The sequence below is a fragment of the Acinetobacter sp. YH12045 genome (genome assembly GCF_013419925.1).
In the GTDB taxonomy this organism is placed as follows: Bacteria; Pseudomonadota; Gammaproteobacteria; order Pseudomonadales; family Moraxellaceae; genus Acinetobacter; species Acinetobacter amyesii.
This window is the reverse complement of sequence record NZ_VOZE01000011.1, coordinates 1-57,319: the sequence shown is the minus strand read 5'-3', so window position 1 is coordinate 57,319 and position 57,319 is coordinate 1. Positions and strand designations below refer to the sequence as shown.

At 38.9% G+C, this 57,319-nt stretch carries 62 protein-coding genes and 2 pseudogenes (1 of these 64 cut by a window edge); 37 read left to right on the top strand and 27 right to left on the bottom strand.

Going from position 1 to position 57,319, the window contains the following annotated elements; translation table 11 throughout:
* From FTU02_RS13120 to FTU02_RS13085, 8 genes and pseudogenes are all read left to right on the top strand, one after another.
* Positions 1-266, top strand: the end of a protein-coding gene (locus FTU02_RS13120) for a bifunctional aconitate hydratase 2/2-methylisocitrate dehydratase (protein WP_180131839.1). Its footprint begins 2,374 nt before the window's first position; 266 of the gene's 2,640 nt are visible here — the last part of the coding sequence; its start codon lies beyond the left edge, outside the window; its stop codon occupies positions 264-266.
* Positions 267-329: 63 nt separating this feature from the next.
* Positions 330-2,447: an NERD domain-containing protein gene (locus tag FTU02_RS13115; protein ID WP_180077018.1), complete on the top strand. Its 2,118-nt coding sequence runs from the start codon at positions 330-332 to the stop codon at positions 2,445-2,447.
* Positions 2,440-2,655: a hypothetical protein gene (locus FTU02_RS13110; RefSeq protein WP_078193934.1), complete on the top strand. Its 216-nt coding sequence runs from the start codon at positions 2,440-2,442 to the stop codon at positions 2,653-2,655. The genes FTU02_RS13115 and FTU02_RS13110 overlap by 8 nt, the downstream gene beginning before the upstream one ends.
* 206 nt (positions 2,656-2,861) lie before the next feature.
* Positions 2,862-4,084: pseudogene (gene gltS, locus FTU02_RS13105) on the top strand (sodium/glutamate symporter).
* A 93-nt stretch (positions 4,085-4,177) separates the two neighbouring features.
* Positions 4,178-4,672 (top strand): tetratricopeptide repeat protein, encoded by a 495-nt coding sequence (locus FTU02_RS13100; RefSeq protein ID WP_180157491.1) that lies wholly within the window; start codon positions 4,178-4,180, stop codon positions 4,670-4,672.
* Between the two features lie 60 nt (positions 4,673-4,732).
* The gene (locus FTU02_RS13095) at positions 4,733-5,035 is read left to right on the top strand and encodes a tetratricopeptide repeat protein (protein WP_180157489.1); all 303 of its coding nucleotides are present in this window, start codon (positions 4,733-4,735) and stop codon (positions 5,033-5,035) included.
* Positions 5,036-5,237: 202 nt separating this feature from the next.
* A complete protein-coding gene (locus FTU02_RS13090; RefSeq protein WP_078193931.1) occupies positions 5,238-5,450 on the top strand; it encodes a DUF4177 domain-containing protein in 213 nt (70 codons plus the stop codon).
* Positions 5,447-5,659, top strand: a complete 213-nt coding sequence (locus FTU02_RS13085; RefSeq protein ID WP_180004964.1) for a hypothetical protein — start codon at positions 5,447-5,449, stop codon at positions 5,657-5,659. Before FTU02_RS13090 ends, FTU02_RS13085 begins: the two co-directional genes overlap by 4 nt.
* An 85-nt stretch (positions 5,660-5,744) precedes the next feature.
* On the opposite strand, the gene FTU02_RS13080 is transcribed toward FTU02_RS13085, so the two are convergent.
* Entirely contained in the window at positions 5,745-6,230 is a 486-nt protein-coding gene (locus FTU02_RS13080) for an Lrp/AsnC family transcriptional regulator (RefSeq protein WP_078188537.1), read from the bottom strand.
* A gap of 215 nt (positions 6,231-6,445) precedes the next feature.
* Positions 6,446-7,306, bottom strand: coding sequence for an alpha/beta fold hydrolase (locus FTU02_RS13075; protein ID WP_111884969.1), 861 nt, complete (start codon positions 7,304-7,306; stop codon positions 6,446-6,448).
* A gap of 173 nt (positions 7,307-7,479) precedes the next feature.
* On the opposite strand from FTU02_RS13075, the gene FTU02_RS13070 reads away from it, so the two are divergent.
* The gene (locus tag FTU02_RS13070) at positions 7,480-7,941 is read left to right on the top strand and encodes a hypothetical protein (protein ID WP_180107444.1); all 462 of its coding nucleotides are present in this window, start codon (positions 7,480-7,482) and stop codon (positions 7,939-7,941) included.
* Between the two features lie 273 nt (positions 7,942-8,214).
* On the opposite strand, the gene FTU02_RS13065 is transcribed toward FTU02_RS13070, so the two are convergent.
* Positions 8,215-8,451, bottom strand: a complete 237-nt coding sequence (locus FTU02_RS13065; RefSeq protein ID WP_078188534.1) for a hypothetical protein — start codon at positions 8,449-8,451, stop codon at positions 8,215-8,217.
* Between the two features lie 558 nt (positions 8,452-9,009).
* Positions 9,010-10,302 carry a branched-chain amino acid transport system II carrier protein gene (gene brnQ, locus FTU02_RS13060; RefSeq protein ID WP_180157487.1) on the bottom strand — a complete coding sequence of 431 codons (1,293 nt, stop codon included), beginning with the start codon at positions 10,300-10,302 and terminating at the stop codon, positions 9,010-9,012.
* 349 nt (positions 10,303-10,651) lie between these two features.
* Here brnQ and map point away from each other — a divergent pair, with 349 nt between their 5' ends.
* Positions 10,652-11,446 (top strand): type I methionyl aminopeptidase, encoded by a 795-nt coding sequence (map, locus tag FTU02_RS13055; RefSeq protein WP_078193926.1) that lies wholly within the window; start codon positions 10,652-10,654, stop codon positions 11,444-11,446.
* A gap of 320 nt (positions 11,447-11,766) precedes the next feature.
* On the opposite strand, the gene FTU02_RS13050 is transcribed toward map, so the two are convergent.
* Positions 11,767-12,681 carry a LysR substrate-binding domain-containing protein gene (locus FTU02_RS13050; RefSeq protein ID WP_078188531.1) on the bottom strand — a complete coding sequence of 305 codons (915 nt, stop codon included), beginning with the start codon at positions 12,679-12,681 and terminating at the stop codon, positions 11,767-11,769.
* A 279-nt stretch (positions 12,682-12,960) separates the two neighbouring features.
* On the opposite strand from FTU02_RS13050, the gene FTU02_RS13045 reads away from it, so the two are divergent.
* Positions 12,961-13,872, top strand: a complete 912-nt coding sequence (locus FTU02_RS13045) for a LysR family transcriptional regulator (RefSeq protein ID WP_078188530.1) — start codon at positions 12,961-12,963, stop codon at positions 13,870-13,872.
* A gap of 134 nt (positions 13,873-14,006) precedes the next feature.
* Here the strand turns inward: FTU02_RS13045 and FTU02_RS13040 are convergent, their stop codons facing one another.
* A complete protein-coding gene (locus tag FTU02_RS13040) occupies positions 14,007-14,915 on the bottom strand; it encodes an alpha/beta fold hydrolase (protein ID WP_180157485.1) in 909 nt (302 codons plus the stop codon).
* Between the two features lie 24 nt (positions 14,916-14,939).
* Entirely contained in the window at positions 14,940-15,479 is a 540-nt protein-coding gene (locus tag FTU02_RS13035; RefSeq protein ID WP_078189188.1) for a PadR family transcriptional regulator, read from the bottom strand.
* 181 nt (positions 15,480-15,660) lie between these two features.
* On the opposite strand from FTU02_RS13035, the gene FTU02_RS13030 reads away from it, so the two are divergent.
* The 3 genes from FTU02_RS13030 to FTU02_RS13020 all read left to right on the top strand — a co-directional run bounded on the left by FTU02_RS13030 (position 15,661) and on the right by FTU02_RS13020 (position 19,507).
* The gene (locus FTU02_RS13030) at positions 15,661-17,685 is read left to right on the top strand and encodes an NADPH-dependent 2,4-dienoyl-CoA reductase (protein ID WP_180157483.1); all 2,025 of its coding nucleotides are present in this window, start codon (positions 15,661-15,663) and stop codon (positions 17,683-17,685) included.
* 123 nt (positions 17,686-17,808) lie between these two features.
* Positions 17,809-18,213, top strand: a complete 405-nt coding sequence (locus tag FTU02_RS13025) for a nuclear transport factor 2 family protein (protein ID WP_078193923.1) — start codon at positions 17,809-17,811, stop codon at positions 18,211-18,213.
* Between the two features lie 202 nt (positions 18,214-18,415).
* A complete protein-coding gene (locus tag FTU02_RS13020) occupies positions 18,416-19,507 on the top strand; it encodes a YheT family hydrolase (RefSeq protein WP_180157481.1) in 1,092 nt (363 codons plus the stop codon).
* A 38-nt stretch (positions 19,508-19,545) separates the two neighbouring features.
* Here the strand turns inward: FTU02_RS13020 and FTU02_RS13015 are convergent, their stop codons facing one another.
* On the bottom strand, positions 19,546-20,721 hold the full coding sequence (locus FTU02_RS13015) for an MFS transporter (RefSeq protein ID WP_180157478.1): 1,176 nt from the start codon (positions 20,719-20,721) through the stop codon (positions 19,546-19,548).
* A 1-nt stretch (position 20,722) separates the two neighbouring features.
* Positions 20,723-21,532: a 2,5-didehydrogluconate reductase DkgB gene (gene dkgB / locus FTU02_RS13010; protein WP_180157515.1), complete on the bottom strand. Its 810-nt coding sequence runs from the start codon at positions 21,530-21,532 to the stop codon at positions 20,723-20,725.
* A 106-nt stretch (positions 21,533-21,638) separates the two neighbouring features.
* Between dkgB and FTU02_RS13005 the strand changes: the two genes are divergently transcribed.
* A complete protein-coding gene (locus FTU02_RS13005; RefSeq protein ID WP_180157513.1) occupies positions 21,639-22,523 on the top strand; it encodes a LysR family transcriptional regulator in 885 nt (294 codons plus the stop codon).
* A 111-nt stretch (positions 22,524-22,634) separates the two neighbouring features.
* Here the strand turns inward: FTU02_RS13005 and FTU02_RS13000 are convergent, their stop codons facing one another.
* The gene (locus FTU02_RS13000; protein WP_180157476.1) at positions 22,635-23,048 is read right to left on the bottom strand and encodes an internalin; all 414 of its coding nucleotides are present in this window, start codon (positions 23,046-23,048) and stop codon (positions 22,635-22,637) included.
* Positions 23,049-23,277: 229 nt separating this feature from the next.
* Here FTU02_RS13000 and FTU02_RS12995 point away from each other — a divergent pair, with 229 nt between their 5' ends.
* The 6 genes from FTU02_RS12995 (at position 23,278) to rodA (ending at position 29,480) form a co-directional block, all read left to right on the top strand.
* Positions 23,278-24,918, top strand: coding sequence for a CTP synthase (locus tag FTU02_RS12995; RefSeq protein WP_180157474.1), 1,641 nt, complete (start codon positions 23,278-23,280; stop codon positions 24,916-24,918).
* A 31-nt stretch (positions 24,919-24,949) separates the two neighbouring features.
* Entirely contained in the window at positions 24,950-25,807 is an 858-nt protein-coding gene (gene kdsA / locus FTU02_RS12990) for a 3-deoxy-8-phosphooctulonate synthase (protein ID WP_078188522.1), read from the top strand.
* Positions 25,808-25,871: 64 nt separating this feature from the next.
* Positions 25,872-27,161, top strand: coding sequence for a phosphopyruvate hydratase (gene eno / locus FTU02_RS12985; RefSeq protein ID WP_078188521.1), 1,290 nt, complete (start codon positions 25,872-25,874; stop codon positions 27,159-27,161).
* A 16-nt stretch (positions 27,162-27,177) separates the two neighbouring features.
* Positions 27,178-27,570 (top strand): septum formation initiator family protein, encoded by a 393-nt coding sequence (locus FTU02_RS12980; RefSeq protein ID WP_078188520.1) that lies wholly within the window; start codon positions 27,178-27,180, stop codon positions 27,568-27,570.
* The gene (ispD, locus tag FTU02_RS12975) at positions 27,533-28,258 is read left to right on the top strand and encodes a 2-C-methyl-D-erythritol 4-phosphate cytidylyltransferase (RefSeq protein ID WP_180157472.1); all 726 of its coding nucleotides are present in this window, start codon (positions 27,533-27,535) and stop codon (positions 28,256-28,258) included. Before FTU02_RS12980 ends, ispD begins: the two co-directional genes overlap by 38 nt.
* Positions 28,259-28,343: 85 nt before the next feature.
* Entirely contained in the window at positions 28,344-29,480 is a 1,137-nt protein-coding gene (gene rodA, locus FTU02_RS12970; protein WP_180007840.1) for a rod shape-determining protein RodA, read from the top strand.
* A 226-nt stretch (positions 29,481-29,706) separates the two neighbouring features.
* Here the strand turns inward: rodA and FTU02_RS12965 are convergent, their stop codons facing one another.
* From FTU02_RS12965 to FTU02_RS12915, 11 genes are all read right to left on the bottom strand, one after another.
* A complete protein-coding gene (locus tag FTU02_RS12965) occupies positions 29,707-30,279 on the bottom strand; it encodes a hypothetical protein (RefSeq protein WP_180157470.1) in 573 nt (190 codons plus the stop codon).
* A 216-nt stretch (positions 30,280-30,495) separates the two neighbouring features.
* Positions 30,496-30,798, bottom strand: coding sequence for a cyd operon YbgE family protein (locus FTU02_RS12960; protein WP_180157468.1), 303 nt, complete (start codon positions 30,796-30,798; stop codon positions 30,496-30,498).
* A 3-nt stretch (positions 30,799-30,801) separates the two neighbouring features.
* Positions 30,802-30,903 carry a cytochrome bd-I oxidase subunit CydX gene (gene cydX / locus FTU02_RS12955; protein ID WP_002120988.1) on the bottom strand — a complete coding sequence of 34 codons (102 nt, stop codon included), beginning with the start codon at positions 30,901-30,903 and terminating at the stop codon, positions 30,802-30,804.
* 24 nt (positions 30,904-30,927) lie between these two features.
* Positions 30,928-32,073, bottom strand: coding sequence for a cytochrome d ubiquinol oxidase subunit II (gene cydB / locus FTU02_RS12950; RefSeq protein ID WP_078188515.1), 1,146 nt, complete (start codon positions 32,071-32,073; stop codon positions 30,928-30,930).
* Positions 32,070-33,656: a cytochrome ubiquinol oxidase subunit I gene (locus FTU02_RS12945; protein ID WP_168378621.1), complete on the bottom strand. Its 1,587-nt coding sequence runs from the start codon at positions 33,654-33,656 to the stop codon at positions 32,070-32,072. The genes cydB and FTU02_RS12945 overlap by 4 nt, the downstream gene beginning before the upstream one ends.
* The gene (gene cydP, locus FTU02_RS12940) at positions 33,656-33,847 is read right to left on the bottom strand and encodes a cytochrome oxidase putative small subunit CydP (protein ID WP_078188513.1); all 192 of its coding nucleotides are present in this window, start codon (positions 33,845-33,847) and stop codon (positions 33,656-33,658) included. Before cydP ends, FTU02_RS12945 begins: the two co-directional genes overlap by 1 nt.
* A gap of 523 nt (positions 33,848-34,370) precedes the next feature.
* Positions 34,371-35,450 (bottom strand): porin, encoded by a 1,080-nt coding sequence (locus tag FTU02_RS12935; protein WP_111884950.1) that lies wholly within the window; start codon positions 35,448-35,450, stop codon positions 34,371-34,373.
* Between the two features lie 310 nt (positions 35,451-35,760).
* Positions 35,761-36,174, bottom strand: coding sequence for an HIT family protein (locus FTU02_RS12930; RefSeq protein WP_078188511.1), 414 nt, complete (start codon positions 36,172-36,174; stop codon positions 35,761-35,763).
* A gap of 31 nt (positions 36,175-36,205) precedes the next feature.
* Complete coding sequence (locus FTU02_RS12925) at positions 36,206-36,475, bottom strand: YARHG domain-containing protein (protein WP_078188510.1); 270 nt, start codon at positions 36,473-36,475, stop codon at positions 36,206-36,208.
* An 88-nt stretch (positions 36,476-36,563) separates the two neighbouring features.
* A complete protein-coding gene (locus FTU02_RS12920; protein ID WP_180060194.1) occupies positions 36,564-37,436 on the bottom strand; it encodes an NAD(P)-dependent oxidoreductase in 873 nt (290 codons plus the stop codon).
* Between the two features lie 17 nt (positions 37,437-37,453).
* On the bottom strand, positions 37,454-38,548 hold the full coding sequence (locus FTU02_RS12915) for an alpha/beta fold hydrolase (protein ID WP_180124293.1): 1,095 nt from the start codon (positions 38,546-38,548) through the stop codon (positions 37,454-37,456).
* Positions 38,549-38,690: 142 nt separating this feature from the next.
* Here FTU02_RS12915 and FTU02_RS12910 point away from each other — a divergent pair, with 142 nt between their 5' ends.
* The 10 genes from FTU02_RS12910 to trpB all read left to right on the top strand — a co-directional run bounded on the left by FTU02_RS12910 (position 38,691) and on the right by trpB (position 47,163).
* Positions 38,691-39,878 carry an O-succinylhomoserine sulfhydrylase gene (locus tag FTU02_RS12910; RefSeq protein ID WP_180157466.1) on the top strand — a complete coding sequence of 396 codons (1,188 nt, stop codon included), beginning with the start codon at positions 38,691-38,693 and terminating at the stop codon, positions 39,876-39,878.
* Between the two features lie 32 nt (positions 39,879-39,910).
* Positions 39,911-40,240, top strand: a complete 330-nt coding sequence (locus tag FTU02_RS12905; RefSeq protein ID WP_078188506.1) for a YbaB/EbfC family nucleoid-associated protein — start codon at positions 39,911-39,913, stop codon at positions 40,238-40,240.
* 12 nt (positions 40,241-40,252) lie between these two features.
* The gene (recR, locus tag FTU02_RS12900; protein ID WP_180157464.1) at positions 40,253-40,849 is read left to right on the top strand and encodes a recombination mediator RecR; all 597 of its coding nucleotides are present in this window, start codon (positions 40,253-40,255) and stop codon (positions 40,847-40,849) included.
* A gap of 201 nt (positions 40,850-41,050) precedes the next feature.
* The gene (locus FTU02_RS12895; protein WP_180157462.1) at positions 41,051-42,193 is read left to right on the top strand and encodes an HRDC domain-containing protein; all 1,143 of its coding nucleotides are present in this window, start codon (positions 41,051-41,053) and stop codon (positions 42,191-42,193) included.
* A 124-nt stretch (positions 42,194-42,317) separates the two neighbouring features.
* Positions 42,318-42,626 carry a YcgL domain-containing protein gene (locus tag FTU02_RS12890; protein ID WP_078194000.1) on the top strand — a complete coding sequence of 103 codons (309 nt, stop codon included), beginning with the start codon at positions 42,318-42,320 and terminating at the stop codon, positions 42,624-42,626.
* A gap of 21 nt (positions 42,627-42,647) precedes the next feature.
* Positions 42,648-43,031 (top strand): hypothetical protein, encoded by a 384-nt coding sequence (locus tag FTU02_RS12885; RefSeq protein WP_078193907.1) that lies wholly within the window; start codon positions 42,648-42,650, stop codon positions 43,029-43,031.
* Positions 43,032-43,052: 21 nt separating this feature from the next.
* Positions 43,053-43,904 carry a MoxR family ATPase gene (locus tag FTU02_RS12880; RefSeq protein WP_078188501.1) on the top strand — a complete coding sequence of 284 codons (852 nt, stop codon included), beginning with the start codon at positions 43,053-43,055 and terminating at the stop codon, positions 43,902-43,904.
* 79 nt (positions 43,905-43,983) lie between these two features.
* Positions 43,984-44,253 (top strand): hypothetical protein, encoded by a 270-nt coding sequence (locus tag FTU02_RS12875; RefSeq protein ID WP_180157460.1) that lies wholly within the window; start codon positions 43,984-43,986, stop codon positions 44,251-44,253.
* 381 nt (positions 44,254-44,634) lie between these two features.
* Positions 44,635-45,822 (top strand): VWA domain-containing protein, encoded by a 1,188-nt coding sequence (locus FTU02_RS12870; protein ID WP_078193904.1) that lies wholly within the window; start codon positions 44,635-44,637, stop codon positions 45,820-45,822.
* Positions 45,823-45,954: 132 nt separating this feature from the next.
* Entirely contained in the window at positions 45,955-47,163 is a 1,209-nt protein-coding gene (gene trpB, locus FTU02_RS12865) for a tryptophan synthase subunit beta (RefSeq protein ID WP_180157511.1), read from the top strand.
* Positions 47,164-47,172: 9 nt separating this feature from the next.
* On the opposite strand, the gene FTU02_RS12860 is transcribed toward trpB, so the two are convergent.
* From FTU02_RS12860 to FTU02_RS12845, 4 genes are all read right to left on the bottom strand, one after another.
* Entirely contained in the window at positions 47,173-47,523 is a 351-nt protein-coding gene (locus FTU02_RS12860; protein ID WP_180110175.1) for a hypothetical protein, read from the bottom strand.
* Positions 47,524-47,647: 124 nt separating this feature from the next.
* Positions 47,648-48,079, bottom strand: a complete 432-nt coding sequence (locus FTU02_RS12855; RefSeq protein ID WP_078193901.1) for a CBS domain-containing protein — start codon at positions 48,077-48,079, stop codon at positions 47,648-47,650.
* A 106-nt stretch (positions 48,080-48,185) separates the two neighbouring features.
* Positions 48,186-48,563: a DUF2750 domain-containing protein gene (locus tag FTU02_RS12850; RefSeq protein WP_078188495.1), complete on the bottom strand. Its 378-nt coding sequence runs from the start codon at positions 48,561-48,563 to the stop codon at positions 48,186-48,188.
* Between the two features lie 140 nt (positions 48,564-48,703).
* Positions 48,704-48,937: a hypothetical protein gene (locus FTU02_RS12845; RefSeq protein ID WP_078188494.1), complete on the bottom strand. Its 234-nt coding sequence runs from the start codon at positions 48,935-48,937 to the stop codon at positions 48,704-48,706.
* Between the two features lie 222 nt (positions 48,938-49,159).
* Between FTU02_RS12845 and FTU02_RS12840 the strand changes: the two genes are divergently transcribed.
* On the top strand, positions 49,160-49,519 hold the full coding sequence (locus tag FTU02_RS12840) for a hypothetical protein (RefSeq protein ID WP_180023554.1): 360 nt from the start codon (positions 49,160-49,162) through the stop codon (positions 49,517-49,519).
* 109 nt (positions 49,520-49,628) lie between these two features.
* The gene (locus FTU02_RS12835) at positions 49,629-49,952 is read left to right on the top strand and encodes a hypothetical protein (protein WP_078193898.1); all 324 of its coding nucleotides are present in this window, start codon (positions 49,629-49,631) and stop codon (positions 49,950-49,952) included.
* Here the strand turns inward: FTU02_RS12835 and FTU02_RS12830 are convergent.
* Positions 49,876-51,447, bottom strand: coding sequence for a M16 family metallopeptidase (locus tag FTU02_RS12830; protein ID WP_373684258.1), 1,572 nt, complete (start codon positions 51,445-51,447; stop codon positions 49,876-49,878). The two genes, FTU02_RS12835 and FTU02_RS12830, sit on opposite strands and share 77 nt — an antisense overlap.
* A 123-nt stretch (positions 51,448-51,570) precedes the next feature.
* A pseudogene (locus FTU02_RS12825) lies at positions 51,571-52,884 on the bottom strand (M16 family metallopeptidase); the annotation flags it as partial.
* A 250-nt stretch (positions 52,885-53,134) separates the two neighbouring features.
* Here FTU02_RS12825 and ftsY point away from each other — a divergent pair.
* The 4 genes from ftsY to FTU02_RS12805 all read left to right on the top strand — a co-directional run bounded on the left by ftsY (position 53,135) and on the right by FTU02_RS12805 (position 56,771).
* Positions 53,135-54,241 carry a signal recognition particle-docking protein FtsY gene (gene ftsY / locus FTU02_RS12820; protein ID WP_180157453.1) on the top strand — a complete coding sequence of 369 codons (1,107 nt, stop codon included), beginning with the start codon at positions 53,135-53,137 and terminating at the stop codon, positions 54,239-54,241.
* Positions 54,242-54,416: 175 nt separating this feature from the next.
* Entirely contained in the window at positions 54,417-55,103 is a 687-nt protein-coding gene (locus FTU02_RS12815) for a nitroreductase family protein (RefSeq protein ID WP_180157451.1), read from the top strand.
* A 215-nt stretch (positions 55,104-55,318) separates the two neighbouring features.
* Positions 55,319-55,912 (top strand): nitroreductase family protein, encoded by a 594-nt coding sequence (locus tag FTU02_RS12810; protein WP_180157449.1) that lies wholly within the window; start codon positions 55,319-55,321, stop codon positions 55,910-55,912.
* Between the two features lie 181 nt (positions 55,913-56,093).
* Positions 56,094-56,771 carry a DUF2057 domain-containing protein gene (locus tag FTU02_RS12805; RefSeq protein ID WP_180157508.1) on the top strand — a complete coding sequence of 226 codons (678 nt, stop codon included), beginning with the start codon at positions 56,094-56,096 and terminating at the stop codon, positions 56,769-56,771.
* Positions 56,772-57,319 lie beyond the last annotated feature (548 nt).

The window sequence follows — 57,319 nt, the reverse complement described above, 5'->3', positions numbered from 1 at the left end:
CTACTTGTGTATCGACTTCTACTCGTAACTTCCCGAACCGTCTAGGTCAAGGTGCGAACGTTTACTTAGCTTCTGCTGAGCTTGCTTCTGTTGCTGCTGTACTTGGTAAATTACCAACTCCAGCTGAGTACCAAGAATACGCAGCTCAAATTGATAGCATGTCTGCTGACATCTACCAATATTTAAGCTTCGACAAAATGAGCGACTATACTGACGCTTCTAAAGATGTTGATACTAAGAAAATTGCTGCTGCTCAATTAAGCTAAGTTATTGAAAAATAATTTTAATTGAGTTAAAAATAAGGGCTGATTAATCAGCCCTTATTTTTTATGCAAAATTATTACGAAAATAAATTTGAATTTCTTGTAGCAAAGTTTGGTTTTGAAGTAGCAAAAGAAAAAATTGTCCAAAACCTCTTATATAAAAGTTCACAACCCAAGCTTGGTACATTTAAAAATAAATTTGATATGTTTTGGCAATCAAGTTTTATTAAATTTTTGACAGTTGATGATGCACAAAGCGAAAATTATATTCTCGCACTAAGCCAATATATTCGCTTTAATTTGGTTGATAAAAGTATTTGTCTAAATTATTTAAAACTTGATGTTCAAAGCTTTATTTTAGCTGTGCGTTATTCTGGCATAATCCTTAATACGGAACATCATTCCTGGTCTGTACTAAATGAAATTAAACAAGAAGTTAATATAGAAAAAATGTCTATATTTTTTCAGACTGAAGAGTATTTACAATCACAATATAAGCATCGATTAGACATTTATGAAGATATTAAGAATAGGCTAAATATTGGTCAAATTACGGCTATGGCTTTTGGAAGTTTATATGCATATGAATATTTGATTCCAAATCAGGATTACTTTAATTATTTGCCTTATCAGTTTGATGAAAATGAAAATAATTCAGCAGAAACAGTTTGGAAAGCTTTTGATGAAATAGTTAAATTTTCTAAAAAAAATACTAAAAAACTGACGGATCAATCAATAGGATTAGCACTGAAAAATAAATTAATGCCTTTCTTAATCGGGGAAGGAATGACTCCGCTACTTCAAGAGCAGTATGAATTGTATAAAAAGCTTGTGGCTATCAAAATTGAGATTATTAATTATAAAAGAAATGTACTAGAGTCGTTTAGTTTTGATAAGCAGGTAAATTACGAGCTGAAAAATTCAGAATTGATTTATACTAATACAAAAGATAAAAAAGATAATTGGTCAGAGAAAAATTCATTACTCATAAGTTATTGGTTGGGTATTGGTACTAAAAAACTGTTAAATTCCGATGTTATATATAGCATTATAAATACTGGTCATAACTTAGAAGCTAATGCAGTTGCTTTATCTAAGGCTTTTGCTGTTAAAGAACAATTAGAACAAGTTTATGGAATTTTAGACTTCAGTATTAATCAACAAAAATTAGATGCATATGAAATCATGATTACTATGACTTTATCACAAGCTCATTATTTAAAAGATCATATAGAAAAATTTATAGGTTTTTTACCTCATGCTGAAAGTAATTTGCATGCTTTAACAGAACTAGCTATGCATGGTTTTGTAATAGGTGAAAATAGAATGCCTTTCACATTTGCAAGGCAAGAAGATAAGATTAAAAGAATGTCATCATGGGTAAAAGGCAGTTCAAATACTGTCAAAAAAAAGAAAATGGAACAAATTTTGAATTTTTGGACTTGTGATTTGTATAGTGAAGATTATCATTCAACATTTCAACAAAAGCCATTTTACAAAATTGATAATTTCGTTTTTCAATTTCCATGGCTAACTGCATTTCAAAATGTAAATACGATGATGATTAATTATGTGCGTAAGCTGCATAAAAATCGTTTAGAACTTAAAAGTGAAACAGATAATATTGAATTAAATTTAGCTGAGAAGTTTAAGAATGCTGGGTTTAATGTATTTTGCCAATATCAACCTGTAGATAGAGAAGTTGGTGAAATTGATCTTATTGCTATATGTGAAAATCATGTTATCGTCGTAGAAGTTAAATCGACTTATATTAAAAGTAGTATTCAAGAAATTTATGAATATCGAAATTTCACTCTGAATAAGGCTGCTTATCAACTTTCCAAAAAAGTTGAATTTGTGAAAAATGGTTTTTTAAATCAATTTTTTGAAAATTTAGATGATGTAAAAATTCACTCTTGGATTATAGATACAACCTTAGAGTTTGATCATCACTATTTTGATAATCATTTAAAAATATCAATGGATGAAATAATTATATCTTTAAATGGAAAAGTTGATTTTATGGATTCGATTGTAAATAGTTCATTCGATGAAGAAAGTGATGTGAAAAATATTGACCCTCTTAATTTTATAAAAAATATTGAGAAAGATGAATTTTGGAAACATCAAATAGGTAATTATGATAATTTTATGAATCGTATGATGAGTAAATTGAATGCCTAAACAATCTCGCTTCCTCTGCATTGGCGGTTTCCTTAACGGAACCCAAGTCAAAGACCAAGGTGAAAGCTTTGTTTGCGTCGAAAATGGCAAACAGATGACTTACCACAAAAAAGAAATCTTTAACCAAGATGCGTGGGATCAAGATTACTATGTCTGTGAAACCACCAGTGATAAAGAAGCGCATAACTGGGTATTCGACATAAAATAATATCTCAAAAATCTTTATATTCAGTCATAAATAACTAATGCTCAGCACATCACATACGCTGAGCATTTTTATTTATTTCACTTATTAGGCTTCAAAAATGTGTAGTAGAAGAAGGGGCGTAAATAGCTTATTTACATTTTTCTAGCTGAAAAAACTCCAATGATTATGTAAAAAGGTAAATAAAATTGAGCACTTAAGATTAAATTATGAATTATGAGCTAGATGCTTTTTTACAATTGTCGTGGCGGTTTTGGTTTTATTTATCGGTTATTTCTTCATACACAAAATTTCCATCCTGAAAAAATACAACATTCCTGAACCTGTAGCAGGCGGTTTGGTCGCTGCGATTATCACATTTATATTATTTAAAAACTTTAATATCACCGTAAATTTTGATGTCAAAATCCAGCAAATATTCATGCTGATGTTCTTTACATCGGTAGGCTTGAGCGCAAGTCTTGGAAAACTCAAAGAAGGCGGAAAGGCGCTGGTGCTGTTTTTAGGTTGTGTGATTGTATTTGTCATGCTGCAAAACATCGTCGGTATCAGCTTGGCCAAAGTTTTAGGATTAGATCTGCTCATCGGCTTAATTACAGGTTCCGTAACACTTACAGGTGGTCACGGTACAGCAGGCGCATGGGGTACAGTCTTTGAACAAGATCATGGTATACAAGGTGCAGTCGTACTCGGTATGGCAAGTGCAACCTTCGGCTTGGTGATTGGCGGCATGATGGGCGGGCCAGTGGCGAAATTCCTCATCCGCCGTTTTCAGTTGGCAGAAGAACTTGTACCGACAACAGGCCGTAATGAAGCACCGCCTGCATCTGAAACGGCACCTTTCGAATATCCTGAAAAAACTCGTTTAATTACCGCAGATGATGCCGTCAAAACGATGGGGATGTTTGCCATCTGTATCAGCTTTGCTTATTTCATGACAAAGTTTGCTCGTGGACAGTGGTTTGAATTACCTACCTTCGTTTGGGCTTTAGCGTGTGGTGTATTTTTAAGAAATACCCTTGAGCTTGGCTTTAAAATAGAAATGTTTGATCGCTGTATCGATGTCTTTGGTAATGCATCATTGGCGCTGTTTTTATCGATGGCGCTGATGTCATTGCAGCTCTGGTTATTGGCAGATCTTGCAGGCCCACTGGTGATTATTTTACTGGTACAAACCCTCGTTTTAGCACTGTATCTGTACTTTGTAACTTTTAGAATCATGGGAAAAAGCTACGATGCAGCGGTACTTTGTGCAGGGCAGTGCGGCGTAAACCTCGGTGCGACGCCTACAGCGATTGCCAATATTCAGGCAGTAACCAACACTTATGGGCCATCACATAAAGCCTTTTTGATCATACCTTTGACAGGGGCGTTTTTTGTAGATATTGTCAATGCTGTGGTCATTCAGGCAACGATAGGCTTCTTTGGTTAATACTATATATAGCTTTAAAAAATGCTAAAGCATCTAGATAGAGTGCTTTAGCATTTCATTTTTCACCATCTTATTGATTAAGAATAATAAACAATGAAAGTTTTAAAATATCATTTACCTTACATCAAATTTTTCATGCTATTTGTATTAACAGCACTTCCATTTTCTATAACCTTTTCAGCCGAAATTGATGTCCGAAAGACCATCGTTCAAGCAAAAAATAACGATAAACAGGCGCTTTATGATTTGGCTGTACTGAAACATATGGGGCTAGAAGGTGTGGAGATTAATCTGCCTGAAGCCATAGCGCTGTATAAGCGTGCTTCTGCCTTAGGGCATCGCTCAGCAAATCAAAATTTGGGATTGATGTATTACAAAGGTGTAGGAGTAAAAGTAGATTATGCAGAAGCCGCAAAATGGTTTGAGATCGGTGCTGAAAGAAACTTAGATGATTCAAAGCGTATGCTTTTGATTATGCATAAATATGAACTCATTCCAAGGAATGAGAAAAAATTGGAAAGTCTTTTAATTGAATTTGCTCATAAAGGCAAGCAAGAAGATATCGAACAATTGGCCGACTATTATTAGTATACAAAGAATGATCTACTACTTGCAGAAAAACCTACAGTACTTTTAGCAGAAAAAGGATTGGCAAAGTATCAGCACCGGTTAGGCATGATTTACTATACAGGTACAGATGGAAAGCCGAATTATAAAAAAGCTTATCCATGGATTTTAAAGGCTGCGGAAGCAAATGATTTGAACGGAAAAATTAGCGTAGCAAGTTTTTATTTAGGTGGGCTAGGCGTACAGCAAGATTTTGAAAAAGCTGCTGCATGGTTTAATTCGGCTTATGAGCAGGACCCTGTGAAAACATGTGAAATTCACAGTCTCGTTCTGTCAGAATTGAACAATGAAACACAACAATGTGAGCTGAGTAGAAAACAATAAAAAGCCCCATGGTTGGGGCTAGTCGTATCACTCGCGTGATACTCATATAAGGCTCATCTCATACTGTGTATATTAAAGCATAAAATTGAAAAAAATGCTGAGTAAATTGACAGTTAAAACTTTGTTGTTTTAGGAAAAAGCGATCGTTATACTTTGCTCTGAACATTTGTTCATTTCACTATAACCATAAAGAACTATATTGATGAAAGAATATAAAGTTGTTATCTATCAAGAAGGTATGCTGGGATCTTTGCTGCTTGGCTCTTCAAAAGTTGATCCTGTTAAATTCACCAATTTTTTAAATCAAAATGCACAGCAAGGCTGGGCGGTGATTACAATGGAAAAGGATATTCGTCGTATGCTGCTTTTTTGGAAGCGCGAAGCTTATGTAGTTGTTTTGGAGAGAGAAAAATGAAATACGGTGTCTTTAGTGCACTTATTATTTCAGTTTTATGGGGTTTATTAGCCATCGCTCAATTATGGTTTGAGTTGCTCAGTGTCGAAGTATTTACCAAACTAACCGTCACAGTAGCGATCTTAGAAGCCATCATTATTATTGCAACATTGGTCATACGTGAGTATTTGACAGATAAAAAATTGAAAAAAGATGGCTATATAGATTAGAACACATAAATAGGGCAATTGAGTGCTGAACTCAATTGCCCTTAAATTTTAAAGTCATCTTATAGATTAGATCTATATTGGCTCATTACTCAATCATCATGAGGTCAGCACTGCTGGCAGATTTTAATTGTCGTAGCGCAAAAATAGAGCGGGTATGGCGTATACCTTTCATAGAATATAAATTTTTACGTAAAAAACGCTCATAGTGTTCAGCATTTTTAACTGCAACTTTCACCAAATAATCATAATCGCCAGTGACTAAATGTGCTTCTACTACTTCTGGCATATTGGCTAAAGTTTCACTAAATTGATCTAAAATTTCATCGTCGTGACGTTCTAATGTAATTTCAATAAAGAATAATTCATTGATCCCAATCGATTTTGGGTTGATGTTGGCTGTATAGCCGTCGATAATTTTTAAATTTTCTAGACGCTTTAAGCGTGTCCAACACGGCGAAGAGGAGAGACCAACACGTTCAGAAAGCTGGGCTATGGTGAGTCGTCCATCTTCTCTTAATGCGGATAATATTAAACGATCAATTCTGTCGAGGTTGTGTCGTGCTTCACTCATGCCAAAATAGAATATAATTGAGAAAAAATAGTTATATCATTTTTTGCAATGGTCGGCTGATGAAAATAAGTACACTTAGATGTTCAGTGCAGATTTTAAAGATAGAAAATAGAATATGTAAGCTGTCAGGCAGTTTGAATGAATCTAAAAGTAGAAATTATTGTGCAGTCCATAAAAAGACCACTCAGCCGGATTACTGACTGAGTGGTAAAAACTTAAGCGTGTAACTGTTGTTCAATGATCGGCCATAGGTTTTGATGTGATGATTTAAACATCAACATATGTCCGATGGCTTTATGACCTGTTTCTTTCGGTTTTAACTCAATCATTTGAGTCGAAGCATTCGGGTATAAGCGCAGCAAGTCTTTGACATTGGCTTCCGTGGCAATTTCGTCATCGGAGCTCCATACGGCGGTGATCGGGCAGCTCACTTTTTGATGAAAATCATGCTGAACAGTTTTGCCTAAGGCATTGATGACATAACCAGGTTTGCTACAAAATTCAGCCCATTCACGAGCTACATCTTTTGGCAAATTTTCCCCCATGCCAATCGCATTGGTCGGCCCATAGCCAATGGTATAGCGTGCAATCGGGAAGATCACATTAAACATCACCGGAGCTAAAAGCTTGGTGCGACCTTTAAGTTCTTTAACATGTCCTGTAGAGCCAGAAACAGCAACCACTTTGGCAACTTTGTCATAATTTGGAACGATACCTAATAATTGCCCGCCTGCACTATGACCGAGTAATATGACTTTAGGCGCTTGCGTTTTACTGATTAAAGCGTCGATTGCCGCAGGGATATCGAGCTGCCCCCATTGCACAATACTTGCTGTCGATTGTTTTAAAGGGCTATGTAGCGACTCACCAATACCACGAAAATCAAAAACTAAAACGTCATAGCCTTGTTGGCTCAACCATGTTGCATAGCTATTATAAAATTGCTTGGTAATGCCTGTAGCTGGACAAATCAACACAGGTAAAACCTGTTTTAGGTCTGTCTGGTGCGGATAAAAGCGCGCACTCAGCGAATAGCCGTCTTGGCAATGAATCGTGAGTTTTTCAGATGATGACATGATTCAAACTTTATGGATGTATTCCGATGCCTCTAATTTACACAAGTTCCAAAAAGAAACCTGAAAAGAGTATGACTCTAAAGTCATGTCATAACAGGTTTGAAGCAAGTACTATTGCAGTATAAATACAGATAAAAATAATGAGTGTAATTGAACAATGGATGTAAATTAAAATGGACATGCTTCAACTTTCGGGTGCAGTAAAAATTGCGATAGTCTTTAGTGGGATTTATTTATGGGTAGGTATGCTCACGGGTGTGTGGAAATATGCACAAATAAGACAGTCTGAACTGGCACGTGCGCATTATTATGTCGATATAGCACATCGGAGCAGTTTGTTATACGCCCCAGCGACGCTTATTTTAGCGGTATTGGCCTATTTTTCAGCACTTCCACATACACTCAATTTACTCTTTGTAATCATCAATTTGTTCTTTTTTAGCTTTTCGATTTTAAGCTATGTGCTGCATGGCTTTTTAGCTGATACCACCAATCAATTTAAAGTACCGCACGTCTTAGGCAAATGGCATTTACCTAAATGGATGATGAGTATGGCAATGCTTGGATTGGTGATTGGTGAGTTAATTGCAACACTCGGTTTGCTCTTTGGAGTCATCGTTAAATTTTGGTTTTAAGCAAAGTAGTATCAATCATAAATAGTACCAATTAGATTGGAGGCTAATCAGGAGATAAAAGCTTTTAAAGTGCAGACGATTGTTAGGTCGAAGAATTTATATAAACAAAATTTTAAGTTCTGCAGAATTGAAAATTTATGAGAAAAGGCTGATGATTTTCTGGTTATTTTAGGGATTATTTGTATTGTTATTTAAAAAGGATTAAATGATCGAGAAGGTGGGGGTGGCATCTTTCTTTTTTCAAGATGGATGATGCCTCATCCATCTTCTAACTTAAAATTCTGTTGATTTTTGCTTTCGATATTTGTGGTCAATGACTGCCCATAAATAAAAGGCCACCGAGACAATAAGCGCATAAGCAAAGTATTCAGGTCTTAAATTTCCTTGTATTAAGCCTTGAATAAGTAGTGTCAGCATGAGAGCAATAGTGGTGCTTGTATAGGTCACCATGTTCTTATTTGCCTTCAGAGCGTTAATGAAGAATTGCTTTTTGAAATGTACTGATAACATCTCCACCCCTCCGTGTTGTTGTTTAGCCAAAACCCATGATTTTGGTCAGGTTTGAACTACTGTTGTACTTCGAAACTAGAAGTATTTCAATAGTAAATGTCATTATTTTGTCATAAAACTATGTTAGATCATCGTGTAAGAATAATCATTTTATTCATATACTAAATATTATGAATCTAAAGGTGTTGACTGGTGAGTAAAATGGTCGATGCATAATATCTATGTATGAATAAGCAATATATATACCAACACGGGTATATCGGCTTTATGACACGAAACCGCCTAGCTTACAGTCTGAATCGGGCTTAATCATGGAGTTTGTGTACGGTGTATTTTGCAGAAAGTATTTGTATTTTAACTATTATTATATTTTGTAGCCAAAGGGCTGGATTTTTTTCTCATCATGAAAATAAAACTTTATTGAAAAGTTCAATGACTTAGGATTTTTGCGCTGTAGTGGGACAAATAAATGTCAGTTTGGGTAAAACTCGACAATTATTGGTCACAGGTAAAATCGTCATTCGGGTAAAACTCCGATTTTAGACAGGTCAAAAAAGGTTATTTTTTAACTTTATCAATTACAGCAGCAATAATCAGCACAATCACTGATGGCATCAGCCATGCTAAATTTTGTTGAGCAAGTGGTAGATTGGCAATAACGCTTGGAAGTGCATCTTCGAAACCAGCCACTTTTAAACCATCAAAAATACCGAAAATAAACGCACATGCGGTAACAGGCGCAATAACTCTTGATGGTGAAATAAACCATTTAGAGCAGAAGCTCAGTAGGATAACTACAATCGCAGGTGGATAAATCGCACTTAAAACAGGCACTGAAACGGCAATGAGTTTGGTTAAACCTAAGTTTGAAATAAGCAGTGAGAAGCCAACTAAAATGAACACAAAAACTTTGTATGGAATTTTAGTCAATTCTGAGAAATATTCAGCACATGCGCAGGTTAAGCCTATCGCGGTCACCATACATGCAACAAAGATCATTGCAGATAGGAAATAAGCGCCCATATCACCAAAAGCATGTTGTACATATGCATGCAGGATCACTGCACCATTTGTTGCATTTGGAGCAATATCATGGCTGCCCATACCGAGTTTGAATAAGCTGATATATACCAGTGTAAGTCCAATACCAGAAATAATACTGGCAATGACAGCATATTTGGTGACGAGCTTACTATCCGTTACGCCGCGTGAAGTAATGGCTTTGACGATCACAATACCAAAAACTAAAGCGCCTAAGGTATCCATGGTTAAATAACCATTTACTACACCTTCAGAAACTGGTGCAGTTACGTAGTTATCAATTGCAGGTGGAATCACACCGGCAGGGATAAAGAACGCAGAGATACCCAGTATAACGAGGCCTAAAATCTTGAGTGGTGAAAGGAAATAACCTACGGTATCTAAAATTTTATTTGGGTAAAGTGAAACAATCGTCACCAATGCAAAATAAATCACGCTATAAATCAGCAGACTGTTTGCGCTGTTACCAAAATAAGAAGAGAAACCAATTTCATAAGAAACGGTAGCTGTACGAGGTGTTGCAAATAAAGGTCCAACAGCTAAGTAACACGCGACAGTAAGGATAATGCTGGCTGCTTTACCCAAAGGCGAACTTAAAACTTGAATAGAACCTTCAACACGCGACAAAGCAATAATCGTGATGACAGGTAGACCAACTGCAGTGATCAAGAAACCAAATGCAGCTAACCAAACATGTTCACCCGCTTGCTGTGCGACAATTGGTGGGAAAATAATGTTACCTGCACCAATAAATAGTGCAAAGGTCATAAAACCTAAGGCAACAATATCCCGTGTACGAAGACTTGTCATAAAGGGGAGATGAACTGTGAAAAAAGGCAATTTTAGTGCAATTAAGCTCGTTTTTGGAGCAAAATTTATAAATCGTATAGATAGTTTTTATAATACGAATCATGAATATATTGACAGATAAAATAATGTTTTATTTATATTTATGATAAATAAAAGAAATTTATTGTATATAAATTTTTTATAGGAATAAGTTTAGCTATTAAGATTTATCAGATATAAATCAATTGTTCTAATTTTCAGCACTAAATAGGATGCTATAAGCCGAATAAATGCAGAAATATTGGCTGAATAAAACAAAAAAAATCTAAAAGGTCTATAATTCGGTGTATTCAAATTTGAGGATATTCAGATGAAAGCTTCCAAAATCACGATTAAAACCGAGCAAGATATTGAAAAATTACGCATTTCAGGTCGTTTAGCTGCTCAGGTTTTAGAGATGATCGGGGAGTATGTCAAGCCGGGCGTGACCACTGAATATCTAGATGATATCTGCAATGATTTTATCGTCAACACACTTAAAGTGATTCCTGCCAACGTTGGCTACTATGGCTATACCAAAACCACCTGCATTTCACCGAATGAAGTGGTTTGTCATGGTATTCCTTCGAAAGAAACCGTATTGAAAGACGGTGACATTATCAATATTGATGTTGCTATCATTAAAGATGGTTATTTCGGTGATACCAGTCGTATGTACTATGTGGGTGAGGTTTCGCCTGCGGCTAAAAAGTTAGTCGAAACTACTTACGAAGCGATGGTTGCAGGGATTCATGCAGTTAAACCGGGAGCAACATTGGGTGATGTAGGCTATGCCATTCAACAAGTTGCTCATCGTGAAGGCTACAGCATTGTACGTGAATACTGTGGTCACGGGATTGGTAAAGTTTATCATGAGCAACCAAGCGTTTTACACTATGGTCAACCGGGTCAAGGTGTCATTCTGAAAAAAGGCATGGTCTTTACCATTGAACCGATGATTAATAGCGGTAAAGCGCGTACTAAAGAGTTAAAAGACGGCTGGACAGTAATTACTGCAGACCGTTCTTTATCGGCACAGTGGGAACATATGGTTGTTGTAACCGATACGGGTTTTGAGTTGTTATCTCCATGGCCAGAGGGTACAGGCGAATATCCCGCGATCTAAGCTCAGTAGTGTTGTTAATGCCATATCTGCTGTGTCCAAATGATTGAAGTTAAATAAAATTATACAGTTGTATATTTTTTGACTTTAGTCTAGGAGTTCGTGGTGGTTATGGGCGTTATCGTTTTTAAGACTAACTACATTTCTCTAAGTCTTAATTTGTAAGGCTTTGCCTATAGCTCAAAAAATCAGTTAGAGCTATTAACGATTTAATAAAGATGTATTTTATTTATACAATAGCCCTACAGATTCTGCTGTAGTTTCTGATTTTACTTAGTTTTTAAGTTTTCGCTTACCCATCACATGGGTAAGCTTTTTTTTGCTTAAAATTTAGCGTGTTCATGTTGGCTGAGTTTTTCAACTAAATAATCAATGAATACACGTACAGCAGGTAATAAGCCACGACGAGATGGATAAACAGCATGGAAAATACCATGTGCAGCTTTCCATTCAGGTAGTACACGAACCAAAGCACCTGATTTCACGTGATCGGACACAATACTGTCGGGTAATAACACCACGCCACAATCTTGGCAGGCCAGTGCAGCTAACATAGACAGGTCAGAGCCCATCACGGTTGGGTTAACTTTGATTTTTTTCTGATGATGCTGTGCATCGGTCACAATAATATGTTGATCGAGATGCTCATCCGCCATACTTAATATTTGATGCTGAGATAAATCTTCAGGTTGTTTGAGTTCACCAAATTTATTCAGATACGCCTGACTGGCAAATAAGTGCTGCTCAATCGTTTCAAATTTACGAATGACTAAATTGGGGTCGTCGTCTAGATTTGAACGTACACGTAGCGCAAGATCGAAGCCTTCATTAATGATATCTACGCGTCGATTGGTCACCATCATTTGCACTTTGATTTCTGGATATTGCTTTAAAAATTCAGGCAATATTTTGGTCATTTCATTTTGCGCGATGGAAACAGGTAAGCTGACTTTAATTAAGCCGCGCGGCTGCGTACTGAGATGATCAACCAAATCATGTGCGGCTTGAGCGGCATTCATCATAACTTGTGCATGGCGGTAGATATTCATACCAATATCTGTAACAGCAAAATGTCGTGAACTACGTTGAATCAGGCGGACACCTAAACGTTCTTCTAAGTTATAGACCCGACGACTCAGTTTTGATTTTGGAATATCTGTTGCACGTTCGGCTGCACTAAAACCACCATGTTCGACCACTTGGGCAAAACAATAAAAATCATCTAGATCACTCAGCACTGTTCTTATTCCATATTTGCAACGATTTTGCTAATTAACTTGAATTGTTTCATGAAGTCAATCACGTTTTGTAGTTTTTCATGTGAGAAGATTGAGCAAAATTGCCAAGACTAAAGTCGGGTTAACCTTGTAATCGTTTCACATTAGCATGACCAAACAATAAATGTGGTGTATACATCTTTTAAATAACCGAATTTGAAGGATGTGATTTGAGTGTCGTCCTGATATATTCAAATAAAAGACCATTATGAAAGAAATTCGACATTAAAGGACAATGTCATGGAATTAAGACATTTACGTTACTTTGTCGCCGTTGTAGAAGAACAGAGTTTTACGAAGGCTGCTGAAAAGCTATTTATTGCTCAACCTCCTTTAAGTCGTCAAATTCAAAATTTAGAAGAAGAGTTGGGTGCACAGCTTTTTGAGCGTGGCAGCCGTCCTTTGAGAACCACCACCATTGGCCGTTTCTTTTATCAGCAAGCTGTGAAGTTACTTTCCAATGCAGAAGAAATTAAGCTCATTACGCAGCGGGCCAGTGCCACTGAACGTACTATTAATATTGGGTATGGCGGTTCGTTACTCTGTGGTTTATTACCTCGAATTGTTTATTTATTCCGTCAGCAATATCCACACTTAAATGTAAATTTAATTGAACTGAGTGCAGTCGATCAGATTCAGGCATTAAAAGAAGGTCGGGTTGATGCATGCTTTAGCCGAGTTCGAGTGTCGGATCAGGCGGTTAAACGTGTGCTATTGCGTGAAGAGCCACTAATTGTTGCGGTGCATTCGAGTCATCCTTTATCTTCACAGCAGCAGATTGCATTAAATAATCTCAAAGATGAGCAGATTTTTATTTATCCTGCAACGGATGGTCAAAGTTATGCAACGCTGATCAAGTCTTTATTTTTAGAATATGGGATGGAGCCGAAACGCTTCAATACTCAAGCAGATTTGCAGCAATCTCTGGGTATGGTCGCTGCGGGCGAAGGCATTTGTATTGTTCCTGAATCTGTCCAAATTATGCAGTTTAGGCATGTGAATTATGTGAAATTATCGGACAGTGCTGCCATTAGCCAAATTTATTTGATCGTGCGGAATGATGATGAAGGGGAATTGGCACGTCCTTTATTTGATTGTGTTTACCAAGTATATGATTTGGAAGCAATTGAATACGATCGTCGGGTTTTCTAGTGCTTATTTTAAAAAGTAATAATAACGTTAAATTTGAAATTCAATTTTGACGCAAACAGTTAAGTAACGCTTACCTTCATAAAAAAACAGGCTCAATCTTGAAAGTATTGAGCCTGTTTTTTTATTCAGTCTAATTAGAGCGCTTGTTTTAAGAACTTGGTGATTTCACGGCTAAATTTGACCGGTTCACTGATTAATGGAGTGTGTCCCGATTTTTTAAAAATAATCTGCTCAGCATTGACTAGGCTGTCAGCAATAATTTTTTGACCTTGAGCAGGATAGAGGATCGATTTTGCCCCTGTGAAAAAAGTCGTCGGTGCGGTGAGTGCTGCAATGGCTTCACGATAATCTTCAGTATGGTTTAAATAATTTTGAATATACCAATATAAATAGGCCACACTTTGTGAGGGTAATATCAGCTTCTGTAAAGTTGGTTGTTGGTATGCAAAACGGAAAGCTGATAATGCATAAGGATTGCTATTTTGTAAGTCTATGAACCGTAACCAAGCGTCGACCAGACCTTGACGGTCATGTTTATTCATCTGCTGTGCAAATGGCACGGAGAGGTTAGTTGCAAGTACCTTCGAGATGTCTTCTAAAATACTTAAAAACTCAGTGTGGCGTTTGCCATATAAACCATATTGCCAATCTTCATCTACTCTAATTTTAGGCGTTTGATCGATGTGCAAATAACGTTTAATTTTTTCGGCAAACTGACCGTATTTCAAACCGTGCATGGTGGTCGTTGCCCCCATGGAGTAAGCAATCACCGTGATTTTATCGTAACCGAGCTGGGAAACTAAGCTGTCAATATCTCGCCAATGGCTTGAAATGGTGTCCATATTTGGAATATGACAATGTTTAGAGCCGCCAAATCCACGCCAGTCTGGAATGATAAATTTAAAATGCTTTCGGTGTTGATATAGAAAAGGGTGCCATTGCCAACTTTGCATGCCGAGTCCAGATAAAACCAGGATTGGTTCTCCTTGACCATATTCACGAACATATAGTTGTTGTTGATCTGGCATTGTATAGTGCGGCATGCGGCTTCCTATTTATTTTTTGTTTTAGCGATTAAATTTATGCAACTGTGGAATGATGGTTTCGAGCCATTTGATCCAACCGATTTCCAAATCAATCCCAAGCTGTAAAATCATTTTATGAATGTACAAAGTACGGTCTTCATCATGCGCATGTGCAAAGTCTTTTGCAAAAATAGACTGGTACACTTTTAGTTTTTCTTTGTGAATGTCTAGATGGCGTTCTAATTCAGGTAATACGCCATTTGTACCCAGTTGAGCTTCAGCACGTAAACGGACCATCAACTCTTCACGTAACTGAGCCGGAGGGCTTTGTTCAACCATCCAATTTGCCAACTCTACGCGTCCAAGCTGTTCAACTTGGTAGGTTTTTTTACGGGTTGTACTGTGCTCATCTTCAATGGTACTGATCCAGCCTTTTTGCTGCATGCCACTGAGTTCACGGTAGATTTGCTGATGTGTTGCATTCCAAAAAAAGCCCATAGAGCGGTCAAAACGGCGTGCAAGGTCAATTCCTGTACTCGGTTTTTCAAGTAAGCTCGTGAGTAAAACATGGGCTAAAGACATATATGGCTCAGTCAAAATAGTTTTGTACTTTTTATTATGCAACATGTTGCATAAAAATCAAATCTCGCATATAAATTAGTGCAACAAGTTGCAAAAATCTTGTATGCGTAGATGGAAAGAGAAAGCTCGTATACAAGCGAAGATAAAAATAGCCAGCTTTTCAGCACGCTAAGGAGAAAAAATGTCAAATTATCCAAATTTATTGGCACCACTAGATTTAGGTTTTACAACGCTAAAGAACCGTGTATTGATGGGTTCTATGCATATCGGCCTTGAAGAAGCACCGGGTGGCTATGAACGCATGGCAGCTTTTTACGCTGAGCGTGCGAAAGGTGGTGTAGGTCTGATTGTAACTGGTGGTATTTCTCCCAATGATGATGGTGTGACATTTGCTGGTGGCTCAAAATTAGATTCTTTAGAAGAAGCAGAAAAACATAAAGTGATTACGCAGGCGGTACATGATGCTGGCGGTAAAATTGCGATGCAGATTTTGCATACAGGTCGCTACTCGTATCAAGCCAATAATGTTGCACCTTCATCTATTCAAGCACCAATTAACCCAGTAAAACCGCAAGCTTTGAGCACAGCAGACGTCGAACGCACGATCAATGATTTTGCCAAATGTGCTCAGTTAGCACAGACAGCGGGTTATGACGGTGTAGAAGTCATGGGGTCAGAAGGTTATTTAATTAATGAGTTTATTGCTGCACGTACCAACCACCGTGATGATGAATGGGGTGGCAGTTATGAAAACCGGATTCGTTTTCCAATTGAGATCGTGCGTCGTACGCGTGAATTAGTCGGTGAAAATTTTATTATTATTTACCGTCTTTCTATGCTGGATTTGGTTGAAGGTGGTTCGACTTTCGAAGAAGTTGTGCAACTTGCAAAAGCCATTGAAAAAGCCGGTGCAACTATTATCAATACCGGTATTGGCTGGCACGAAGCACGTATTCCGACCATTGCAACCAAAGTGCCACGTGCTGCATTTACATGGGTGACCAAGAAATTAAAAGGTCTTGTGAATGTTCCTTTAATCACCTCAAACCGTATCAATACTCCTGAAATGGCTGAGCACGTACTTGCTTCGGGTGATGCAGATATGGTGTCCATGGCACGTCCAATGCTGGCTGACCCACGTTTTGTGGAAAAAGCAGAACAAGGTCGTAGTGATGAAATTAATACCTGTATCGGTTGTAACCAAGCCTGCCTAGATCATATTTTCTCAATGAAAATTGCAACATGTTTGGTTAACCCTCAAGCTTGCTATGAAACTGAACTGATTTTTAAAGAATCTGCACAGGTGAAAAATATCGCTGTGATTGGTGCGGGACCTGCAGGTTTAAGCTTTGCAACTTATGCTGCAGAGCGTGGTCATAACATAACTATTTTTGAAGCATCGAGCCAAATTGGTGGGCAGTTTAATATTGCGAAAACGATTCCTGGTAAAGAAGAGTTTTATGAAACGCTGCGTTATTTCAAACGTAAAATAGAACTATTGCCCCAGATTAAATTGGTATTGAACCATACGGCAACTTATGAAGAATTAGCTCAGTCTGATTTTGATGACATCGTGGTGGCGACGGGTGTAACACCGCGTCAGTTAGATATAGATGGTATTGATCATCCAAAAGTATTGAGCTATTTACAGGTATTACGTGAACGTCAACCTGTTGGCAAACGTGTAGCAATCATTGGTGCAGGCGGTATTGGTTTCGATACGGCTGAATATTTAACGCATGAAGGTGAAAGCGGTAGCCTCAATCCTGAGAAGTTTTATGATGAATGGGGTATTGATACCACTTATGCGCAAGTCGGTGGCTTGAAACATCCAGACGTCGAAGAATCGCCGCGTGAAGTGTATTTATTGCAACGTAAGGCTAAATCGGTTGGTGCTGGCTTAGGTAAAACCACGGGTTGGATTCACCGTACAGGTTTGAAACACCGCGATGTGAAAATGATTGCGGGTGCAAGCTACGACAAAATTGATGATCAAGGTTTGCATATTACCGTTGATGGTCAATCACATATTTTAGATGTTGATCATGTGGTGATTTGTGCAGGTCAGGAATCCTATACCGCGATGTATGAACAGCTACAAGCAGATGGGAAAAATGTGCATTTGATTGGTGGTGCGAAAGAAGCAGGTGAGTTAGATGCTAAACGTGCCATTCGTCAAGGTGCAGATTTGGCTGCGGTGATTTAATCAGCCTCATACTAAACCACGACAACTTCATTCAATTTAATATGCAGTTGTCGTGCTTCCTCTCCATTTGGGAGAGGAGTTTGAGGAAAGGGAAATGATTCATCAAAAAAAAAGGACATAAACATGACTATTGAAACAACAAAAAAATCTGTTGCACGTTGGCACGAAATGCTTAACACACGGGATATGAATATTTTAAATGAACTCTTGGCAGAGGATGTGGTGTTTCGTTCACCCGTCGCGTTTAACCCATATCCAGGTAAGCCTGTAGTAACTTTTATTTTGACCAATGTGATTCAAATTTTTGAAAATTTTACCTATCACCGTGAGTTTTACTCAGAAGATGGTTTAAATGTGGTGCTTGAGTTTTCTGCCAATGTTGGAGAGAAAAAGTTAAAAGGGATCGACATGATTCAGTTTAATGAACAAGGTCAGATGATTGATTTTGAAGTCATGCTTCGTCCAAAAAGTGGCTTGGAAGCATTGGCGGCGAAAATGGGTGAGCGCATTATGCAATATCAGCCTTAAATCTGCTGTTTTTAAAATGCTCATCTCAGAATGATAAAAAGCATGATGGATATTGTCATGCTTTTTGCTTATGAGGCTTAAGCAAACAAATATTGCTAGCGAGATACAGTTTTTTAGATGCGGTTTTTTATGGACATTGTCTGCCAAAGTGAAAAGATGGAAATGATTTGCTGTGGTGCGAAGCGAGGTGAAGGTAGGGTCAATGAATAATGTGATGCATAAAGGGCGTCAGGCTCTTTTAAATTTTGTAGATCATGCTATCGGTGCAGAATTACCACAGCTTTATTATCATCCTGAAGGGCAAATGAAACATGTGCTGCCGAAGTTAAAGCAACTACATGAAAAATATCGCCCTACGCCTTGGCTGTCGAATACCCACGCACATTTACTATATTTTGATGTCATTAAAAAGCGTCAAGTGAAGCTTAAATATGATGCTATAGAGCAGCTGACCATGGCTGATGGAGGGGTAACAGCCATTGCATGGTTGGGTTTGGATTTACCTGCGGATGTGCCAACTGTGGTGCTCATGCATACGATTACGGGAACGCCTGAAAGTATGCGGGAAGTGGTTCGGGATCTTCACCTATATACTGGTTGGCGCATTGCACTCTGTTTAAGACGTGGTCATGCCAATTTGCCTATGCCAGTTGCCAAAATAAACTTATTTGGTTCAACCGATGACTTACGTGAACAGATTGCCTTTATTCAGCAGAAATTTCCCGCATCGAGTTTGTATGGCGTCGGTTCATCTGCCGGAACGGGGCTATTGGTCCGCTATTTAGGCGAACAAGGTGAGGAAACACCACTTAAAGCGGCTTTTGCTTTATGTCCGGGCTATGACACTGAGCTTGGCTTTAAAAATGTCCATCCTTTTTACAGTAAAATGATGACGAAAAAGCTCTTTCAGAAATTTGTAGAACCCTATTCTGCAACATGGTCAGCAATACCCTCTTTAGTTGAAGTACTAAAAAGTAAAGATCTGGCGCAGTTTGAACGTACATATTTTCAAATGGCGGGTTTTACTGATTATGAAAGTTATGCCAAATCCACCAACCCAATTTATGTATTTGAAAATCTTAAAATTCCTTTGATGATTTTAAATGCCGAAGACGATCCTATTTGCCACATTCAAAACTTTGAACCCTATAAAGAATTAATCCGTTCTTTGCCGAATGTAGTGGTGGTGATCACTAAAAAAGGCAGTCACTGTGGTTATTATGAAGGTCTAGTGGAAACCCATTCATGGGCAACCAAATTGATGGCAGATTTTTTAAAGTTATATGCGAACTAAAAAATAGCCTACTTTGGGTAGGCTATTTTAAGTGTGTGTTACTCAGCTTGTGCGCAACATGCGGTTGTTTGAGGTTTAAGCTTCATCTGTATCAATACTAAAATCAACGCTATAGCACTCAGTGTAGCGCCTGTATAAGATACTGCAGCATAGCTTAGGTTAAGATTTAGCACTGCGGCACCTGCAACAGCGCCCAAAGCATTTCCAAGATTAAATGCACCAATATTCACTGAAGAAGCGAGGCCTGGTGCATCGTGAGCTACTGTCATAACACGCATTTGTAAAGGTGGTACAACGGCAAAGGCTGCTGCTCCCCAGATGATTAAAGCAATCGCCGCGCCAATGGTGGTTGTTGCTAAAATTGGAAATAACAGCATCATTAGCATTAGTAAGACTAAGAAGTCAATTAAGGTTTTATCTAAAGACTGATCTGCAAACTTACCACCGAAATGGTTGCCGATTGAAAATCCGATCCCGATTAAAACCAACATGAAAGTGATAAGCTCAGGACTTGCATGGGTAAAAACTTTTAAGCTCGGTGCGATATAGGTATAGAGCGCGAACATAGCTCCAGCACTCATGACCGTGGTCAGCAGTGCTAAAACAACAGGCATGCGTGTTAATACTTTTAACTCTGCTCGTACATCAGGTTTTTCGGTCTGTTGCTGATGGGGCAGTGCTTTCCATAATGCCAACATGGTGATGATGCCCAGTAAGGTGATGGCCGCAAAAGACATACGCCAACCGATATTTTGCCCCACCCACGTTGCGAGTGGCACACCGCCAATATTGGCAATGGTCAAGCCCATAAACATCATGGCAACAGCACTGGCTTGTTTATCTTTCGGCACAACACTCGCTGCAACTACAGAACCTAAGCCAAAAAATGCACCATGATTTAAGCTGGTGACTAAGCGTGCAGCCATTAAACCGAGATAGTTAGGTGCAATCGTTGCCAAAATATTACCGATGGTAAATATTGCCATCAGTAAAATAAGGGCAGTACGTTTTGGAAAACGTGCTAACCATAAGGTCATCAATGGGGCACCAATCATGACGCCAACGGCATAGGCACTAATCAGTAAGCCCGCTTGAGGAATAGATACCGATAAATCTGCTGCGATTTCAGGCAAAAAACCCATCGGTGAAAATTCTGTTGTGCCAATTGCAAAAGCACCTACGGCTAATGCAATTAATGGAAAATTTAATTTCATATTAAATATCCCACACTGGAGCAAGTTCAGGTGGGTTCACTTCACGCGCATTTCTGTCTAGTGTGGCAATGGCCTGCATCTGTTGTGGTGTTAAATGAATGTCTTGAGCTTTTAAGTTACTGGTTAAATGTTCACGTTGGGTTGAAGATGGAATTACGGCATAACCCTTTTGCAGCGCCCAAGCGAGTGTCACTTGTGCAACTGAAGCTTGGTGTTGTGCTGCAATATCAGAAAGTATTGGGTCATTTAGCACTTTGCCATAAGCCAAGGTCATATAAGAGGTGACATCAATATTTTGCTGTTTTAAGTAAGTCGCAAGTCGTTCATTTTGAAGATAAGGACTCAGTTCAATTTGATTGGTTGCAATATTTTCCAGCCCGATGTGATCAATGGCTTGTTGAGTGAGCTCAATATTAAAATTAGATACACCAATATGCTCAGTCAATCCTTGTTTTTTTGCCTCAAGTAAATGTCCCATTAATTCAGGAATATCGACTCCAAGTGCAGGTGCGGGCCAATGAATAAGTGTGAGGTTAACTGCATCAGTCCTTAATTTAATTAAGCTGTCTTTTAGACTGGGTATCAGTTTGTCGGTAGTATAATTTTCAGTCCAAATTTTCGTGGTTAAGAAAATATCAGCTCGATTGACCTGACTTTCATGGAGTGCTTGGCCTACTTCTGCTTCATTACCGTAAATTTGTGCGGTGTCTACAGCACGATATCCAACTTCTAAGGCTGTTTTTACTGAGTGAATGACAGTATCACCTGTTAAACGGAAGGTACCGACACCAAATTGGGGAACAATCATCAGGAATTCTCTTTTTTGAATTGATGCTATTGTGCTGCTAATTTTAATGAAGAAAAATGCATGAGTTTGGAATATATTATTGATTAAAAATCACGAATTAGAATATGCAATGAAATCGACCATTGAGGAGCTGCAGGCTTTTACTGTTATTGTAGATAGCGGCTCTATTATCAAAGCAGCAGAAAGATTAGATCAAACAGCATCTGGTGTCAGCCGCGCATTACAGCGTCTGGAATCTAAATTAAATGTAACCTTGTTGGAACGAACTACCCGCAAAATTAAGCTCACGCAAGAGGGGCAATTGTTTTTAGCAAAAACACGGCGGATATTGAATGATTTGAGCGAAGCGGAAGATTCTCTGCTGAAATTAGATGTAGATACTTCGGGGTTAGTGCGAGTCGATTCAGCAATTTCTTTTATTCTGCATATGATCGTTCCCTTGATTCCAGAATTTAATGCACGTTATCCGCATATAGAGATTGAATTAGTAAATCATGATCAAGTGATTGACTTATTAGAGCATAAAGCGGATGTTGCAATTCGCTTTGGAAAATTAAACGACTCCAGTTTGCATGCAAAACTTATCTACAAGAGTCGACTGTGTTTGGTGGCGAGTCCTGAATACCTTCAGCAGCATGGACGTCCGCAAAATGCTGAAGAGCTAACCGCACATGCTTTACTTGGATTTAGTCAAATTACCCATATGAATACTTGGCCGATCCAAGTCACAGGGAAACCTTTGACGATCCGACCAAATATTAAGGCATCAAATGGTGAAACCATCCGCGAGCTTGCAATTCATGGGATGGGTATCGCTTGTCTATCAATTTTTATGTTAGAAAAAGATATTGCAGAAGGGCGATTGGTACAACTTTTAGACGATCAAATTGAACCGCATGAACAGCTTATTCATGCTGTCTATTATCAACAAGAGCATTTACCGAAACGTGTTCGTTTATTTATTGAATATTTAGCTGAAAAATTACAAGAATAGTTGTGAGAAAAACTGTGCATCGTTTTGTGCAGCTTTTTATTTACATAGAAACAATAAAAAACCCGACAATTGCCGGGTTTTTTTGATCATTTGTTTGATAAAACTTCGATCTTAGTTCTCTAAAGCAGGTGTTGCAGCAGCAATGGCAGCAGCCACGGCGTCATCTTCAGACTGAGCAGAACCTGAGTTTTGTTTAGGTTGAGCAGCTTGTGCAAGTTTTTCTGCAGCTTTAGGCGCTTCTGCTTTTGGAGCAGGAGCTTCTGCAGGAGGAGTAGGTTCACGACGAATTTCGGTTGTTGTATTCGGTGTCTCTTCACGAATCACTTCAACTTGCTGTTGAGTCGTTTCTTCAACAACTGGTTGTTCTTCAACTGGTTCCAATTGTGTAGGTACAGATGCTGTTGGTTCAGATGTTGCAACTTCAACCTGTTCCTGTTCTTCTTCTTTTGGTGCTTCTTTTTTTACACATGCTGTAAGAAGTAGACCTGTTGCGATTGCACCGCAGATTAAAAGTTTCTTATTCATAATTACACAAAACAAAAAAGTGTGGATTGGATAAATGCATTATAACAGCAAATAAGAATATAGAAATGATAAGAACTTACTCTAAATTTTTATGATAATTGCTGTTACAATAGCCAATTGTTAATTGTTCTATGAATTGATGCGGAATGACTTTGCTTTCTTGGTACAGAGTAAAGTAAAATCGCACAACATTGTAGGCCAATTTAGGCTCCATTGTACGAGAAACTTAATGACCCATTTTATTTTCGTTACTGGTGGTGTTGTATCATCACTAGGTAAAGGTATTTCAGCTGCATCAGTGGCTGCGCTTTTAGAAGCCCGTGGTTTAAAAGTAACCATGGTAAAAATGGATCCATACATTAATGTCGATCCAGGGACTATGAGTCCATTCCAACACGGTGAAGTTTTTGTCACAGAGGATGGTGCTGAAACTGACTTAGACTTGGGTTATTACGAACGTTTCTTGCGTCGTGCGAAAATGACCAAACTGAACAACTTTACTTCAGGACGAGTGTACCAAGATGTCTTGAATAAAGAACGTCGTGGTGATTACCTCGGTGGTACAGTTCAAGTTATTCCACATATTACTGACAATATTAAAGAACGTGTTCTTCGCGCAGGTGAAGGCTATGACGTTGCGATCGTTGAGATCGGCGGTACAGTAGGTGACATTGAATCTCTCCCATTCATGGAATCTGTACGTCAACTTATGGTCGAACTAGGTCATAAGCGCACAATGTTAATGCACTTAACTTTACTCCCATATATTAAGTCAGCTGCTGAATTAAAAACTAAACCAACTCAACACTCTGTAAAAGAGCTTTTGTCGATTGGTATTCAACCAGACATCCTGATCTGCCGTACAGAGCATGATGTTGATGCTGACACTACACGTAAAATTGCGTTATTTACGAACGTTGAAGCGCGTGCGGTTGTGGTCTGTAAAGATGCGCGTTCAATTTACCAAATTCCACGTACTTTCTATGAACAAAACGTTGATGATTTAATCTGCGAACGTTTTGGTTATAACGATCTTCCAGAAGCTGACCTGTCTGACTGGGATAACGTTGTAGATGCATTACTGAACCCTGAATACACAGTTCGTGTAGCGATGGTTGGTAAATACGTTGAACTTCCAGATGCATACAAATCTGTAAACGAAGCACTTTTACATGCGGGTATTCAAAACCGTGTGAAAGTTCAGATTGATTATGTCAATGCTGAAGAGCTTGAAAGCCAAGATGTAAACGACGTATTGAAAGACGCGGATGCAATCTTAGTTCCGGGTGGTTTCGGTGAACGTGGTACAGAAGGCAAAATGAAAGCGATTCGTTTTTCACGTGAAAACGGTGTACCGTTCCTCGGCATCTGTTTAGGTATGCAGTTGGCTGTGATCGAATATGCGCGTAACGTTGCGGGTATTAGCGATGCAACTTCAACTGAATTTAACCGTTCTACAAAATCACCATTGATTGGTCTAATCACTGAATGGTTAGATGAGCGCGGCGAAGTTCAACAACGTAATGCAGATTCTGACTTAGGCGGCACAATGCGTCTGGGTGCTCAAAAATCTGAATTGGTTGCGGGAACAAAAACTGCACAAGTTTACGGTTCTGAAGAGATTGTTGAACGTCACCGTCACCGTTATGAAATGAACAACCGTTATATCCCAGTGCTTGAAGAAAAAGGCATGAAGATTTCAGGTTATTCTCCAGTACAGCGTCTTGTTGAAACTGTTGAAATTCCTGAACATCCTTGGTTTATTGCTGTACAATTCCATCCGGAATTTACAAGTTCACCACGTGATGGACACCCATTATTCGCAGGCTTTATTGATGCTGCTAAAAAGCAGTACCAAAAAGCGAAATAATGTGTTTTTGACTAAACCAGGAAGAGTTTAAATGTCACAATTAAAACCACAGGAAATTGTACGTTTAGGCGATATACAAATGGCAAATCATTTGCCATTTGTACTATTCGGCGGCATGAACGTACTTGAGTCAAAAGACCTTGCTTTTGAAATTGCTGAAACATATGTGGATATCTGCAAACGCTTGGATATTCCATATGTGTTTAAAGCAAGTTTTGATAAAGCCAATCGTTCAAGCTTAAACTCTTTCCGTGGCCCAGGCCTGGAAAAAGGAATCGAGTGGTTAGCTGACATTAAAAAACACTTTAATGTGCCGATTATTACCGACGTACATGAACCATACCAAGCTGCGCCTGTTGCTGAAGTTGCGGATATTATCCAGCTTCCTGCATTTTTAAGCCGTCAGACTGACCTTGTTGAAGCGATGGCGAAAACTGATGCCATCATTAACATCAAAAAAGCACAGTTCCTCGCACCACACGAAATGCGTCATATTCTGCATAAGTGTTTGGAAGCAGGAAATGACAAACTGATTCTTTGTGAACGTGGTTCAGCATTTGGTTACAACAACTTAGTTGTTGATATGTTGGGCTTTGACATCATGAAAGAAATGAATGTCCCTGTGTTCTTTGATGTTACACATGCGCTTCAAACGCCGGGTGGTCGTGCGGATTCTGCAGGTGGTCGTCGTGCACAAATCACGACATTGGCACGTGCAGGTATGGCGACTGGTTTAGCTGGTTTGTTCTTAGAAGCTCATCCAGATCCAGAAAATGCCAAATGTGACGGTCCATGTGCGCTACGCATGTCACAGTTGGAGCCTTTCTTGGCGCAGTTAAAAGAACTCGATACCTTGGTCAAAGGTTTCGCAAAGTTAGATACACACTAATTCGATACACATTGATGCGTCACTTTTGACGCATCATTTTTATTAATCAACTGAGGAATTGTTCATGAGCCAAATCGTTGACATTCGTGCACGTGAAATTTTGGACTCTCGTGGTAACCCTACCATCGAAGCAGACGTAATCTTAGCCTCTGGCGTTGTAGGCCGTGCATGTGCACCATCTGGTGCTTCAACTGGTTCTCGTGAAGCTTTAGAACTTCGTGACGGCGACAAAGCTCGTTACTTAGGTAAAGGCGTTAAAACTGCGGTTAACAACGTTAACACAGTAATTCGTGATGCATTGTTGGGTAAATCAGTATTCGAACAAAAAGACATTGATAACACAATGATCGCGCTTGACGGTACTGAAAACAAAGAAAAATTAGGTGCGAACGCAACTTTAGCGGTATCGCTAGCTGCTGCACGCGCTGCTGCTGACGAAAAGAAAATTCCACTTTTCCAATACATCGCAGACCTTCGTAATAACAGCATTTTGACTATGCCTGTTCCAATGATGAACATCCTAAATGGTGGTTCACATGCAGACAACAACGTAGACATTCAAGAATTTATGATTGAGCCTGTTGGCTTCACTTCATTCTCTGAAGCTTTACGCGCTGGTGCTGAAATTTTCCATTCTTTAAAATCAGTTTTAAAGAAACAAGGTCTAAATACTGCAGTTGGTGATGAAGGTGGTTTTGCACCGAACCTTCGTTCTAACGAAGAAGCAATTACAGTAATTCTTGAAGCAATTGAAAAAACTGGCTACAAAGCAGGTTCTGATATTATGCTTGCGCTTGACTGTGCATCTTCAGAATTCTACAAAGATGGTCAATACATCCTTGCAGGTGAAGGCAATAAAGCATTCACAAGCAACCAATTTGCTGACTACCTTGCTGGTTTTGCAAAACAATACCCAATCATCTCAATTGAAGATGGTTTAGACGAGTCTGATTGGGAAGGTTGGTCATACCTTACTTCAATCCTTGGCGACAAAATCCAATTGGTTGGTGATGACCTATTCGTTACGAATCCTAAGATTCTTCAACGTGGTATCAACGAAAAAGTGGGTAACTCGATTCTGATCAAGTACAACCAAATCGGTACGTTGACTGAAACTCTAGATGCAATCTATCTTGCGAAAGCAAATGGTTACACTACAGTAATTTCACACCGTTCTGGTGAAACTGAAGATTCAACTATTGCAGATCTTGCAGTGGGTACAGCAGCGGGTCAAATCAAAACTGGTTCACTTTGCCGTTCTGACCGTGTAGCGAAATATAACCAATTACTTCGTATTGAAGAATTGACTAATGCTGCATATCGCGGTAAAGCTGAGTTCAAAGGTTTGAACTAAGCAGATCATGCTATCTATGTTAAATGTATTTGACTCCAAAGCGAGTAAAGCATTGTTGGGCCTTGCGATCTTTTTGATCGCAGGGTTTCAATATTTATACTGGTTCGGTGAAGGTGGTTATCATCAACATCAACAACTGAGTCAGAAAATACAACAACAAGTCGAACTCAATGACGAATTAAAAGAACGAAATCGCGTGCTTGCCGCTGAAGTATACGATTTAAAAAATGGCGTTGAAGCTATTGAAGAGCATGCTCGTCTAGATTTAGGTTTAATTAAACCGCATGAGACTTTCGTGCAGATGAGTACGATCAGTACTCAGTACAAACCAATTTATATTGACCCAAACGCAAAAGTAGACCTACGTACCAATGAGTCAGAACCAGCCGAACTTCCACCAGAACCTTAAATTGTGGGCCATTATTCCTGCTGCTGGTTCAGGAAGTCGATTTTCTAAAACTGAACTAAAACAATATCAAAACATTGCGGGTCTAACTGTGCTTGAACACACAGTTGCACGTCTCAACCAATTGCCTTTAACAGGCTATGTATTGGCTATAGGCGAGCAAGATAATGTTGCGCAGACCTTGGCACTCACTAATCAAGAGAAGGCTCATTTTTGTTTAGGTGGTGCAGAGCGTGTGCATTCTGTGCTCAATGCATTGCAATATCTATCTTCGATTGCCAATGATGATGATTGGGTATTTGTTCATGATGCAGCACGACCATGTGTCTCGCAGTTGAGTTTAGAAAATTTAGTTCAATCGGCAGTCGATTCAGAGCTAAGTGCGATTCTCGCCATTCCCGTACGCGATACATTAAAACGAGTTGAAACGGCGCCACAAATATCAACTACGGTAGATCGTTCAACTTTATGGCAAGCGCAGACACCACAAATTGCCAAATTGGGTGTGCTTAAAAATGCCATTGAACAAGCGCTTGCCGCTGGTGCGACCATCACAGATGAGGCTAGTGCTTTAGAATTTGTCGGTGAGCATGTCAATGTCGTGCAGGGTCGTTCGGACAATATTAAAATTACCTATCCAGATGACTTGGAATTGGCACGTTTAATTTTAGCGTCTCAAGTGAATAGATGATTATTTCAAGGAATATTTAAGGGACAGTGATTTTTACTGTCGCTTTAATCTATAATTCCCGCATCCTTTTTAGATCTGTTTCGCAATGATCCCTTCTCAACAGTATCGTTTTTTACGTCAGTCATTACGCGATGGCCGCAGTATAAAACACGATTCTTCTCGATGGGCTAAACTTCATTTAGACCCGTGGTTACTTTGCTTCTTGGTACTCAATGCAATATTGGGGCTGATGGTTGTCTATAGTGCGACCGCGGAAGATTCGGGAATGGTACTACGTCAAGCCACAAGTTTTGGTGTGGGCTTTATTGTGATGTTGATCTGTGCGCAAATTCCACCCAAAGTTTACCAATCTATGAGTCCGTACTTATATGCCATCGGTATATTTTTACTGTTGTTGGTTTTGGTCATTGGTGAAAAAAGGATGGGGGCGAAACGCTGGATTAGCTTACCGGGTATCGGCAGTATGCAGCCGAGTGAGTTTATGAAATTTGCCATGCCACTGATGATGGCGTGGTATTTTGCGCGAAAACCATTTCCACCGAAATTTTTACAAATCGTCGGGGCATTAATTTTATTATTGATTCCATTTGCATTGGTCGCTTTACAGCCTGATTTGAATATCGGTTTGATTATTCCGGGTATTTTTGTTTTATTTTTAAGTGGTATGTCGTGGCGTTTAATTGCAGGCGCTTTAACCGCCTTTGCAATTGCAGCACCTGTACTTTGGATGTTTTTTTTACAGGAATATCAGAAAAAACGTGTACTGACGTTATTTGACCCTGAATCTGACGCGCTTGGTGCAGGTTGGAACATTATTCAATCTAAAATTGCCATTGGATCAGGTGGTTTAATGGGTAAGGGTTATACCGAAGGGACGCAGTCGCACTTGGGCTATCTGCCAGAGCATCATACTGACTTTATTATGTCGACCTATGCTGAAGAGTTTGGCTTTATTGGTGTATTTCTTTTATTTAGTTTGTTTACAGCAATTATTGTTCGCTGTTTGATTATTGGACTAAATTCTTTCCATAATTTTGGGCGTTTGTATGCAGGGGCGATGGGCTTAACTTTCTTCTTCTTTGTATTTTTGAACTCAGGTATGGTTAGTGGTATCTTGCCTGTAACAGGCGATCCATTGCCCTTGATGAGTTATGGGGGAACAGCAGTCATATCCATGCTTGCAGGTATGGGGATTGTGATGTCGATTCATACGCATCGTTAAATAGAATAGATTACATTAAGCCGGATTTATATCCGGTTTTTTGCTTGAGATTTAAAATAATCGAGATAAAACTTCTAAAAATTGATTATTGCAATATTCATGAAATGTGATACCTCATTTAAAAAACACCATTCGGTGGAATGGTGCTTCTTCTATAGTTAGGGCTTTGATTTGAAAAAATTAAACGTTTTTTGTATAACGTGTATTATTTAAACTTTAGGAAATCCTAATTCAACGTTTGCTCTTTTATAATTTTTCGTGCATCTAAAATATGTACCAATACAAGAGTAAATAGGAGACTTAAAGCATATTTAAAATATTGAATAAACAAAATAAATACTGGTTTAGCTGAATATAAAGCTTTTTTAAAAGCATATCCTTTAGTTCCTATTTCAGGCTGCATTGGATCACTCGGAAACCAAGTTAAGCTGATACAAATGATAAAAAAAATGAAGAAACAAAGCATAGTTGCACTGTACATTGCGAGACCATCACGAGTTCTTATCTGTTTAATAACAGCGTTTTGTACCTGTAATTGGATATCTGGTTTTAAGCCAAAAAACTTTCGGCTGAAAAATATAAGAAAAATTGTAATCCAAGTACATAAAGCAAAAAAATCATTTAAAAACCTATGTTTTGATGAAACTTGAAGCTGTTGTGTATTGGAAAAAATCCCGCTGAACTCGAAATCAAAGCAAATTACCATTAAGGCTACAACAAAGGGGAAAATCACAAAATAATAAAATGGAGCAATATTATCTAAGTAATTCGTAATAGAGTTTGTTTTGTATATAGCCATTAAAGAAATTCTTAATTCTCATATATATCTGATTATAAATGAGATATATAAAAGCATAAAACAGATATACGATTTTATTTAACATAATGGTGCTCATACAAACTCTGAAGTGTGCAACTAGGATCGAATTTTTTTATTTATCTGTGGGATTTGAAACTGTTTTGTAGTTTCAATCAAAAATAAAGCCCTCAATTGAGGGCTTTATTTAGATATTAATTAATGTAGGAACCATGTGTAGTAGCCCCATAACATCAGTGGCCAAGCGAGGAAGGGGCTAAAAAGCCATTTCCAGAACCAATGGTGTGGCATAAAACCCACACCATGCACAAAACCACCTGAAATACCTATCATGATGAACATCAGCGCTCGATGGCTATATCCACCATTGTCATCCAGCATGGCAGCAGGATGTACAAGTAACACGGCTGCCAAAGGAAAAGCTAACAGGCAGGAAATGACCATTGCAAATTTATTTGGCTTCTTTTCTACAAGTGATTTTTCTACAGCAGCATCAGTCATTTGTTATTCCTCATCTAGATCTTGATGATGTTCGATGTAAAGCGCACTAAGTACACCTGCAAAACATGCCATCAAAATACCGAGAATCCAAGCAAAATACCACATCGTCTTTTCTCCTTAGACACAGCCTTAGTATAGGCTGTGTGAATTCTCTTCAATATGTTTGTTTGTGACCACACCCCACATCTTGTAGTAACACCAAGTTGTGTAGCACAGGATAATTGGGACAAAAATACATGCGGCAACTGTCATCACAGTCAGGGTATTTTTACTTGATACCGCATCCCACATAGTCAAACTTACAGTTGGGTTGATGCTCGATGGCATAAGGAAAGGGAACAATGCAAAACCAGCAGTTAAGATTGCACCAATGACTGCCAAGCTTGAACCAAGGAAGCTGAAACCTGCTTTGCCTTTACCTGCGGCAAGGATAATGATCAAAGCACCTAAAATAGCCATGATTGGCGCAATCATAGTAATCGGATAAGTACTGTAATTGTTCATCCAACCTGGGTTGGCATTGGTGATCACTTCTTTAGCCAATGGGTTAGCAACGCCATTTGTGTCAAACGGTTGCGCTAATGTGTAGCCTTGGATATTACCGAAGTATAACCATGCGCCAGCCAGTAAGAAGCAAACCAAAAATACGATACCCATAAGCTGAGTCGCTTTTGCTGAGCGTGCGCGTAGATCGCCGTCTGTACGAAGCATGAGCCATGCACCACCGTGAGCGCAAAGCATAGATAAACTCACGATACCGCAAACTAAAGCGAATGGGTTAAGCAGTGCAAAGAAGCTCCCTGTATAAGTCGAGCGAACAGTTTCGTCCATAGTGAATGGAACACCAAGGAACATATTACCAAACGCAACACCAAATACGAGGGCAGGAACGGCACCACCAATTGCTAAACCCCAGTCCCAAGAATTACGCCACTTGGTATTTTCAAGTTTAGAACGGTAGTCAAAACCGACTGGACGTAAGAAGAGAGCGAAGAGTACCAGTAACAGCGCCCAATACATGCCTGAGAATGCAGTTGCATATACCATTGGCCATGCTGCAAACAGTGCACCACCGGCAGTAATAAACCAAACTTGGTTACCGTCCCAGTGTGGGGCAATCGTATTGATTGCCGCACGACGTTCTTCGTCTTTTTTACCTACGAATGGCATGATCGCCATTGAGCCCATATCGAAGCCATCGGTGAGGGCGAAGCCGATCAGTAGGACACCGACTAAAACCCACCAAATGATTTTGAGTAATTCATATTCGATCATGCTTGAGCCTCCTCATTTGCCTTTTTTGCAGCTTCAAGTTTCTCGAAGTGGTATTTACCAGTATGTAGAGAACTTGGGCCAAGACGTGAGAATTTAATCATTAAGTACATTTCAATGATCAGCAGTACAGTGTAGAACGCTGCCAATGCAAGGATAGAACCCCATACATCACCTGTACTTAAGCTAGACGCTGAAAGATGTGTAGGTAGAACTTCACCGATAGTCCAAGGTTGACGACCAACTTCGGCAACATACCAACCTGTTTGTGCAGCAATCCAAGGTAATGGTAGAGCAAACAAAGCAAATTTTAATAACCAAGGTTTGTTTTCTGCATTACGTTTACCGACAGCAAAGGTAGCAAGTACGAACAGAAGGAGCATTAAGAAACCAGAAGCAACCATTGCACGGAATGCCCAGAACAAGCTTGGAACATGTGGAATAGTGTCTTTTGCAGCAGCTTTGATTTGATCATCAGAAGCATCGACCACTTTGTCTGTGTATTTTTTCAGAAGCAGACCATAACCCAAGTCTTTTTGAGACTCAGCAAATGCTGCTTTAAGTTCAGGAGACGTATCGCCTGCACGAAGTTGTTCTAACTGTGAGTAAGCCACCATACCGTTACGAATACGCGCTTCGTGTTGTACGATCAGGTCTTTAATACCTGTCACTTCTTTATCAGTTGAACGTGTTGCGATAATCCCCATGACATAAGGAATTTTGATCGCGTAGTCAGTAGACATGGTTTCTTTATTTGGAATACCGAACAAAGTAAATGGCGCTGGAGCTGGGTGAGTGTCCCATTCAGCTTCAATCGCAGCTAGTTTAGTTTTTTGTACGTCACCAATTTCATAACCAGATTCATCACCCAGTAAGATCACCGAAAGTGTAGACGCTAAACCAAAGATAGCAGCGATGGCGAATGAGCGACGCGCAAATGGCAAGTCACGCTTTTTCAATAAGTAGTAACTTGAAATTGCCAGTACGAAAATAGCACCAGTCACATAACCTGCAGATACGGTATGCACGAATTTAACCTGAGCCACAGGGTTAAAAATCAGTGCACCGAAGTCCACCATTTCCATACGCATAGTTTCATAGTTAAATGCGGAACCGACAGGGTTTTGCATCCAACCATTGGCCACTAAAATCCATAGTGCGGACATGTTCGAGCCAAGTGCAACCAACCAAGTGACAGCCAAATGCTGAACTTTAGATAGGCGATCCCAGCCGAAGAAGAATAAACCAATAAATGTTGATTCAAGGAAGAATGCCATCAGACCTTCAATGGCTAATGGTGCACCGAAAATATCACCGACATAGTGTGAGTAATACGCCCAGTTAGTACCGAACTGAAACTCCATGGTCAAACCAGTAGTAACACCTAAAGCGAAGTTAATACCGAAGAGTTTTCCCCAGAATTTAGTCATGTCTTTATAAATTTCTTTGCCAGAAATCACATAGGTGGTTTCCATAATGGCAAGAATAAAAGCCAGACCTAAAGTCAGTGGAACAAAAATAAAGTGATACATCGCGGTCATTGCAAATTGGAACCGCGAAAGATCGACCACGCTTTCAGAAATCATCAACGTGTCTCCTTGATTTGGGAAGGACTGCCAGCAATATGCTCGGCAACTTGATTGTCAAAGTTTTTAGGGATAGTAGGGGCGTCGAACCAGATGTTCTTAATGATCATTAAAATAATCACTTTAATTATTAGTATTGCGGTTATTTCTCTGACCACACGACGATTTAAATCTTTGAATTTTAAGCTCATGGAGATAAGCCTATTCTTTAAACTTGTACTATATTATTAACAAATATATACAAAAAGCAAATAGGTTGAACAGTTAAAATAAAAATATATTATTAAGCATAGTAAATACAAAGACTTATTGTGTTTGATAGTTAAAAAATAAACTAATTTTTTATTTTAAATACTTGACTAAAACACTTGTGTTTAAATATTTTAAATCCGACTAAAACGCTTATATTTATATTTTAAATTCTGACTAATTTACTATATTTACTAAAAGTTATATTGTTAATAATGAGAATCTTTATTGAATGAATAAGATTTGTATTTATTATTTTTAAGTTTAGCTAAATAAATCCGTTGTTGATGTGGTGCTAGTAAACGATCGTTATACGGATGATATTGAATAGGCGTGTCTAGTTTTTTTAATTGTTTTTATAAACCACTGATAAATGATGAAATTAGCTTATTTTAGTTCTGAGACATTTTATTTGAGTGAAAAAAAGACATACCGAAGTATGTCTTTTTGGGGAGATATTGTAGCTTAGAAGTCGTAACGCAGACCAAGAGAAAGTGCAGTTGCATTTTCATCACCGATCCCTGCGATACCGTTACCGAAGCTACGACCTTCTTTCCAAGGGTTGAGTTTAGAGTTTTTGTCGTTAAGCACAGTTGCTAGGTTGCCATATACGCGTAAAGTGCTATCCAACTTATGTTCTACACCCACACCGATCAAGCTTGCATTAGCATCATCAGCATCTACATCACGGTAGAAGTATTCACCGCGTACTGACGTTTTAGGCGTTACTTTATATTCGCCAGCTACACCGAAAACTTGCGCATCTGGGTTGGCTGTATCGTTGTCGTGTTTCGCAATTTGGTATAAAGCACCCAAGTTAAATTCTTCAGTTAATTTATATGCACCGGCAATACGGAATGCATCACGACTTGCACCACCAGCTGCGTTTGCTGCATTTTCATCATACTTTTCGTAAGCTGCTGCAAAATCAATAGGACCTTCTTTATAAGTTAGAGCAAGGTCATAGGCTTTGTTATCATCTTTGCCTTCGCCATCTGCTTCACGGTCAATTTGTGTACCTGAATGCATCGACATTGCAGCTAATACATTGAAACCACCGCCAAATTTTGGCGATTTATATTCAATTGTGTTTTCATTACGTTCATCAAATTTTAAGTTGCCGACACGTGTTACATTTCTAACGTCACCAACCATGTCACCGAAGAAGTTCACAGGGCTACGTGCAACTTTAAATGGGCTGTCAAAGCGACCTACACGTGCTTGACCATAAGTTGAACTTTTTAAACCCACGAATGTGTCACGTGTTGAAAAATCTACGCCTTTGCTGTCTTGGCTACCGCTTGCAAAGTTTACTTCTTGCTCAATTTGAGCGAATACGTTGAGGTCATCATTAATTTTTTGATCTACTTTGAAGCCTAAGCGTGAAGCGTTAGAAGAAAGACCAACTTCGTTGTAATCTTTACCATCATCTAGATAGTCAAGAGAGACATGTGCACGGCCATAAATTTTTACATCTGCAGCAGATGCCATCATTGGTGTAAGAATTGTTGCCCCGATTGCTAATGCACATAGAGTTTTTTTCATTTGAAGCTCCAGAAGACTTTTCCAGTCATATCAATATGTTTTATCAGTAGCTTGGCTAGAAGTAATTTCGCTATCTAATGGCGCTAAGTATTCATTACAAATAAGACAGTTCTATTAAGGAAATATTTCAAAACGGTGAAAGGTGATTTTTGGTTTAAATTGCTTTTATACTTGTAAAAATGAATATTTATTAAATGCTTAGTGTTGTATTGAACAGTAAATTTTGCAGCTAAAAGTTCTTGGGATAATATTCGAGACATAAAAAATGGAGCCGAAGCTCCATTGATCATCACTTTAAACTCAATTGAACTTAAAGTGCTGCTTTGATTTTTTCGCCAATGGCTTTGATTTTTTCCATGTCGCCCATTTGTGCGGCATGTTTACCTAATTCATGCACTGAAGTCGGAATTAGGTGGAAATGCACATGCGGAACAGTTTGACCCGCAGCAGCGCCAGATAACTGCATCAATACGATACCTTTCACGTCTAAGGCTTTTTCCATTGCTTTCGCAACTTTTTGAGCAACTTGAATGGTATAAGCAGCCGCTTCTGGATCTAAATCAAGCAGCGTTATAGCAGGGGTTTTAGGAATTACGAGCGTATGACCTTCGGCCTGTGGCATGACATCCATAAAAGCGAGTACTTGATCATCTTCATAGACTTTAAACGCAGGAAGTTCTCCACGTAAAATCCGAGCAAAAATATTTTGATCATCATAAGTCATTGCTAAATTCCTTGAGCGAATTGAATCGTAATTATTTACAGTTCAATTCTTTCTGACGATCTTTGATCGCGTCAAGTCGTTGTTGCTCTTTTTCTGAAAATTTAGGCTTAGTTGTGTAGCAATTGTCATTGCCAAACTTCGCTTTAGCGTCAGGATCTTTAAAGCAGAAACCTTTCGATGCATAAATCACATCATGGTCATTTTTCAACTTTTGGCATTCTTGCTCAGATGCTAAAACAGCAGTAGAAGCCCCGATTAAAGTTACAGCACCTAGCAAAGTTGCGAGGGTAAATTTGTTCATGCGAGTTTCCTCTGTCATTTGTAACAATGTGTGTTATGACACTAGAGTACAATATGATGGTTATTTATCGTTATTCAATGGCGAGTTATTACTCAATTGTAATTTTACTCCATTTTTCATACATAATCATAGCGCTTGAAAAATCACTGTTTTCTTCAGCTTGATCGCTTGCTGCTTGGATTAAATTTTGCGTCAAAGAGAGCACCGGTGCTGAAAGTTTTGCTTGTCGCACCAGATCAACAGCAATTCCCGTATCTTTTGCAAGTAATGGAAGTGCAAAGGTTAATGGGAAGCTACGATTCAGTACGCGCTGCGGTAAAACTGTTTCAGTCACATTACTTTTACCGCTCGACGCATTAATACAATCGAGTGCTTCATGTAAGTCCACGCCATGCGCTTTTAAGGTGGTGAATCCTTCAGCAACTGCACAAAGATTTACAGCCATTAACATGTTGTTTACAGCTTTGACGGCAAAACCCGCACCCGGTTCACCCACATGTTTAATCAGTTTGCCAAATGTTTGGATCGCAGGTAATGCACGTTCAAAGGCTACTTTGTCACCACCAATCATGACGGTTAATGTTCCCGTTTCAGCGCCAATGGTTTGTCCACTCACAGGGGCATCTAAGAATGCAATATTTTGCTGCTTTAAGGCAGCAGCGAGTTTTTTTGCAGATTCTGGTACACCGCTGGTACAGTCGACCCAAATCGAGCCTGATTTCAGCGTTACACTCGCAATTAAATTTTCAACATCTTGGCTGATGGGTAGGCAGGAAAAAATAATGTCCGCTTGTATTGCTTGCTCTAAAGCAACCGCTTGCGTACCAAATTCAGCAGCATGTTGTTCTGCCTTGGTAAAGTTTCGATTCCAGACATAAACCGTGTCGAACTGTTTTGGTAGGTGCGCTGCCATACGGTAACCCATTGCGCCCAATCCGATAAATGCAACTGACTGAATCATCTTTACCCTCTAAATTTTTATTTCAATAAACTGGATCTTTGTGTAAGCCACTGGGTCAAAGTTGGCCAAAATTGATTGGCACTTTTTTGACTCGACATCAGGCCGAGGTGACCACCGGGAATGAGAGTAAACGTGACATCTTGACTACTTGTCAATTCGCCTAAAGGACTTGCTGCATCTGCCGTAACGATTTGATCGGTAGAACCCGCGCCAATTAACAATGAACAGTGGATATTTTTTAATTGAATAACTTTATCTTTCAATTGAATAATGCCGTTTTTAAGCGGATTTTGCAGCCAAACATTGAATACCATGTCTTGGTTAATGCCACCCGGATAGTCAATCATGTGATTGAGAAAATCGCCCATGGTTGCATGTTCATACAGATCATGCAGATTATCTAAGTTGGAAAGAAATTGTTTTTGGCTTTTGAACCAACCCATTGGATCGACGATTTTAAAGCCAATCGCATTGAGCACACCCGGTGTATGGATAAAATGTTTAGGGATTTTCCCGGTGTAGACCGTATCTTGTAAATTCTTACTACGTGAAAGCAAGCGATTGGTTTTTTGAAATAACTTTCCGATACGACCTGAGGCATAGCTATCTATCGGCGCGCCCATCACCATTAGATTTTTAACATGTTCAGGTTGATGTAATGCGGTATACAGCGTTACAAAGACCCCAGCCATACTCCAACCATGTAGTGAGATGTATCGACTATCTGCATGCTGAGAAATTTGATCAATACAATGTGGAATCACATCATCAATAAACGATAGAAAATTTAAGAAACGATCTTGAAAGTTTAATTTTCCCCATTCCAACAAATAGACATCAAAGCCACTGTGTTGAAAATGTTTCACCAATGAGCGATATGGATACAAATCATAAATCGCCATATTGATAGCTAGTGGTGCAACAAACACTAAGGGTTCTTTGTATTTGCGATCAGGCGAAGCGTAATACCGAACTTTTGCATGTTTATATTCAGTAATCACTTCATAGGGTGTCGATTGAGAAAGGACCAGCGATTTTGCATTAAACACACGTGTAGACAGGTGTTTAATTTTCTTTTGCTGCGCCAGAAATTTCTGTTTGAAAGGGTGCATAACTGTCAATTGCCTAAGTCCTTGTAGGATTGGTCGAAGTCTAAGCGATAATTTCGTATTTTACCTTGACCTTAAATAGCTTAGACGCTCAAAATATTGGCAATTCTTCACAAAGGCAGTTCTTCGCGACTGAGTAATACAGATGAGCCAACAAGACGACATCGAATACCAATTAGAGACTTTAGCGATTCGTACAGGTCATACTCGTACTTTTGAGGGTGAACATAGCGAGCCAATTTTCCTGACTTCATCATTTGTTTGTGAAAGTGCAGCAGATGCCGCAGCAAAATTTTCAGGTCAAATTGAAGGTAATACCTATTCACGTTATACCAATCCAACTGTACAAACTTTCGAAAAACGTTTAGCTGTTTTAGATGGTGCTGAAGCCGCGGTTGCGACAAGTTCAGGTATGGCGGGCGTACACGCAATTACTTTGGCATATTTGAAAGCTGGCGATCATGTGGTGTGTTCACGTGCTGTCTTTGGTTCGATCATTTCTCTGTTTGAAAAATATGTCATCAAATTTGGCGTTGACGTTACTTTTGTTGATTTGGAGGATTTAGATGCTTGGAAACAAGCGATTCGTCCAACTACACGCCTATTGTTTATTGAAACACCGTCAAACCCATTAGCTCAAGTAGGTGATTTACAAGCCATTGCCGATATTGCACATGCGCATGGGGCATTATTTGCAGTCGATAATACTTTCTGTACACCGGTGTTACAGCAACCGATTAAATTTGGTGCGGACCTCGTGATCTACTCATCAACAAAATATATTGATGGTCAAGGTCGTGCGCTTGGTGGTGCTGTTGTAGGTAGTGCAAAATTAATGGAAGAGATTACAGGTGTTATTCGTACACTGGGTAACTCGATGAGTCCATTCAATGCATGGATCTTCCTGAAAGGCCTAGAAACTTTAAGCTTACGTATGAAAGCCCACTGTGCAAGTGCTCAGACTTTAGCTGAATGGTTAGATGCGCACCCGAAAGTAGAAAAAGTGTACTATGCGGGACTTCCAAATCACGAAGGTCATGAGTTGGCGAAAAAGCAACAAAAAGGCTTTGGTGGTGTCGTATCGTTTGTTGTGAAAGGCGAACGTGAAGGCGCTTGGACCGTGATTGATAATACCAAGTTCCTTTCTATTACAAGTAACTTGGGTGATGTAAAATCAACAATTACCCATCCTGCAACGACTTCTCATGGCAGAATGTCAGCAGAAGCGAAAAAAGCAGCAGGGATTAGCGAAGGTTTAATTCGCGTATCTGTTGGTTTAGAAGATATTAATGATATTATTCGCGATCTTTCACGCGGTTTAGATCTTATCTAAAGTGAATTCATCAGTTTTGTTCGGAGATTTTTATGAACATTAATATGCTCATGCAGCAAGCTCAACGCATGCAAAAAGAAGTTGAGAGCAACATTAAAAAAGCCAAGGAAGAGCTTGCACAAGTTGAAGTTCACGCTGAAGCAGGTGGTGGTCTGGTTAAAGTTACTATGACTGCACGTCATGTAGTGAAACGTATCGAAATCAATCCTGAACTACTTCAAGATGATGCAGATATGATTGAAGACTTAATTGCAGCAGCAATGAATGATGCTTCACGTCAAGCTGAAGTAATTTCAGAAGAAAAACTGAAATCTGCAAACTCTGGTATGGGTCTTCCACCAGGTCTTTCAGGTTTATTCTAAGGAATACGTTGAATGTTTAGTGATCGTTTTGATCAACTTGTACAGGCATTGCGTATTTTGCCAAGCGTTGGGCCAAAGTCGGCCCAACGTATGGCACTGCACTTAATCATGAAAAATAGGGAAGGCGCTGTTGGTTTGGCACATGCCTTGACTGAAGCAACCAACTATATTCATGAATGTTCAATTTGCCATTCATTGACTGAAGATGAAGTATGCAATATTTGCGTCTCTTCAGAGCGTGATGATCAACTGCTTTGTGTGGTTGAATCTCCCGCAGATGTCATGGCAATCGAGCAAAGTGGCAGTTTTAGAGGGAAATATCATGTATTGGGTGGACATTTGTCGCCACTCGATGGTATTGGCCCAGACGAAATTGGTATCCCATATTTAATTCAACGATTAATTGATGGTAAAGTGCAGGAAGTGATCTTGGCGACCAATGCAACGGTAGAAGGTCAAGCGACAGCACATTATTTGGTTGAAGCGACCAAGCATTTACCTATACAAATGACCCGTATTGCACAGGGTGTACCACAGGGTGGTGAGCTTGAATATGTGGATAGTCATACTTTAAGTCAGGCCGTGCATAACCGAATGCGAATGAAGTAACTATAGAGCGAAACTCGTTTCGCTTTGTATAAAATTCACCTAATTATTTATACTTAATAACGATTAAAGTTTTTGTTAATAATGAATAAAAAAGCCAAATAAAGGAAATAAGTCACTAAAATAACGTTTTTCCTTATAGATAAATAATATATATCAGTTAATATAAGCTCATAGAGCATCTAAAATTAGACTCAGCAACTTATGTATCAATTCATTCAAAATCAGCCAGATTTAAATTGCGTTTTAAATCTTATGGACCAAAGCTCGATTTACGGACTCGACACCGAGTTTATAAAAGTAGATACCCTGTGGCCCAAACTTGGACTTTTCCAAATTAATGTACAAAATCAGGTGTATTTACTTGATGGTACAACCCTCGATTTAAGCCAATTCTGGCAAAAATTATTTGTAGCTCAGCAAAACATTTTTCATGCATGTAGTGAAGATATCGACCTGATTTATCACTATGCACAGCATAAGTCTTTAGAAAATGTCTTTGATACCCAAGTTGGGATGTCATTTTTAGGGCATGGCTTACAAGTCAGCTATCAAAATGCCTTAAAAACTATGCTCGATGTAGATATAGATAAAGATCAGACACGTTCAGATTGGTTGGCTCGTCCACTCAGTGCCGAGCAATTGAACTATGCAGCGAATGATGTACATTATTTAATGAATTTAAGCCATACGATTCAGAATGAATTGGCTGCGAAAAGTTTATTAAATTGTGTGCTTGAGGACTGTAAAAATTTAACTTATGAAATTGGCACTGAAACGCCGATCCATATGCTGTATCACGATATTGGTAATTATCGACATTCACGTCGTCAGCTCATGCAAATTCAGCAATTGGCCGTTTGGCGTGAGCAAATGGTGAAAGCCTTAAATCAGCCACGTAGCTTTATTCTTAAAAACTCAACCATCATTGATATGGTAGAAAAAAATCCAAAAAATAATTTTCAATTGAGTGCAGTGAAAGACATTCGTCCGAACATTGTGCGTGAGCATGGTAAAATTATTTTAGATTTGTTGAAGTTTTTACCAGAACAAGCTGAATGGCCGCTGCGTATGGCACGTCCAATTCGTCATTCGTCTCAGGATATTGGTTCGCGCGTCGATACAGTCATTCAGCGTGCAGTACAAGAAACCTCTGTGCCTAAAGAAGTTTTAATGCGCAAAAAATGGTTAAATGCCTTGTATCAGCATGTGGTTTTTCATAATGATGAACAAGATTTACCGAGCTATTTGTTGGGCTGGCGCTATGATTTGCTGACGAAGCCTTTAATTGAAGTGCTGCATGCCGATGAAAGTTATCTTTCTGGTCAAATGAAAGTGTTGGAATAAGTTCTGATTGATTAAAGAACTATCACTTATACAAATTCACGACTGATGCGTTAATAAACACTAATGTATCAGTCTTTTTTTTGATGTATCCTTTGCCTTGCGTCTAATGAGTGTTGATTCAATTATGTACTGTTCTATCTACAAATCGAGCAAAAAAGATGAAATGTATCTTTATATTGCCCGTCCTGAAGTTAATGAAAACGAAACTGAAGTGACAGATCCACTTGCAGTAATGCCTGATGCTTTACGTACAGCATTTGGTCGTGCCACATTTGTCATGGATCTAGAACTCAGTGAATCACGCAAACTTGCACGTGTAAACGTATTGCATGTCATAGATTCTATTGAAACAAAAGGGTTCTTTATTCAAATGCCTCCAGAAGGTTTAATTGACCCAAATGCAGTAGAGCCAGAAGGCTTGCGCGGCGCTTAAGTTAATTCAGGAGTTGTGAAAATGAATGGTGTAGTATCGGTATTGGATTCAATTCCTGAAAGCAGTATTGCAATTACGGTTTACTTAGGTGGGGCTGTAATTGCTTTGTTGTGTTGGTATGGGCTGATGAAGCGCTTACCCAAAACGATTGGTGCCATTGGTTGGCTTATCGTATTTGCTATTTTATTAACACCAACCGTTTCTGAAGGTTCAAATGCAGCAATCGCACCTGCGATTTTTGGTTTGATTTTTGGTGTATTAACAAAAGATCAGCCATTGGTTTGGTTGAATCTATCGCTGATTCTCTTTGTGGTGGGTATTGGTTTAGTCCTCGGTTATTTTTGGACCAAATACAATGCAGCGAAACCACAGCACGTTGTAAACAAGAAAATTTCACCGCTTTAAATAAAAAAATAAGGTTATGTCATGTCTGTTGAAACTCAACAATTTACTGGTACAGATCAATATATTGCGACCGATAGCTTAAAACTTGCAGTAAAAGCTGCACGTTCATTGCAAAAGCCACTTTTGGTTAAAGGTGAGCCGGGGACAGGTAAGACACTTTTAGCCGAACAAGTGGCTGAAAGCTTAGGGCTTAAGCTCATTACGTGGCATATCAAATCAACGACCAAGGCTCAACAAGGTTTGTACGAGTACGACGCCGTATCTCGTCTGCGTGATAGTCAGTTGGGCGATGACCGTGTTTATGACATCAAAAACTATATTAAGCCGGGTAAGCTTTGGGAAGCATTCACTAGTGAAGAACGTTGTGTACTTCTAATTGACGAGATTGATAAAGCAGATATCGAATTCCCTAATGATTTGCTGCATGAACTCGATAAAATGTCCTTCTTTGTGTATGAGACGGGTGAAACGATTACGGCAACACAACGTCCAATCGTGATCATTACTTCAAATAATGAAAAAGAACTTCCAGATGCCTTTTTGCGTCGTTGTTTCTTCCATTATATTGAATTCCCGGACGAAGCAACCATGCGTGAAATCATCGATGTGCATTTTGAAAATATTTCAAATACCTTGGTTTCCGAAGCACTACAAATCTTCTTTAAATTACGTCAAGTTCCGGGTTTAAAGAAACCACCTTCAACCTCTGAGTTGATTGATTGGTTGAGTTTGCTGATGGCGGATGATATGCCAGAAGATATTTTACGCAATACAGATAAATCAAAATCAATTCCACCGCTTTATGGTGCCTTGATTAAGAATGAACAAGATGTGCAATTACTTGAGCGTCTAGCATTTATGTCACGTCGTTAATTGATATCAATTCTATAAAAGATTTAAAAGCCGGTTATCCGGCTTTTATTTTGAGCATTAAAAAATATAAAGGTGAATTATGCAGACAAATGCATACGTATCTCGTGTACACATAGCTGTACCTAGGAGATTAAAGCCGACTGTACTTTTGTTGGCTGCGAGCTTGTATTTATCTGGGTATAGCTATGCGATGGATGATGCTCAGTTTGAACAGCAGCATCAACAGCTACTCCAGGATGCGTATTGGGCGCAAGTTGCAGAACATCAACTTAAAGAAAAGCTCATTGATCAATCAGATCATCTCGCAGCTCAAACGGCCATTCAGCAAAAGGCCTGTGCTGCAACTTGAGCTAAAATACTATGATTTTGTGATCTTGAATCTAAGTGACTTTAACCGCTATAGAAACCATCAAGGTTTTCATAAAATCGTATCTATTGAACATTTGCAGCAAGATCGCCTCAATGTTCAGCACAAATATGAAACTCTTAAACAATCGCTTAACAATAGAAATGCGACTTGCGAATAAATCATGCTATATGTGTTTCTTTGGATAGTAGGGCAACGTATATGAACACGCAGAACAAGCTTTTGGCTTTACTTGTAGGGATCAATTTTTCATAATGGTGGATGTAAGGCAAGACTCAGTTGCAGATGAAATAACAAGATCACATGCATTCACACTGGATTTGACCTCCTGATATTTAATTTTTTATTGGATTTTATTCGCCTATGTTTGTGCGATTGTTTTATACCCTTCGAAAATACGGTGTTCCTGTTTCAACTCGTGAATTGATTGACTTGAACCAAGCAGTGGCAGCAGGGCTAGTCTTTGCAGATCAAAATGAATTTTATCAGCTTGCAAAAACCGTCATGGTCAAAGATGAGCGTTACTTTGATAAGTTCGACCGTGCAATGAAAGATTATTTTGACGGTATTGCTACCTTTGATTTAGATGAGCTATTAAATCAGGTGCATAAACTGCCAAAGGATTGGTTTGATCTAGAGCTCATCGAAAAGCATTTGACACCAGAACAACGAGAAGAACTAAAAAAAGCTGGATCATTAGAAGAACTGATGAAAATGCTTGAAGAGCGTTTGCGCGAGCAGCATAAAAAGCATCAAGGTGGTAATCGGATGATAGGTACGGGCGGTACCTCGCCCTTTGGTGCCTATGGTGACCATCCTGAAGGTGTGCGTATCGGTGGGCCTGGTCGTAAACGATCTGCGGTGAAAGTGTGGGAACAACGACAATACCGAAACCTAGATGATGAGCAGATTCTCGGAAGTCGTCAGATGCAGATGGCTTTGCGTCGTTTGCGTAAATTTGCCCGCCAAGGTGCAGCAGAAGAGCTAGATATCGACGGAACCATTCGTGAAACAGCCAAACAAGGAATTTTGGATGTGCAGTTGGTTCCTGAACGACGTAACCGCATTAAAGTCTTGATGCTGTTTGATGTTGGGGGCTCGATGGATTCACATATTGCCCAATGTGAGAAGCTCTTTACCGCGGCTAAAACTGAATTTAAAACCTTAGAGTATTTCTATTTCCATAACTGTTTATATGACTATGTGTGGAAAGATAATATTCGCCGTTCAAGCACGCGTATGAATACTTGGGATCTATTCAATACCTATGGGCGAGATTACCGCGTCATCGTGGTCGGTGATGCAAGTATGGCACCGTATGAGTTGAACTCTGTAGGTGGTTCTGTGGAGTATATGAATGATGAAGCGGGTCAGGTGTGGTTACAGCGCTTACGCAATCATTTTGATAAAACAGCATGGTTAAACCCCGAAGAAGAAAGTTATTGGCATTACACCCAAACCATAGCTGCGATAAAACACATCTTTGAAGATCATATGTTCCCGATGACTCTAAAAGGTGTGGAAGATATGACGAAATATTTAGCGCGCTAAAGCTTTAAAAAACGATACTTTTTCTTATCAATGATGTTTATATTACTTACACCAATTTTGCATTGTTTCTTATTTTCAAAATTGGATAGTATTTAAAAGTCTTTGTTTTGCATACAACATGAAGGAAATATGATGGATCATCAAATTAATGGTATCGCATTACCTAATGAAGAAGGTTTCTTCGGTGAATACGGTGGGCAGTTCATTCCACCAGATTTAAAACAGGCAATGGATGACATTAATGTTGCTTATGAGCAAATTCGTCATACAGAAGAATTTCAAAATGAATTGAAAGAGTTGTTTGCGCACTATGTTGGACGTCCAAGCCCATTGTTTTATGCGAAGCGCTTGTCTGACAAATTAGGTGGTGCACAAATCTACCTCAAGCGTGAAGACCTCAACCATACTGGCGCGCATAAAATTAACCACTGCCTTGGCGAAGCCTTATTAGCAAAATACATGGGTAAAACCAAAGTGATTGCTGAAACCGGCGCAGGTCAGCATGGTGTAGCATTGGCAACGGCTTGTGCCTTAGTGGGCATTCCATGTGAAATTCACATGGGGCAAGTGGATATTGAAAAAGAACATCCAAACGTGGTGAAAATGAAGATTTTAGGTGCCAACCTTATCTCTGTTACACGTGGTACAGCTACGCTTAAAGATGCAGTAGATAGCGCTTTTGAAGAATATTTAAAAGATCCAACCAATTTTATTTATGCGATTGGCTCAGTGGTTGGCCCACATCCATTCCCGAAAATGGTTCGTGACTTCCAATCAATTATTGGTGATGAAATTAAAGTTCAAGCCAATGATCGATTTGGTGCAAATCCTGACTATGTGGTTGCATGTGTGGGTGGTGGATCCAATGCCGTTGGTGCATTTACAGCATTCCTGAATGACTCCGATGTAAAACTTGTTGGCGTAGAACCTGCAGGTCATGGTTTAGATACCAATATGCACTCTGCGACGTTGACATTGGGTAAGCCAAGTCAAATTCATGGCATGGCATGTTATGTCCTTGAGGATGAACAGGGTGAACCATTACCAGTGCATTCAATTGCATCAGGTTTGGACTATCCAGGGGTGGGGCCACAACATAGTTTGTTAAAAGACCTAGGCCGTGTTGAATATACAACAGCGACAGACCAAGAGTGTTTAGATGCATTCATGACGCTTTCACGTGTGGAAGGTATTGTTCCTGCACTAGAAAGTTCACATGCGGTTGCGTGGGCAATTCGTGAAGCACCAAAACTTGCTAAAGATGTGAAGATTGTCGTTAACGTTTCAGGCCGTGGCGATAAAGACTCAGACTATGTGGCTGAAAAATTAGGTTTAAATTAATTACTACCATTAAAAAAGACTAAGTTGCGCATCATCTGTTGATGGTGCAAAAATCTTTTGCAGTTGTATAGCCCGATCTATATTCGAAGTATCCCAGTTTTTTACTGGGATATTTTTTTTGACATAATTTTTATAAAAAGTGTGGTTAACGCTTGATGTAATTGGAATTAACTCAGGATGTAGTGCATAAATAATTGCTTTTGCATCTAAAATTTCAGCGATAGACGAAGCAATCTCCAAATTAATCGTACGTCGGTGGTATTCCAGCAGCTCATCATTCTTCATCGAAACCATTAAGCGTTCTAATTCTAAAATGATGGCATCCAGTTGGTCTAATTTATCTAAAACGGGTTTCAACATAAGAAAGGAAATTGAGAAAAGTAATTAATTTGTAATGTGTTTGTCATTACATATTGTGAGTTGTATGAAGAATTTTGATTTCTAGATTTCCCCCCTTAAAGCTTGTTAAGGGGGATTTTTAAGTTTAGCCTGAAATATATTGTTGAAGTTGTTCGATCAGTTTGCGTTGATCATCCATTGCTGCTTTTACAAGGTCGCCGATGGAGATTAAGCCGGTTAATTTCTGTTCCTCAACGACAGGTAAATGACGTAAATGGCGATCTGTCATAAGTTCTAAACATTCTTCGACAGTCGCGGCACTTGTCACGGTGATGACACTACCCGTCATAATTTCGCTGACAGAGGTATCGAAAGATGTTCTTTCCATCAGGGCGATTTTACGTGTGTAATCACGCTCAGACAAAATCCCAACAACTGTGCCTTCATGGGTCACAACGAGGGCACCAATGCCTTTTTGTGCCATCAGGGAAATGGCTTCGAGTACAGTCGCATCTGGGGTGATGGTGTAAATTTCTTGATAAGCTTTGTCTTTAAGTACTTGGGCAACTGTAGTCATATTTTCATTCCTTTATAGTAGTTTTTGTTTAATTTAAATTAGCGCGAAATTTGAAAAAAGCAAATACTTTTCAGTGCATGCAGAGGTCAAACATGCACTGAGGGTTTTATGCCATTTGAATCTTATCTTGGTTAAAAAAGAATAAACGCATTTGTGAGGTTGTGAGCTTGAGACGAATGTGACTTGAGCTATGCAACGCAGGGATAACTTTAAGGCGTGTCAATGTTGGTAATAGCGATGCCTCAAAATCTTCTGGTGTAATGCGTCGTGGAGTGTAGTTGGGCCAATGCTTTTTGGCATATTTATGCGCTTGAATGCCATTTAGCCAAAACGGGAAGATAATATGATCTTGATCGCTGGTCATTGCCCAACCTTGTTGGTGGTAGAGACCCCAAAGGACTCCACAGTACATCATGGTTTTTAAAATACTAATTTTGAAAAATAAATCTTTTGGAATAGGTTTATATTGCTTTAATTTAGACATCATATGCAGCGTGTTGTTGATGTTGCTCCTATTGTAGGAAATTCTTATGAAAAAGCTGTGTAAGCTTTGAACTGGATTGTAAGAATTTATGTAGTCAAAAGTTGAAGGGTGTAAAAAAACGCCACCTTAGTGACGTTTTGTTATGCTTGCAAGGTGGCCATGTTCTGCCAATATTGCGCTTTGAGTGAGTCACGTTCTACGCGGAAGCCTTGATAATAAAGTTCAGCCAAAAATAACGCTGCTTTACCATGTCCAGCACGAGCTGCATCTTCCAATTCGTGAACTGCATCGCTGAAGTTCATTTGAGACTGAATTGTGTTCACCGCATTTGCGTATACATGTTCGAGTTCATGTTGAGAGAATTGTTGAATCATATTTAACTCCTTATTCTAATTATGATCATTAAGGGCCCATTCTTTAGCCCTATTAACTAATATAACTAAGTATTATTAAACTAATATTACAATTATCTTGAATTGTCAACTATTCACGTAAATATTTCTAATTTGCTATAGTTTACATGATTAAACAATGGACAATTGTTTTCGTGAGTAAAATACTATCATAAGAAGTTGTAGATAATAAGGAGAAGTAAAATGACAAGAGTTTTAGACGGTTTAACTTTAGATTATCCTCCGACATTAGCGCAAATTGTGGAGTTGGCACATCTACATCGTCGCAATCTTGATGAAGCAATTTTTCATCAAGAAATTCATTTAGGGGATTTTGGTTTGGCACAGCGCAAACGTGTATATGATTTCACACGGGATTTAGATAAGGGACAGCGCTTAGAATTTTACAATGCATATAATGGCGAATTACTCAAAATCGCCGATGATGATGATTTACATCCTGCGCATGCAGAAGGTGGAATGAGTATTTTTGCAGTATTTATCGTTTTGGCGATTATTGCATTAATTCTTTATTTTGCGGTGATACGTACCATTATTCATTAAATTGTTTAGCTAACTCACAGACTGAAAAGGTGAACTGATGCAGTTTTAAGCGCTGTGACTTGAACTTCTTGAACGTCAGCCATACACTACTTTGAACCTGAGGTAGTGTATGACTATTGATTTAGAAAAAATTATTCAATTCAAATCTAAAATACAGCTTGAGCAAATTTATAATATCTTTGTTTCAGTCATGATCGTGGTGATTTTGGTATTGGCTGTGATTGCCTTATATCGTCCTATTTCTGTACAGCAATACCAAAACGTGTCACGACTTGCGTTGCAGCAAAGTTATCCTGAAACACAGGAAATGGCGATGCTGCTGAGACAGCAAGATCGCATTCGTGTGGGTGCTTATCTTAAATTGATGCATGCTTATCAGATGGAGTCTGTGCGAGCACATCAACTTCCGGCTTTGGCAGAGGAACAGCTTTAGTTGTAGGGATTATCTTGGTTGGAGCTGCTTGTACATTCTTCTCCAATATCTGCTGTACTTCATTTTTATCTAAGGTTTTGCTCACCACAATCACAGTTATATTTTCAGGGTGCATGTAAGTACGAACCGCATTTTGTACATCAGTTACAGTTATTTTTTCCAATAATTTAGGGTACTGTGTCAAATAATCTGGGTCTTGTTGATAAAAGCCCAATAGACCAAGCTGTGCATTGATCGTTGCATTACTGCTGTAATTATTTGGAAAAGCACGCAGCATGCCTGCTTTGGTTTCTTCCATTTGTTTTTGATCAATAGGCATTTTGACAAAATCATTAAAAGCCTTATGTGCAACTTGAATACTATCTATCAGCTGATCTTGACGTGTTCCATAGCTAAAACTAAAGATACCGGGTGCTTGGCTAAAGCTAAATGCACTATAGGCACCATAAGTATAGCCACGTTTAACGCGAAGCTCTTGCATGAGGACCGAGTTAAAACCTCCACCACCAAACATTCGATTAGCTACTTCTAGGGCTAATCGATCTTTGTTATCACGTGTCGTTCCTAAATGTCCAAACATAACGTTGGCTTGGGTGGAATTGTAGGGAAGATGGATGATATCAAACCCTTGTTTTTCTTCTGGTTGTGCAAGTGCCTTAGCTTTTTCACCTTGGTTTAAGTTTCCGGAAATACGTTCTGCAAGGTTTTGTGCTTCTTTTTTGCTGAGTTTGCCTGTAATGGCAATATTCATGTTTTGAGCAACTAAAAATTGATTACGAAACTTCTTTAAAATGTCTGGGGTGATTTTTTTGATACTGCCATTGGTTCCAGTAATCGGTTCTGCATATGGGTGTGTGCCGTATACAGCCCGATAGAAACGAATATTCATTAAGCGACTTGGGCTTTCTTGGAGTTGTTTCTGACCAGCTTGGTTATTGCTGAGTGCTAAGTTGAGACTGGAGTTTTTAAAAGTCGCATTTTTAATTACGTCCATCATCATACTTAAAGCAGGTTCTAATTTTTTAGGATCTGACAATACGCGTAGCCGAACGACAAACATATCTCGATGTGCTTGTACGCTAAATTGAGCACCTGTTTGGTCAAAAACTGAGGCAATTTGTGTTGCATTGTATTTTTCTGTGCCTTCATCTATTAAACGTGCAGCCATGTTTGCTACACCATACAAGCCTTTTTCGACTTCTTCATCACGAGCAGAACCCGCATTAAAGGTCAGTTGAATATCCACCATGGGTAGATCTTGTGATTCAACAAACAGGCTATTCACACCATTTCGGTTTTTCAGCACTTGAACCAGCGGAGCTCGGTAGTCTTTATCTAACTGTAAATTCTTTAAACTTTGCAGCATTGGAATAGATTGTAATTGGCTCGGGTTATCGTTGAGGTCAGGAATATTTTCCCTATAAGTTTCTGCATGGAGGAGTGAGCCAAACGCAGCAAGTAAGCTTAGAGATAAAATTTTCGTAATAGTCATCACTAATCCTTACAAGACGCTTTCTGTGTTTTGGGTTGAGCTGATTTGTTGCTCTGGAATAACAACTTCCGTTTGAGCGGATTTTACTGTTTGATCTGTTTTATTTGAGGTTGTTGGAACCTCCGTCTGTTCTGGAAGTAGATACATGGTGCTTAAATTTTCTTTGACAAAATACGCATTGGCGACACGTTGAATATCCTGTGCGCTGACGTTTTCATATAATTTTGGTAATTCGTCCATGAGCCTGAAACTGAGCCCATTGACTTCTAAGTTACCGATAGTCTTGGCTTGGCTGCTGATGTCATCTTGGTTATAGACTAAATTGGAAACAAAACGTGTGGTGATGCGTTCAACTTCAGGTGTTTTGACTAATTCTGTTTTTAAAGTGTCGATTTCATCTTGTATGGCCTTTTGCGCTTGTTCCATTTTGACGCCATCGGCAGGGAGTGCTGAAATGGTAAACAAGCTATCACCACGATTGTATGGATCATAAGAAACGCTTACAGCCGTGAGTAATTTTCTATCGCGTACCAGTTTGTCTTGTAGGCGAGATGAGATCCCACTGTCTAAAATATTGCGAATAATATTGAGTGCATAAGCATCTTGTGGGTTTTTGGCGGTAGCCAGTGAGCGTACATTCCACGCCATATACAAATTGGGCACTTGTACGGGTAAATTTAGTTCCATATGACGATAGCCCACACGCTCGAATTCCATCACATCGTTACGATCAGGTGTTTTACGTGATGGAATATCACCAAAGTATTTTTGAACTTGACGAATGGCTGCTTCGGCATCGACATCACCGACAATCACCAAAATGGCATTGTTCGGGGTATACCAATCTTTATACCACTGTTTTAAATCTGCCAATGTGATGTTTTGCAGATTTTTCATATGTCCAATGACAGGTTGGCGATAATGACTGGTTGGATAAGAGATCCATTTGAAACGTTCATAAGCCAAAGAACGAGGATTGTCATCTGTGCGCTGTCTGCGTTCTTCCATAACCACTTTAATTTCAGGGTCGAAATCTTGTTGTTGCAATCGTAAATTACTCATACGATCCGCTTCGAGCTCCAGCGCCATAGGGAAGTAGGCTTTAGGATACAACTGATAATAATTGGTGTAATTGGTAAAGGTTGCAGCGTTGATGCTGCCGCCATAGATACGGCTGAGACGTGTAAATTCATCATTAGGAACTTTAGTGGTTCCTTTAAACATCATATGTTCGAGTGCATGAGAGATCCCTAATAGATTGCCCGACTCATCACTACTGCCAACACGATACCAAATATGGGTCATTACCATCGGTGCACGGTGGTCTTCACGGATAATGACCTTTAAGCCATTTTTAAGCGTGGTTTCAAAGGTGCTTCGCGTTAATTGGGTACGTGTGTCTGCATGTAGATTGGGTGCAGACCAAAGGCAACTGCTGATGACACAGATAGGAAGCGCAGAACGAAATAAAGTTTTAAAAAAACAAGGGGAAAATCTGTTTTTATGGGACACAAAGGAATCCATTAAAATGCATTTTATAGTTATCTAGTTTTCCTAAAGTTAATTTTGATTGCAAGTTCAACATGTTGTTTTTTAGTGTGCTTCGCTCTGACAGGCGTGTAGCGACTCAATTTAAGATAACTTATGATAGAATCGGTTTTTTTAACGCAGTGCTTTTCAAGGATTCGGCATGCAACAGCAATCTCATGGGCAGAATAAATTTTTGATTGATGCTGATATCGGTGATGACGATGTCACGCTACCGAGTTTACCTGCGGTAAATGTGCCGATTATCGAGACACCGAAAGTACAGCAAGAAGTTGCTGCACCATTACAAGAAACAGAGTCAGAAACTGAAGACTCGAAGGCGAAAGGCGGCTTCTTTAGTCGAATGAAAGAAGGTCTAGCAAAGTCACGTAAGAACTTGGCAGACGGCATGGTGAATATCCTGATCGGTGGGAAGGAAATTGACGATGAACTTTTAGAAGAAGTCGAAGAGCAACTTTTGGTTGCTGATATTGGTGTTGATGCAACCAAAACGATTATTGCGAACTTAACTGAACGTACTGAACGTGGCGATTTAATCTATTCGCACTCTTTATATAAAGCGCTTCAAGAAGAACTGGTGGCATTACTTGCACCACGTGTTAAACAGCTACATATCGATAGCAATAAAAATCCGTATGTGATTTTGGTTGTTGGTGTAAATGGTGTGGGTAAAACCACCACGATTGGTAAATTAGCGAAACGCTTACAAGGTGAAGGTAAAAAAGTAATGTTGGCTGCTGGTGATACATTCCGTGCAGCAGCGACAGAACAATTACAAATTTGGGGCGAACGCAATAATATTGCCGTTGTAGCTCAAGGTCATGGTGCAGATTCTGCATCAGTTATTTTTGATGCATTTGAAAGTGCTCGTGCAAAAGGCGTAGATGTACTGATTGCAGACACCGCAGGTCGTTTACATAACAAAGGACACCTCATGCAAGAGTTGTCTAAAGTAAAACGTGTAATGCAAAAAATTGATGCTACAGCTCCGCATGAAGTGATGTTGGTGGTAGATGCAGGCACAGGTCAAAATGCCATTAACCAAGTTGAAATGTTTGACGAGGCAGTAGGGCTTACAGGTCTAACCATTACTAAACTGGATGGTACTGCGAAAGGTGGTGTGTTATTTAATATTGCAAGCCGTACCCATGTGCCAATTCGTTTTATTGGTGTAGGTGAGAAAATTGATGACTTGCGCCCATTCTCAGCAAAATCATTTGTCGCAGCATTATTTGAAACTGATAAATAAAATGCGTTAAATGTCACATAAACTCCGCAAAATGCGGAGTTTTTTGTTTTTGAACTTATTGATTGATTTAAAAAGCAACATGTGAATAAATCATAATCAAAATTCAGCCTAATAAACCCTTAGAATAAGTAAGGAATTGTTGTTTATATATAAAAATTGCTTTGGGGTGTTTAGGGTGGCGTTACTCGATAAAATTGGTCATGTATTGACTGCGGATATCACTAAAGATTTTAAATTAAAAAAGAAAAATACTGACCGAGAAGTAGAAGCGTCATTTGTCGACCAACTAAAGAAACGTCGCAGTATTTACGAGCTTGGAAAGAAGGTACATTATAGTCAGGCTTATTTGGCTGAACTGATTCAAGAGTCTGTAAGAAGTTGTCCATCTGCATATAATTCGCAAAGTACACGTATTGTGGTTTTATTTGGTGAATCTCATCAAAAATTTTGGGACATAGTAAAAGACGTACAACGCAAGAATGTTGCGAGTTATATTTTTGAAGGTGTGGCGCTCAAAATAGATCAGTGTGTAGCTGGCCTGGGAACTGTGCTTTTCTATGAAGATCAAGCTGTGATTCAACAATTACAAAAGAAAGTGCCATTAAGTGCAGAAGATTTTCCAGTGTGGTCGGAGCAAACGTCTGGCATGGCCCAATTCGCAGTATGGACTTCGATCGCAGATGCAGGTTTAGGCGCATGTTTACAACACTATAATCCACACATTGATTATGCTGTTGCCGAACACTTTGATATTTCAAAACAATGGCTGCTTCGTGCGCAGTTGGTCTTTGGTTCAATTGAAGGTCAAGCGCCTGAACGTTTAGAACCAGAAGATCAAGATCAGTTTAGAATTTATGAGTAATTTCTATGTTCTGTATGTTGCTTTGATTTCTGCCGTACTAAAGACAGTGAAACCAAAATCTGAATGTAAGTGGGTTGTAGGTATTTAGATGCTTGCAACTGATTGTTCTAGAAATAAGACACAATGTTGTAAATATAGTCATGCAACGGTTAAAAACTTCACCTATTATAAATCTCAACTTAGTCAGCTAATTGAAAATAAAAAGAGGTCTTGTAATGTCATTCTTGAATCAAATCGAACAACGTCGCACAATCTATTCTATTGGTAATAACGTGAGTTTATCGCAAGATGAAATTGAGCAAACCATTAAAAATGCTGTACGTTTAAGTCCATCATCATTTAACTCTCAAACGTCTCGTGTTGTTATTCTGTTTGGTGATGCACATCAAAAATTCTGGAATATCGTACGTGAAACTTTACGTAAAATTGTACCTGCAGATGCATTTGAAGCAACCAATGGCAAGATTAATAGTTTTGCAGCAGGTTTTGGTACAGCATTATTTTATGAAGATCAGGCTGTAGTAAAAGCCCTCCAAGAACAATTTGCACTTTATGCAGATAATTTCCCAGTATGGTCTGAACATTCAACGGCGATTGCTCAATTTGCTACTTGGACGGCTTTGGCTGAAAAAAATATTGGTGCGTCATTACAACATTACAATCCAATTGTTGATGCTGAAACAGCTGCGGCATTTGATGTGCCAGATCAATGGAAACTACGTGCACAACTTGTTTTCGGTTCGATTGAAGCGCCTGCAGGTGAAAAAACCTTTATTGCAGATGAAGAACGATTCAAAACATTCAAGTAATGATGGTGTGTTGAATTAAAAAGGATGCATTAAGCATCTTTTTTTATATGTAAAATTCTTGAATGAATATCAAAATAATGTCTTGAAACTAAATATACAGTGATTGTTAGATGTCATAAGATTGTCACATATGCATTGCATAGTGCAATCGAAACTAAATAATTGATAAAGAGTGATAATGATGACTTTAAGATTAACTGTTGCTGCTGCAGCGCTGATGTTAAGTAGTGCAGGATTTGCAGCTGTAACTTTGACTGTTCCGGAAGAAATCAAAATAGTTGCAGTTAATGATCAAGAAGTTACTGGTGGTTTATTTCGATCTACCGAGAAATATAAGCTAGATGCGGGTGAAAACGTATTAACGGTGCGTTATAGCGAATTTTTTCAACATGCTGATAATTCGCACGATATATTAAAGTCAGGTGTTGCCGCTATTCGTACTCCATCACTGATTGATGGTCAAGAGTATCGTTTGGGTCTAGTCAATGCGCCAAAAGATTTTGATGCAGCACAAAAATATAAAGACCAACCGATATTTGGTTTGTATGACAAATCTAATCAATTACTAGTTCAGCAAGCGGGGGCAAAGAAAGAACAAAAATCGATTTTCTCCAATGGTGTATTGGGTAATGCTGTAGATTTTATGAAGAAAGACGCTGTGCCAGAAAATCAACCGGCACCTGTTTATGCACAATCCGTAGCAGTAAAGCCAACGAATGTAGTATCTCCTGTAGCGGCTTCAAAAAATGTGACTATTAATGAAAATGGGGCAGATCAACAATTAATTCAGCTTTGGCAAAAGGCCAATAAAGCTGAACGACAAAAATTCATGAGTTGGTTGGCTGAGCAAGCAAACTAAAGTCACTTTCGTAACTTCATTGGTTTTCTTATAATTCGTATTATTCGAAAAGTCCGTTGAATTACGGGCTTTTTAGATTAAAGAATATAAAAATCACCAATAATTATAAAATTCGTCTTTCATAAAGCAAAATATACGGATATATTGATCTTTAAATAAGCAATAAATTGCTTTTAGTTTAAAAAATATACATTCAAGCAAAATATTATAGAAATTTCTATGATAGGGGCTTGTGTTTGTTTTAAAACTCTATAGAATACGCTGCATACCAACGCAGACAGTGATAAACATAAGGTTTTGAATTGTTTGATGTTGTTTTCTTATTTGCTGACGAAGCAATAAGAAGATCATTAAGAGATTATGAAGAACAACTTGTGTGGATTTTTACTGATTGATTGATCGAAATTATTTTCATTGATTAATGGTAGAAATTACTCGAAGTTTATTTGAGCAAATTTTTGTCAGTAATTGATGAGCCAAGATTGGTACACTATATGTACTATTGATTTTAAACTGAAGAGTTTGATCATGGCTCAGATTGAACGCTG

Bases quoted from the DNA above. Each gene is read 5' to 3' on its own strand.
- FTU02_RS13115 (WP_180077018.1), top strand. From the start codon at position 330: ATGCAAAATTATTACGAAAATAAATTTGAATTTCTTGTAGCAAAGTTT.
- FTU02_RS13110 (WP_078193934.1), top strand. From the start codon at position 2,440: ATGCCTAAACAATCTCGCTTCCTCTGCATTGGCGGTTTCCTTAACGGA.
- FTU02_RS13100 (WP_180157491.1), top strand. From the start codon at position 4,178: ATGAAAGTTTTAAAATATCATTTACCTTACATCAAATTTTTCATGCTA.
- FTU02_RS13090 (WP_078193931.1), top strand. From the start codon at position 5,238: ATGAAAGAATATAAAGTTGTTATCTATCAAGAAGGTATGCTGGGATCT.
- FTU02_RS13085 (WP_180004964.1), top strand. From the start codon at position 5,447: ATGAAATACGGTGTCTTTAGTGCACTTATTATTTCAGTTTTATGGGGT.
- FTU02_RS13080 (WP_078188537.1), bottom strand. From the start codon at position 6,230: ATGAGTGAAGCACGACACAACCTCGACAGAATTGATCGTTTAATATTA.
- FTU02_RS13075 (WP_111884969.1), bottom strand. From the start codon at position 7,306: ATGTCATCATCTGAAAAACTCACGATTCATTGCCAAGACGGCTATTCG.
- FTU02_RS13070 (WP_180107444.1), top strand. From the start codon at position 7,480: ATGGACATGCTTCAACTTTCGGGTGCAGTAAAAATTGCGATAGTCTTT.
- FTU02_RS13065 (WP_078188534.1), bottom strand. From the start codon at position 8,451: ATGTTATCAGTACATTTCAAAAAGCAATTCTTCATTAACGCTCTGAAG.
- brnQ (WP_180157487.1), bottom strand. From the start codon at position 10,302: ATGACAAGTCTTCGTACACGGGATATTGTTGCCTTAGGTTTTATGACC.
- map (WP_078193926.1), top strand. From the start codon at position 10,652: ATGAAAGCTTCCAAAATCACGATTAAAACCGAGCAAGATATTGAAAAA.
- FTU02_RS13045 (WP_078188530.1), top strand. From the start codon at position 12,961: ATGGAATTAAGACATTTACGTTACTTTGTCGCCGTTGTAGAAGAACAG.
- FTU02_RS13040 (WP_180157485.1), bottom strand. From the start codon at position 14,915: ATGCCGCACTATACAATGCCAGATCAACAACAACTATATGTTCGTGAA.
- FTU02_RS13035 (WP_078189188.1), bottom strand. From the start codon at position 15,479: ATGTCTTTAGCCCATGTTTTACTCACGAGCTTACTTGAAAAACCGAGT.
- FTU02_RS13030 (WP_180157483.1), top strand. From the start codon at position 15,661: ATGTCAAATTATCCAAATTTATTGGCACCACTAGATTTAGGTTTTACA.
- FTU02_RS13025 (WP_078193923.1), top strand. From the start codon at position 17,809: ATGACTATTGAAACAACAAAAAAATCTGTTGCACGTTGGCACGAAATG.
- FTU02_RS13020 (WP_180157481.1), top strand. From the start codon at position 18,416: ATGAATAATGTGATGCATAAAGGGCGTCAGGCTCTTTTAAATTTTGTA.
- FTU02_RS13015 (WP_180157478.1), bottom strand. From the start codon at position 20,721: ATGAAATTAAATTTTCCATTAATTGCATTAGCCGTAGGTGCTTTTGCA.
- FTU02_RS13005 (WP_180157513.1), top strand. From the start codon at position 21,639: ATGAAATCGACCATTGAGGAGCTGCAGGCTTTTACTGTTATTGTAGAT.
- FTU02_RS13000 (WP_180157476.1), bottom strand. From the start codon at position 23,048: ATGAATAAGAAACTTTTAATCTGCGGTGCAATCGCAACAGGTCTACTT.
- FTU02_RS12995 (WP_180157474.1), top strand. From the start codon at position 23,278: ATGACCCATTTTATTTTCGTTACTGGTGGTGTTGTATCATCACTAGGT.
- kdsA (WP_078188522.1), top strand. From the start codon at position 24,950: ATGTCACAATTAAAACCACAGGAAATTGTACGTTTAGGCGATATACAA.
- eno (WP_078188521.1), top strand. From the start codon at position 25,872: ATGAGCCAAATCGTTGACATTCGTGCACGTGAAATTTTGGACTCTCGT.
- FTU02_RS12980 (WP_078188520.1), top strand. From the start codon at position 27,178: ATGTTAAATGTATTTGACTCCAAAGCGAGTAAAGCATTGTTGGGCCTT.
- ispD (WP_180157472.1), top strand. From the start codon at position 27,533: ATGAGTCAGAACCAGCCGAACTTCCACCAGAACCTTAAATTGTGGGCC.
- rodA (WP_180007840.1), top strand. From the start codon at position 28,344: ATGATCCCTTCTCAACAGTATCGTTTTTTACGTCAGTCATTACGCGAT.
- FTU02_RS12965 (WP_180157470.1), bottom strand. From the start codon at position 30,279: ATGGCTATATACAAAACAAACTCTATTACGAATTACTTAGATAATATT.
- FTU02_RS12960 (WP_180157468.1), bottom strand. From the start codon at position 30,798: ATGACTGATGCTGCTGTAGAAAAATCACTTGTAGAAAAGAAGCCAAAT.
- cydX (WP_002120988.1), bottom strand. From the start codon at position 30,903: ATGTGGTATTTTGCTTGGATTCTCGGTATTTTGATGGCATGTTTTGCA.
- cydB (WP_078188515.1), bottom strand. From the start codon at position 32,073: ATGATCGAATATGAATTACTCAAAATCATTTGGTGGGTTTTAGTCGGT.
- FTU02_RS12945 (WP_168378621.1), bottom strand. From the start codon at position 33,656: ATGATTTCTGAAAGCGTGGTCGATCTTTCGCGGTTCCAATTTGCAATG.
- cydP (WP_078188513.1), bottom strand. From the start codon at position 33,847: ATGAGCTTAAAATTCAAAGATTTAAATCGTCGTGTGGTCAGAGAAATA.
- FTU02_RS12935 (WP_111884950.1), bottom strand. From the start codon at position 35,450: ATGAAAAAAACTCTATGTGCATTAGCAATCGGGGCAACAATTCTTACA.
- FTU02_RS12930 (WP_078188511.1), bottom strand. From the start codon at position 36,174: ATGACTTATGATGATCAAAATATTTTTGCTCGGATTTTACGTGGAGAA.
- FTU02_RS12925 (WP_078188510.1), bottom strand. From the start codon at position 36,475: ATGAACAAATTTACCCTCGCAACTTTGCTAGGTGCTGTAACTTTAATC.
- FTU02_RS12920 (WP_180060194.1), bottom strand. From the start codon at position 37,436: ATGATTCAGTCAGTTGCATTTATCGGATTGGGCGCAATGGGTTACCGT.
- FTU02_RS12915 (WP_180124293.1), bottom strand. From the start codon at position 38,548: ATGCACCCTTTCAAACAGAAATTTCTGGCGCAGCAAAAGAAAATTAAA.
- FTU02_RS12910 (WP_180157466.1), top strand. From the start codon at position 38,691: ATGAGCCAACAAGACGACATCGAATACCAATTAGAGACTTTAGCGATT.
- FTU02_RS12905 (WP_078188506.1), top strand. From the start codon at position 39,911: ATGAACATTAATATGCTCATGCAGCAAGCTCAACGCATGCAAAAAGAA.
- recR (WP_180157464.1), top strand. From the start codon at position 40,253: ATGTTTAGTGATCGTTTTGATCAACTTGTACAGGCATTGCGTATTTTG.
- FTU02_RS12895 (WP_180157462.1), top strand. From the start codon at position 41,051: ATGTATCAATTCATTCAAAATCAGCCAGATTTAAATTGCGTTTTAAAT.
- FTU02_RS12890 (WP_078194000.1), top strand. From the start codon at position 42,318: ATGTACTGTTCTATCTACAAATCGAGCAAAAAAGATGAAATGTATCTT.
- FTU02_RS12885 (WP_078193907.1), top strand. From the start codon at position 42,648: ATGAATGGTGTAGTATCGGTATTGGATTCAATTCCTGAAAGCAGTATT.
- FTU02_RS12880 (WP_078188501.1), top strand. From the start codon at position 43,053: ATGTCTGTTGAAACTCAACAATTTACTGGTACAGATCAATATATTGCG.
- FTU02_RS12875 (WP_180157460.1), top strand. From the start codon at position 43,984: ATGCAGACAAATGCATACGTATCTCGTGTACACATAGCTGTACCTAGG.
- FTU02_RS12870 (WP_078193904.1), top strand. From the start codon at position 44,635: ATGTTTGTGCGATTGTTTTATACCCTTCGAAAATACGGTGTTCCTGTT.
- trpB (WP_180157511.1), top strand. From the start codon at position 45,955: ATGGATCATCAAATTAATGGTATCGCATTACCTAATGAAGAAGGTTTC.
- FTU02_RS12860 (WP_180110175.1), bottom strand. From the start codon at position 47,523: ATGTTGAAACCCGTTTTAGATAAATTAGACCAACTGGATGCCATCATT.
- FTU02_RS12855 (WP_078193901.1), bottom strand. From the start codon at position 48,079: ATGACTACAGTTGCCCAAGTACTTAAAGACAAAGCTTATCAAGAAATT.
- FTU02_RS12850 (WP_078188495.1), bottom strand. From the start codon at position 48,563: ATGTCTAAATTAAAGCAATATAAACCTATTCCAAAAGATTTATTTTTC.
- FTU02_RS12845 (WP_078188494.1), bottom strand. From the start codon at position 48,937: ATGATTCAACAATTCTCTCAACATGAACTCGAACATGTATACGCAAAT.
- FTU02_RS12840 (WP_180023554.1), top strand. From the start codon at position 49,160: ATGACAAGAGTTTTAGACGGTTTAACTTTAGATTATCCTCCGACATTA.
- FTU02_RS12835 (WP_078193898.1), top strand. From the start codon at position 49,629: ATGACTATTGATTTAGAAAAAATTATTCAATTCAAATCTAAAATACAG.
- ftsY (WP_180157453.1), top strand. From the start codon at position 53,135: ATGCAACAGCAATCTCATGGGCAGAATAAATTTTTGATTGATGCTGAT.
- FTU02_RS12810 (WP_180157449.1), top strand. From the start codon at position 55,319: ATGTCATTCTTGAATCAAATCGAACAACGTCGCACAATCTATTCTATT.
- FTU02_RS12805 (WP_180157508.1), top strand. From the start codon at position 56,094: ATGACTTTAAGATTAACTGTTGCTGCTGCAGCGCTGATGTTAAGTAGT.